Below are 55,991 nucleotides of genomic sequence, written 5' to 3' on the forward strand. Positions count from 1 at the left end.
TGCACCGAGCTCACTTCAGCCCAGCCATCAGTGGCGACGAAGCCGTCTTTTGCGTCCAGGCCAACGATGACCTTGCCCGGGAAGGCCTTGCACGCTTCGGCAACGAACTCCGGCTGCTTGACCGCCTTGGTGCCAATGATCACGTAGCTGACGCCAGCCTTGACGTAGTGCTCGATGGTTTCCAGCGAGCGGATGCCACCGCCGATCTGGATCGGCAGGGTCGGGTAGCGCTTGGCAATGGCGGTGACCACTTCACCGTTGACCGGCTGGCCTTCGAAGGCGCCGTTGAGGTCGACCAGGTGCAGGCGGCGGCAGCCACCCTCGACCCACTTGGCGGCCATGCTCACCGGGTCGTCGGAAAATACCGTGGAGTCTTCCATGCGGCCCTGGCGCAGGCGCACGCAGGCACCGTCCTTCAGATCGATAGCGGGGATAATCAGCATCTTGGGAACCTGTCTGTTCTTGGGGTTTCAGGGCTTCTCGAGCGCCCACAGATCACTTTCGATGCTCTCGAACCGCTCCTTGAGGTGCAGCTGAACATCGGCAATCGCCCTGTTGTAGTAATGGGGTGCAATTTCTTTGCTGAACAGCTCGAGGACCTCGGCCACTTCGAACGACCCCAGCTCCAGCTCGAAACGGTCTTCGAGGAAGCGCTTGAGCGTGTGCAGTGCTTCGCGCTCTTGCTCGGGGGCCAGGGTGATGACCGGGGCCTTGGTCTTCGACCTGCTCATTTACCAGCGCCCGTCCCAGGCGACGAAGTTCTGCAGCAGCTGCAGGCCATGGGTATGGCTCTTCTCCGGGTGGAACTGCACGGCAAAGCGCGAACCATCGGCCAGCGCGGCAGCGAAATCGACACCGTAATGGCCGCGGCCGACCACCTGGGCCGGCTTGCCGGCATTGATGTAGTAGCTGTGCACGAAGTAGAACCGCGCTCGGTCGGGGATGTCGTGCCACAGTGGGTGGTCGTTGGTCTGGCCGACTTCGTTCCAGCCCATGTGCGGCACCTTCAGGTGCTCGCCGTCTTCCTGCAGGTCTTTGCCGAAGAAACGCACCTGGCCGGGGAACAGGCCGATGCAGTCGACACCGTCGTTTTCTTCGCTGTGGTCAAGCAGTGCCTGCATACCCACACAGATGCCGAGGAACGGGCGGTCCTGGCTGACTTCGCGCACCAGGCTGTCGAAGCCCAGGCGGCGGATTTCGGCCATGCAGTCGCGAATCGCGCCCACCCCCGGAAACACCACACGGTCGGCTTCGCGGATAACCGCAGCATCGCTGGTGACCAGCACCTTACCGGCACCTACATGCTCGAGCGCCTTGGCCACCGAGTGCAGGTTGCCCATGCCATAGTCGATTACGGCTACCGTCTGCATTTACAGGCACCCTTTGGTGGAAGGCATCTGCCCGGCCATGCGCTCGTCGAGGGTAATGGCCATGCGCAAGGCGCGGCCGAAAGCCTTGAACACGGTCTCGATCTGGTGATGGGTGTTGTGACCACGCAGGTTGTCGATGTGCAGGGTCACCAGGGCGTGGTTGACGAAGCCCTGGAAGAACTCCTGGAACAGGTCGACATCGAAGCCACCGACGCTGGCGCGGGTGTACGGCACGTGCATCTGCAGGCCCGGGCGACCGGAGAAGTCGATGACCACGCGCGACAGCGCTTCGTCCAGCGGCACGTAGGCGTGGCCGTAGCGGAAGATGCCCTTCTTGTCACCGATGGCCTGGGCGAATGCCATGCCCAGGGTGATGCCGACGTCTTCGACGGTATGGTGATCGTCGATATGCGTGTCACCCTTGCACTCGATATCCAGATCGATCAGCCCATGGCGGGCGATCTGGTCCAGCATGTGTTCAAGGAAAGGCACACCGATATCGAATCGGGCCTTGCCACTGCCATCGAGGTTGATCGAGCACTTGACCTGGGTTTCCAGGGTGTTGCGCTCGACGGAAGCCTTACGTTCGACCATCACCAGCTCCGCAAAATCATTAGGCGAAAAGGGCTTCATTATAGGCCTAGAACGCGCCGGCTTGAAACGCGGATGACATATGGCAAAGCAAGCAATTACGGGGGCAGGATACCGCTACAGGTCTATACAACCGGGTGACCTGGGGCTGCTTTGCAGCCCATCGCGACACAAGGCCGCTCCCACAGAGGCATGCGGTCACCTGTGGAAGCGGCCTTGTGTCGCGAAAGGGGCGCAAAGCGCCCCCAATCAATGGAACAGCACAGCCGTCTTCTGCAGGGTAATCCACACCCCCCAGGCCAACGGCACGACCACCACCGCCCAGGCCAGCAACACCAGCGGCAGGCTACCCGGCGCCGCCTTCCACTCCAGCGATCGCGCCCCGTCGGCACCTTTGTCATGGCTCAACGCCCGCTCGGCAGCCAGTTCGGCATCGCTCATGAAATGCTTGTCGGCCACCGGTCGCACCAGCATGTTGCAGACAAAGCCCAGCACCAGCAGGCCGGCGAGGATGTACAGGGTCATGTCATAAGCAGCCGCACGCTCTACCCCGGCCGCCAACTGATACTCGCGCAGGTAGGTGATCAGCACCGGCCCCAGCACCCCCGCCGCCGCCCAGGCAGTCAGCAGGCGGCCATGAATGGCGCCGACCATCTGCGTGCCGAACAGGTCGGCCAGGTAGGCCGGTACCGTGGCGAAACCACCACCGTACATCGACAGGATGATGCAGAACGCCGCCACGAACAGCGCCACGTTACCCAGGTGCCCCATGTTCGGCACCAGGCTGTACAAGCCCACGCCCAGGGCGAAAAAGGCGAAATAGGTGTTCTTGCGGCCAATGTAGTCGGAGAACGACGCCCAGAAGAACCGCCCGCCGATGTTGAACAGGCTCAGCAGGCCGGTGAAGCCGGCGGCGATCGCGGCAATCTGCGCCAGCTGGGCGCTGTTCAGCTCGCTGAAGCTCAGCTCGTTGCCCAGCAACTTGCCGGCGAACACTTCCTGCAGCAACGGCGAAGCCATGCCGAGGATGCCGATACCCGCCGACACGTTCAGGCACAGCACCAGCCAGATCAAGGCGAACTGCGGGGTCTTCCAGGCCACGCTGACATGCACGTGGCGGTCGGTGACCATGGTGTTGCCAGCCTTTTTCACCGGGGCGCTCCAGCCTTCGGGCTTCCAGCCGGTCGGCGGCACGCGATACGCCAGGGCACCGGCGATCATGAACACGAAGTAGATCGCCGCCATGGCGACGAAGCTCTGCCACACACCCACTTCCTGCGTATTGCCGAAGTGGCCCATCAGCGCGGTGGCCAGCGGCGCACCGACCATGGCCCCGCCGCCGAAGCCCATGATCGCCATACCGGTGGCCATGCCGCGCTTGTCCGGGAACCACTTGATCAGGGTCGACACTGGCGAGATGTAGCCCAGGCCCAGGCCGATACCGCCGATTACGCCGGAGCCCAGCCACATCAGCCACAGCTGGTGGGTTTTCACGCCAAGGGCCGAAATCAGCATGCCGCCGCACCAGCACAGCGCCGACACCAGGCCGGCCTTGCGCGGGCCGGCGTGTTCCAGCCAACCACCCAGCACGGCCGCCGAGCATCCGAGGAAGACGAAGAACAGGGTGTAGATCCAGCTCAGCATGGAGATCGGCCAATCGCATTCGGCGCTGAACATACGGGCCATGAAGCCCATGTCCGCCGCGCAGGCGACCGGGGCGGTGATGCCGAGGGCTTGCGACAGTGGTAGCCAGAACACCGAGAAGCCATAGGCCATGCCGATGCACAGGTGAATGGCCAGGGCGGCGGGCGGGACCAGCCAGCGGTTGAAGCCCGGGCGGGCGATGATGCGCTCCTTCGACAGGAAGCCTGGCGCACTGGCCAGGGTCCCCGCCGCGACGGTACTGCTCATAGGATTAGGTCCTTCTTATAGGGAGGGTGCAGGCAAAGCGGCGCAAGGGTAGCAGCACCAAGTAGCATGAAAGCAATCTGATATCGTTAATTTTTGCTCGGCTGAAACGGTCCTCTTTCTGAAGTCCACAGTTGATCGCGTACAGCAAAAATACTGTCGAAAGCCGTACCATCTGCTGTACGCGTAGGAAACACCCTGTATCTCTAGACGAATACGCAGGGGCAACGGCTGCGGCGCTATACTCTGGCGCTTGAATTTCAATAACGGACTACAAGGACTCGCCCATGAAAGCGTTCGGCAAAATCCTGGGACTTGGGCTTCTCGGGTTGCTGCTGATCATCGTGGCGCTGGGCTTCGCCCTGACCCACCTCTTCGATCCCAACGACTACAAAGACGAGATTCGCCAGCTGGCACGTGACAAGGCTCACGTCGAGCTGACCCTCAACGGTGACATTGGCTGGAGCCTGTTCCCGTGGCTGGGCCTGGAGTTGCACGAGGCGAGCATCGCCACCTTGAACAAACCCAAGGAGCCATTCGCCGACCTGCAGATGCTCGGCCTGTCGGTACGGGTGCTGCCACTGCTGCGCCGTGAAGTGCAGATGAGTGACGTGCGCGTCGAGGGCCTGAACCTGACCCTGGCCCGTGACGAACACGGCCATGGCAACTGGGAAGACATTGGCAAGCCGCTGCCCGCGCAGAACGGCGCCAGCGCCGATGCGCAGGCCAGTGCTCCAGCCCAGGCACCGACCGAACAGGCGTCGGCGCCGGCCGCCAGCAACGAACGCGCGGTCAAGCTGGACATCGACAGCCTGACCGTGAACAACGCCCGCGTGCAGTACACCGATGCCAAGACCGGCCAGAGCTACAGCGCCGAAAGCATCCAGCTGAGCACCGGCCCGGTCCACGAAGGGGCGAACATTCCGCTCAAGGCCAGCGCCTTCCTCAGTGCCAGCCAGCCGAACATCAAGGCCCGCACCGAACTGGCCGGCGAGCTGCGCTTCGACCGCAAGCTCAAGCGCTACAACTTCGAAGACATGCGCCTGTCGGGCGAAACCTCGGGTGAACCCACCGGCGGCAAGGCCGTGACCTTCGCCGCCCAGGGCCAGTTGCTGGTCGACCTGGCCGCCAATGTCGCCTCGTGGAGCGGCCTGAAAGTCTCGGCCAACCAGCTGCGCGCCCTGGGCGAACTGAACCTGCGTGACCTGGACAAGGCGCCACAGCTGAGCGGTGGCCTGTCCATCGCCCAGTTCGACCTGCGCACCTTCCTCGACAGCATCGGCCGCCCGCTGCCGGCCACCAACGACCCGGCAGCCTTCGCCAAGCTGGAGCTAGTCACCCGCCTGCAGGGCACGCCGAACAGCCTGGCCCTGGAAGACCTGGCGGTGAAGCTGGACGACAGCACCTTCAGTGGCCGCGTGGCCGTCGAAGACTTCGCCAGACAGGCCCTGCGCCTGCAGCTCAAAGGCGACACCTTCGACGCCGACCGCTACCTGCCAGCCAAGAGCGAAGAGGCCAAGGGCGCCACTGCCGCACGCCAGGCCGAAGTCAAGCAACAAGAGGCCAGCGCAGTCGCCGGTGCCGGCACCACGCCGCTGCCCAACGCCCCGACCCAGGTGGCCTGGAGCGACGACAAGCTGCTGCCGGTCGACCGCCTGCGCGCCCTCGACCTGCAGGCCGACCTGGCCTTCGGCTCGCTGACCCTGGACAAACTGCCGATCGAAGACGCCCAGCTCAAGGCCATCGGCCAGGGCGGCCTGCTGACCCTGCAAACCCTGCGCGGTGAGCTGTACAACGGCACCTTCGAGGCCAAGGGCACTGTCGATGTGCGCCCTGCCGTGCCGCAACTGGGTGTCAACACCAGCATCCAGCGGGTGCCGGTGGAACACTTCATAAAGACCGAGGGCAAGGAACAGACACCACCGGTCAAAGGCCTGCTGACCCTGACCAGCGACCTGACGGCCACCGGCAACAGCCAGAAGGCCCTGGTCGACACCCTCAACGGCAACGCCAACTTCGTCATCAACGACGGCGTGCTGGTCAATGCCAACCTGGAACAGCAACTGTGCCAGGCCATCGCCACGCTGAACCGCAAATCGCTCAGCGGCGAGCCACGCGGCAAGGACACACCGTTCCAGGAACTGCGTGGCAGCCTGGTGGTGCGCAATGGCGTCGCCAACAACCCGGACCTCAAGGCGCGCATTCCGGGCCTGACCGTCAACGGCCATGGTGACCTCGACCTGCGCGTGCTGGGCATGGACTACAACGTTGGCGTGGTCGTCGAAGGCGACCAGCGCGCCATGCCGGACCCGGCCTGCCAGGTCAACGAACGCTATGTGGGTGTCGAAATACCGCTGCGCTGCCGTGGCCCGCTGGAGCTGGGCGCCAAGGCTTGCCGCCTGGACCAGAACGGCCTGGGCAAAGTAGCCGCCAAGCTGGCCGGCAATCGCCTGCAAGACAAGATCGATGAAAAACTCGGAGACAAAGTGAGCCCGGAAGTGAAAGACGTGCTCAAGGGGCTGTTCAAGCGATGAGCCCCGAGCAGTTCTCCAGCGCCGTGCTGGATTGGTATGACGAACACGGCCGGCACGACCTGCCCTGGCAACAGGGCATCACCCCGTACCGGGTGTGGGTGTCGGAAATCATGTTGCAGCAGACCCAGGTCAGCACCGTGCTCAACTACTTCGACCGTTTCATGCAGGCCCTGCCGACCGTGCAGGCCCTGGCCGAGGCGCCGGAGGACGAAGTGCTGCACCTGTGGACGGGCCTGGGCTACTACACCCGGGCGCGCAACCTGCAAAAGGCCGCGAAGATCGTGGTCGAACAGCATGGTGGTGAATTCCCGCGCAGTGTCGAGCAGCTCACCGAGCTGCCCGGCATCGGCCGCTCCACCGCCGGCGCCATCGCCAGCATCAGCATGGGCATCCGCGCACCGATCCTCGACGGCAACGTCAAGCGCGTGCTGGCCCGCTACACCGCCCAGGCCGGCTACCCCGGCGAGCCCAAGGTGGCCAACCAGCTCTGGGCCACGGCCGAACGCTTTACTCCGCAACTGCGGGCCAACCACTACACCCAGGCGATGATGGACATGGGCGCCACGCTGTGCACCCGCAGCAAGCCCAGTTGCCTGATCTGCCCGCTGCAGCGCGGCTGCGAAGCGCACCTGCACGGTGAAGAAACCCGCTACCCCGAGCCCAAGCCGCGCAAGGCACTGCCGCAACGGCGCACCCTGATGCCGCTGCTGGCCAACCACGAAGGCGCCATCCTGCTTTACCGCCGCCCGTCCAGCGGCCTGTGGGGTGGTTTGTGGAGCCTGCCGGAGCTGGACGACATCGCCCAGCTCGACGACCTGGCCTACCAGCACGGCCTGCGCCTGGCTGACAGCCGCGTCATGGAAGGCCTGACCCATACCTTCAGCCACTTCCAGCTGGCGATCGAACCCTGGCTGGTACGCGTCGACCCGGTCGGCCAGCACGTGGCCGAGGCCGACTGGCTCTGGTATAACCTCGCCACCCCGCCGCGCCTGGGCTTAGCCGCCCCGGTGAAAAAGCTGCTCAAACGCGCGGCCGACGAACTGATCGCAGGAGACGCCCGATGACCCGCACCGTGATGTGCCGCAAGTACAAAGAAGAACTGCCAGGCCTGGAGCGCCCGCCCTACCCCGGCGCCAAGGGCCAGGACATCTTCGAACACATCTCGCAGAAAGCCTGGGCCGACTGGCAGAAGCACCAGACCATGCTGATCAACGAAAAGCGCCTGAACATGATGAACGCCGAGGACCGCAAATTCCTCCAGGGCGAGATGGACAAGTTTTTCGCTGGCGAAGAATACGCCCAGGCGGAAGGCTACGTTCCACCCTCGGAATGACCCCACGGAACGTAAGCGACGGAATTAATTTAAAATTTTTTCAAAAAGTCGTTGACGAGCGGTCTGAAAGTCTATTTAATTCACCTCGTCGCCCAGATAGCTCAGTCGGTAGAGCAGAGGATTGAAAATCCTCGTGTCGGCGGTTCGACTCCGTCTCTGGGCACCACCTTCAAGCTTCTGGTGGTTGCAAAGTTACCCGAAGCGACAACAAGAAACCCGCCTAGTGCGGGTTTTTTGTTGTCTGTGGTTTTCTACCCGTTCCACCTCTCCGGCCAGCGCCCCCCCCTACTGCAACATACCGTCATGACAAGGCACTGGATTCCGTTACTACTCAAGCCGAGACTCCTCCCCCAAGCGGCCCGCTTGAAAGGAGAGGCAAATGGTTTTTACGGCAGAAGAGCAACAGCTATGGAACAGCGCGATAGCGTTTGCCAAAGGCAATAAGAAAGCGATCGCCAGAAAACTCACCTGCACTGCAGGAATGGCTCATTCAGGCAACCTAAGTTGACCAACATCAAAACGCTATCAATTGCTCATCCTTAAGATGTCAGGTGGACATTCGACCTGACCTCGCAAGGACCTCCATGAGCGAAGAATCCCCCCTCCTGCTCCCCGCCCCCAGCGAGCCCGCCATTACCACAGCCCGCACGCGCCGCCCCCGCCAGCGCAAGCCGGAGCCGGCCATCACCAGCATCAGCCAGCAACCTGCGGCACTGGAAGTCGCCACCGCCCCCAAGGGCAGCAACGAAGACAGCACCTCGGCCCGCCTGCCGGCCAGCTACCCCTACCGCACCCGTATGCGTCGCCAGGACTACGAAAAGGCCAAGCACGCGCTGCAGATCGAGTTGCTGAAGGTACAGAGCTGGGTGAAGGAAACCGGCCAGCGCGTGGTGATCCTGTTCGAAGGGCGCGATGCCGCAGGCAAGGGCGGCACCATCAAGCGCTTCATGGAACACCTCAACCCTCGTGGTGCGCGCATCGTTGCCCTGGAAAAACCTTCCGAGCAGGAAAAAGGCCAGTGGTACTTCCAGCGCTACATCCAGCACCTGCCCACGGCGGGTGAAATGGTGTTCTTCGACCGCTCCTGGTACAACCGCGCCGGGGTCGAGAAGGTGATGGATTTCTGCACGCCGCTGCAGTATCTGGAATTCATGCGCCAGGCCCCGGACCTGGAGCGGATGCTGTGCAACAGCGGCATCCTGCTGTTCAAGTACTGGTTCTCGGTGAACCGCGAAGAGCAGCTGCGCCGCTTCATCTCGCGCCGGGACGACCCGCTCAAGCACTGGAAGCTGTCGCCAATCGACATCAAGTCGCTGGACAAGTGGGACGACTACACCGCTGCCAAGGAAGCGATGTTCTTCCATACCGACACGGCCGATGCGCCATGGACAGTGATCAAGTCCGATGACAAGAAGCGTGCGCGGATCAATTGCATCCGGCATTTCCTGCACGCGCTGGACTACCCGGGCAAGGACCCTCAGGTGGCACATGCACCCGACCCTCTGCTGGTAGGCCGGGCTTCACGCGGGTTCGAAGAAGACGAGACACCCCAGCCAGCAGCCTGAAAACTCGACCCGCCTTCGACAGACACCGCAGCCCGAAGACGGGCTGCGGGCGAATCTTATTCGTCCTGCATGGAACGGAGATGCTCGAAGGCATCCTCGGTCATTTCGCCCAGATAGGAAACTCCGTGCAGTTTGAGTTCGAACTCACTGTCCTCTTTGCCTTTTTGAACAATCGCCTCAAGGTCAGCCTTGGTGATTGACTGCCGGTTGCATTTGGCGAACCCCGTCGAATAGAAAAGCTCACCCTCCCCGTCATAGCCGTACAGGGTCACAAGGTAGTAGTGCTTCATCGCTCTCTCCTTCAGCGCAACTGTGCGCATCTGCAAACGCCGATTTGGCGCAATGTCGAGCCGCCACCCGAACATGGGTGACAGCGGGAGAGACGTTACGCAGGCCGGCTGGCAGGCATAATCAGGAGGCATGTCCATGGCAGAACGCCCCAGCCTGCGTTGCCTAGGCACACGGCTTGGGTTTCTCGGGCAATTGCGCTTCAATACGCGCACTTTCAGACACACCCAAGGATTGCCCCATGGCCACCCCTACCAAGCAACAGAAACGCGCCAAGCGCGCAGCCAGCAAGGCCAAGCAGAACCGCATGGTACGCAGCGGCCAGGCAGTCAAGGCCAGTGCCGGCGACAGCGCCAGCATCGAGCAGGTGTACAACAAGGCCATGGAGTCGGGCAGCTACGACCCGCTGTTCAAGAAAATGAAGGAAGCCCAGGAAGGCGGCCTGGTGCCGATGATCTCGGTGTTCCTGGTGGACCCGCTGCTGGCCCTGGTGCTCAAAGGGCACAAGGAAGAACACGCCACCGACTACATCGTGCTGGTGTTCAACGCCTACCGCAAATGGCTGGATGGGGCCGACGAAGAAGCCACCATGGCCTGGCTGGAAAGCGATGAGTTCCAGGCAGCCTACGTGGCCGCTTCGGAGCTGGTTGCCAAGCAGCAACAGCAGCAGAAGCAGTTTGGCTGACAGGGCCATGTGACCTGCCCCGCCCATTCGCGGGTAAACCCGCTCCCACAGGGATATCACCGCAATTGAGATATGTGGTGTACCTGTAGGAGCAGGTTTACCCGCGAAGAGGCCGGTACAGGCAATAAAAAGGCCGCGCCCTTCACAGGACGCGGCCTTTTCATTTCAGCCAGCGCGGATCAGTTATCCAGCGCCACCCGCCCGGCAGCTTCACGCTTGCGGTGCACCAGCAAGCCAGCCGCCACCACACCAATGCTCAGCAGTGCGGTCGCGATGATTTCGGCGCGGTGGTCCTCACGCAGCGCCATCACCGCCAGAATGGCAATGATGAAGGCAATGGTCGCCCAGGTCAGGCCCGGGAACAGCCACATCTTGAAGGTGATCTTCTCGCCGCGGGCCTCACGCTGGGCACGCATGCGCAGCTGCGATACGGCAATCACCAGGTACACCAGCAGCGCAATGGCACCGGAACTGGCCAGCAGGAACTCGAATACCTGGGCCGGGGCCACGAAGTTGGCGAACACACAGAGGAACGCCGCAGCAGTGGACAGCAGAACCGCCACATGCGGGGTAGCCGACTTGGTGGTGCGCTGGGCAATGGCCGGGGCGTCACCACGCTTGCTCAGCGAGAACAGCATGCGCGACGAGGTGTACAGCGCCGAGTTCAGGCAGCTGGTCACGGCGATCAGCACGACGATGTCGACGATCAGCTTGGCATTCGGCACGCCGATGCGGCTCAGCACGGTCTGGTAGGAACCGGTCTCGGCCAGGGCCGGGTCGTTCCACGGTACCAGGGCCACGACCAGGAAGATCGACACCAGGTAGAACAGGCAGATACGCCAGATCACCGAGTTGGTGGCGCGGCTGATCTGCTTGCCCGGGTCCTTCGACTCGGCTGCGGCGATGGTAACGATTTCGGTACCCATGAACGAGAACATGGTGGTCAGCATGGCTGCCAGCACCGCGCCCAGGCCGTTAGGCATGAAGCCCTGGGTGTCGAACAGGTGGCTGGCACCGCTTACCTGGCTGCTCGGCACAAAGCCGAACAAGGCAGCACAACCCACAGCGATGAAGCCGATGATTGCCAGCACCTTGAGCAGGGCGAACCAGAACTCGAACTCGCCGTAGTTCTTCACGCTGCACAGGTTGGTCAGGGTCAGCGCCAGGGTGATGACCAGGGAGAACGCCCACAGGTCAACCGCAGGGAACCAGGCATGCAGAATGGCCGCGGCGGCGTTGGCCTCAAGCGGAATGACCAGCACCCAGAACCACCAGTACAGCCAGCCAATGGTGAAACCGGCCCAGCGCCCGATGGCGCGGTCGGCATATGTAGAGAACGACCCGGTGTCAGGCGAGGCGACCGCCATTTCACCCAACATGCGCATGACCAGCACGACCAGCGTACCGGCGGCAGCATAGGCTAGCAGCACGGCAGGGCCGGCAGCAGCGATGGCGTGGCCGGAGCCAACGAACAGACCGGCACCGATGACGCCAGCGATGGACAGCATGGTCACATGCCGTTGTTTGAGCCCCTGAGCGAGGTCATTGGAATTGTTACCGCTCATTAAAACTACCTTTGTAAGGAGTGGACCACGCCGACTGCGGGTACGGAGCGCGCCTGGGGTTGACCTGGGCGTCGCTGCAATCGGCGGTTTCCTACTGGCAATAAGCGCGCCATGTGCCGAATGCATTCGTCAGAAAAGTCGGCGGGCCTTTTAGTACGCGGTTTGGAGGGCTTTCGGCCAGTGACTGACCGAAAGGCCGCCAAATCATCGGATTACTGAAATACCCACTTACAAATGCACCAAAGGTGCTCCCAGGTAACACCTGTGCACCACTGCAATGCCAAAAAGTGCAACCTACAGGTACAACCTCAAGACCTGACCGCCCCCGTTCGCGGGCACGCCCGCTCCCACAGGTCAGGTGCAACCATTTGGGCTATTTAAAGAACCTGTGGGAGCGGGCGTGCCCGCGAAAGGTCTAAAACCGCTTCCATGAGCGGGCCAAAGCTGGCACCATCGCGCCTTTTTTCATCAAGGCTCTGGTGCTGGGCGACACCTTCGCGGACATCCGCGCGACGTTGCGCTGCAACGATGCGACAAACTGCCCCACCAGCGCCCCGAGTGCCCAGCGACCCTGTTGGCCGTCATAATGCCGCTATGCTAGCTTGGCGCACGCCAGGAAGGCCGCCAACAGCTGGGAACGCACCCGTACACATGAGGACCGCACATGGCTCAGGCCACGCCCGCGCTGGAAATCCGCAATCTGCACAAACGCTACGGCGAGCAGGAAATTCTCAAGGGCATTTCGCTGACCGCGCGCGACGGTGACGTGATCTCCATCCTGGGGTCGTCCGGCTCCGGCAAGTCCACCCTGCTGCGCTGCATCAACCTGCTCGAGAACCCGCACCAGGGCGAAATCCTGGTCGCCGGTGAAGCCCTCAAGCTCAAGGCCGCCAAGAACGGCGACCTGGTCGCCGCCGACAACCGCCAGATCAACCGCCTGCGCAGCGAGATCGGCTTCGTCTTCCAGAACTTCAACCTGTGGCCGCACATGTCGATCCTCGACAACATCATCGAGGCGCCACGCCGCGTGCTCGGCCAGAGCAAGGCCGAAGCCATCGAAGCCGCCGAAGCCCTGCTGAACAAGGTCGGCATCTACGACAAGCGCCACAGCTACCCCGCCCAGCTTTCCGGTGGCCAGCAACAGCGCGCCGCCATTGCCCGTACCCTGGCCATGAAGCCCAAGGTCATCCTGTTCGACGAGCCAACTTCGGCGCTCGACCCGGAAATGGTCCAGGAAGTGCTAAACGTTATCCGCGCATTGGCCGAAGAAGGCCGTACCATGCTGCTGGTGACGCACGAGATGAGCTTTGCCCGCCATGTGTCCAGTGAAGTCGTCTTCCTGCACCAAGGCCTGGTCGAAGAGCAGGGATCGCCGCAGCAGGTCTTCGAAAACCCGACCTCGGCGCGTTGCAAGCAATTCATGTCCAGCCACCGCTAACGGAGCAATACATGCACACTTACAAGAAGTTCCTCCTGGCAGCTGCTGCCACGCTGGTAATGTCGGCCAACGCCCTGGCCGCAGAAAAACTGCGCATGGGTATCGAAGCCGCCTACCCACCGTTCAACAACAAGGATGCCAGCGGTAACGTGGTCGGCTTCGACAAAGACATCGGCGACGCCCTGTGCGCCAAGATGAAAGTCGAGTGCTCGGTCGTCACCTCCGACTGGGACGGCATCATCCCGGCCCTGAACGCCAAGAAGTTCGACTTCCTGGTGTCGTCGCTGTCGATCACCGACGAGCGCAAGCAGGCGGTGGACTTCACCGAGCCGTACTACTCCAACAAGCTGCAGTTCATCGCGCCGAAAAACGCCGACTTCAAGACCGACAAGGCTTCGCTCAAGGGCAAGGTGATCGGCACCCAGCGCGCCACCCTGGCTGGCACCTGGCTTGAAGACAACTACGGTGACGACGTAGAGATCAAGCTGTACGACACCCAGGAAAACGCCTACCTCGACCTGGTTTCCGGCCGCATCGACGGCATCCTGGCCGACAAGTACGTGCAGTACGAGTGGCTGAAGAGCAAAGACGGCTCGAACTTCGAGTTCAAGGGCGAGCCGGTGATGGACAGCGACAAGATCGGCATTGCCGTGCGCAAGGGTGACACCAAGCTGCGCGACGACCTGAACAAGGCCCTGGCAGAAATCAAGGCCGACGGCACGTACAAGAAGATCAACGACAAGTACTTCCCGTTCAGCATCGAATGATCCGCCCCGACCGGCGCGCCCTTGCGGCGCGCCAGTCCCTAGAATGACCTGCCCATGAATATCGACCTGCACGGATTCGGTCCGGCCATGATGGCCGGCACCCTGATGACCGTAAAACTGGCGCTTTGCGCCTTGCTGCTGGGCCTGGTGCTGGGCCTGCTCGGCGCCCTGGCCAAGACTTCCTCGATCAAGCCGCTGCAATGGCTTGGCGGCTTCTACTCGACCCTGGTTCGCGGCGTGCCCGAACTGCTCTGGGTACTGCTTATCTATTTCGGCACCGTCGGGCTGATGAACGCCCTCGGCGAAGCCCTGAACCTGCCGGGCCTGGAGCTCAGCGCCTTCGCTGCTGGCGTGATTGCCCTGGGCCTGTGCTTCGGCGCCTATGCCACCGAAGTGTTCCGTGGCGCCATCCTGGCGATCCCCAAGGGCCACCGTGAAGCCGGCCTGGCACTGGGCCTGTCCAAGGGCCGCATCCTGTCGCGGATCATCCTGCCGCAGATGTGGCGCATCGCCCTGCCTGGCCTTGGCAACCTGTTCATGATCCTGATGAAAGACACCGCACTGGTGTCGGTGATCGGCCTGGAAGAAATCATGCGCCATGCTCAAATCGGCGTGACCGTGACCAAAGAGCCGTTCACCTTCTACATGGTCGCGGCCTGCATCTACCTGAGCCTGACCATCATTGCCATGACCGGCATGCACTTCATGGAAAAACGCGCCGCTCGCGGCTTTGCGAGGGCCGAATAATGAATTGGGAAGTCATCATCAAATGGCTGCCACGCCTGGCCCAGGGTGCGACCCTGACCCTGGAGCTGGTGGCCATCGCGGTAGTTGCCGGGTTGATCCTGGCCATCCCGCTGGGCATCGCCCGCTCCTCGCGCCACTGGTACGTGCGCGCCGTGCCGTTCAGCTACATCTTCTTCTTCCGTGGCACGCCGCTGCTGGTGCAGCTGTTCCTGGTCTACTACGGCCTGGCGCAGTTCGACATGGTGCGTTCGAGTTCGCTGTGGCCGTACCTGCGCGACCCGTTCTGGTGCACCGTGCTGACCATGACCATGCATACCGCCGCCTACATCGCCGAGATCCTGCGCGGCGCGCTGCAGGCGATCCCCAAGGGCGAGATCGAGGCGGCACGGGCGTTGGGCATGTCGCGGGGCAAGACGCTGTTCTACATCATGCTGCCACGCGCCGCGCGCATCGGCCTGCCGGCGTACAGCAACGAAGTGATCCTGATGCTCAAGGCCAGTGCCCTGGCCAGTACCGTGACCCTGCTGGAGCTGACCGGCATGGCCCGTACCATCATCGCCCGCACTTACCTGCCGGTGGAGATCTTCTTTGCCGCCGGGGTGTTCTACCTGGTGATCTCGTTCGTACTGGTGCAAGGCTTCAAGCTGCTGGAGCGCTGGTTGCGCGTGGATGCCTGCCAAGGCCGCTAGACCACCTAGCCTTCTTCGCGGGTAAACCCGCTCCCACAGAGACCCCACGGCCTTCAAGCTGTGCACTATACCTGTGGGAGCGGGTTCACCCGCGAAGAGGCCCTAAAACCCAACACACTTCCTCCCCATGCCCAACCACCTCCACAGCCCCCACCTGAGCACCCGCTTCCAGGCCCTCGACCAGTTCCTGATCGAGCACCAGCAGCTGTGGAAACCCCGCCCCTTCACCACCCTGCACCTGGCCTGGGAAACCGCCCACACCGAGCTTGCCGCCCACCTGCGCCAATGCTCCCTGGCAGACGCCGAAACCGACACCACCGCTACGCCGTTGCCCGCCCCGTTCCCGCAACTGGCCCAGCAAGCCCGACAGCTTGCGGCCCTCGGTAACCTCCCGAAAACCGATCTGCCTACCGCCGCGCACCGCCTCGACGTCGCCGTCCCCGGCCGCAAATGGCAGCAGATCGAAGCCTTCGCCAGCCACCTGGCCTTCCGCGAACAGCCCCGCCACTGGCTGGACTGGTGCTCCGGCAAAGGCCACCTGGGCCGCCGCCTGCTGCAACCCGGCCAGCAGCTGACCTGCCTGGAGTACGACACCGAGCTGGTCGCCGCCGGCCAGGCCCTGAGCACGCACCACCATTTGCCGGCGCAGCATGTACACCAGGATGTGATGGCCAACGACAGCGCCCGCCACCTGGCTGGCGACAAAAGCGTGGTCGCCCTGCATGCCTGTGGCGACCTGCATGTACGCCTGATGCAACTGGCCAGCCAGCAAGGTTGCCGGCAACTGGCCGTGGCGCCCTGCTGCTACAACCGCATCGCGGCGCAGCAATACCAGGCGTTATCCACAGTCGCCCAAGCCTCCAGCCTGCGGCTGTCACTGGACGACCTGGGCCTTCCCCTGAGCGAAACCGTTACCGCCGGTGCCCGCGTGCGGCGCCAGCGCGACACCTCGATGGCCAGGCGCCTGGGCTTCGACCTGCTGCAGCGCCAGCAACGCCAGACCGATGAGTACCTGCCAACACCGTCACTACCCGTAGCCTGGTTGGAGAAGACCTTCGATCAGTACTGCCGCGACCTGGCCGAACTCAAGCAATTGCAGCTGACTGGCAACCCGGACTGGGCAGCCCTGGAAGCCGCCGGCTGGCAGCGCCTGGCCGAGGTCCGCAACCTGGAGCGCGTGCGCAACCTGTTCCGCCGGCCGCTGGAGCTGTGGTTGGTACTCGATCGCGCCCTGTTCCTCGAAGAACAAGGCTACAACGTGCGCCTTGGCCTGTTCTGCGACTACCCACTTACCCCACGCAACCTGCTCATCCTCGCCGAGCGCGACCGTTAGCCGCAGCACAACCTGTGGATAACTCTGTGAACAAGCTTGTGATTACCTGTTGGATCCAAGCGCTATTTCAAACGCTTGGCTTATTCCGGCTTGCCCGTCAAGGCCAGTAAAAACAGGCGTTTGCGCAAAGACCGGCGGTGTAGCGCTCCGGCATGCCTTTCGCGCAAGTCGCCGATGCCACTTGTGCATAAACATTTCTTGTGGTTGGCGACTGCGTCTAAAGCCTTACTCAGAATGGCCTGACTTGCGCGGTCCCTTGTGGGAGCGCATAAGGGTTCAATGCGCCTTGTTCTTGGCAATCTCGATATCGTTCATCAGCGCTTTGGCCATGTCGCACAGATAATCGGCGGCGCCCAGGAATTTATGGTCATCCTCCATATCCCCCTCGCGCACCAGGTGCTTGATGTAGCCCATCAGGATCGAGACATGTTCGTAGGCAGCATCGACTGGGACACCGGGCTCGACGCGTAGCAGATTGAGGGATGGGTTGCCGGCTGCGAGGAAGGTTTCCACGCCTGCGGTGGTGATGGGTTCGATGATGGTTTTCTTCATGGCATATATCCTTACTCGGGGAAGGGACTGCCAGAAATCTTTCTCACGGATTTGGGTGGCAGCCGTACGCGGGGTGAGAAACCGGTCGAATAAGGAAGCCCGGCCAGACCGAAGTCTGCCCGCGTACGGCCACCAAAAAAGGGGTAGCGCTTATTCGACTTGGGTTCTCACACCCGGTCGCCAGAGCGACCCGAAAACGGTATCCGTGAGCCATTTCCCCCACAACAGCGATACTTCGGCGGCGCGCGTAGGATAGTTCCGAAGCCACCAAACCCTGAAGCTGTTAGCCCTAAAGTTCAGAATCTTCGTACAGCTGATGGCCCTTTCGCGGGTAAACCCGCTCCCACAGGAATCACACAAGGCTTGAGAACAGTGATATCCCTGTGGGAGCGGGTTTACCCGCGAAGAGGCCAGCACAGGCAACAAAAAGCTAAAGCCCCACCGCTGATCCCGCCCAACGGTGTATCATCCGCCCCCCAAATCATTAAAAAGTGACGTCGCGCGCTGCCCGCCAGCCTCGCGACCTTCTGGCGTTGCGCCAGAACCGACATGGACTAACGGACCCGACCATCGTGACCCAGACCAAGCCCCTCGCCCTGCTGACCCTCACCCTGGCCCTGACCGGCTGCGCCAGCGGCACCGCTCCCCACCCCGGCAGCAGCCTGGGCTGGAACCACCCCGGCATGCAGCTGGGCGGCGACAACGGCCTGCCCCTGCGCACCGAAAGCCCCTGCCGCAAGCGCGGCTGCGACAACGACAAGTTGTTCTTCAACCCCGGCAAAACCGAGCCGAGCGTCACCACCATCCATCGCGGCTGGTAGGAAAATTCTTCTTTCAGGTCGGTGACTTAGGTCATTTGCGAACATTCGCAACGAAGTGGTTTACAGGCGCCAACCGATCGTTATAATGACGCCCCATTGCCGGTATAGCTCAGATGGTAGAGCAACTGACTTGTAATCAGTAGGTCCCGGGTTCGATTCCTGGTGCCGGCACCATACGCAGTATCAAAAAAGGCTCACCGAAAGGTGGGCCTTTTTTTGTTTTCAGGGTCGCCCAACCACATTAGCCTTGGCCTTGAGGTCGATGCGGTCGGTGTAGGAGCTGGCTTGCCTGCGATGGGCTGCGCAGCGGCCCCCAACGATCCCAAAGAAGAGCGCAGGCTGAGACCAGACACGTTTTCCAACATAAACGCTTTGACTCGCCACCCGGCCCCGCCACGATTTATCGTAAATTTTAGATATTCCTGCTGAGGCAAGCCGATGGCGCTTCAATTCCACGAAAGCCCTTTCCACGCCACCCACGATGCAGACACGGCCAGCAAAATGGCCTTGAAAATGGACCTGTCCATTTTCATCACGGACTGCATCAAAAAAATGGGCCTCAAGCAGAATGATGCTGCGGTCAGGCTGAACGTAACCCAATCCCGAAAATCCGAGCTTGCAAATGGTTGATTCTCGATGAAGCGCGAGAGTGGGGCCAGTAATACCAGTGAGGCGATGACTGTGCCCTCGAATACGGCGCATGGGCCCCAGCATTGCGACACCACCCCGCTCGATTACTCGCTAGAAAAACTTTGGGCGCTTGTGCCCTCTGGCATGCCTCCCTCTGATCAACATGCCCGTCAGGCACTCGAGCACCTGGTCGTTCAAGCTACAAAAACCTCGCTGGACAAGCTAGACAAGGCCGTTGTTGAGACCTTTGCTCTCCTCTTCTGGTACAGAAACGAGGATATGCGCGAAGCACTGGAGAATCGCTTGAACATGCCAAGGCTCGCCCCCGTAAGGAAGCGGCGCCTGATGTATCTGGTTGACCGGCTTCGCCGTTTTCCATGCATGAAGCTGGAACAAGCCGAGCAGATGAAGAAGCTGGTCACCCGCTGGAAGGACCTGGCTCAAGATCTGAATGGAAAACTGGTAGAAAAGGCGCAAGCGGTAAACCGTTACGACAAGGTTGCTGCTACGTGGGGCGTGGCTGAGCCCGTATCCAGTCTGATGAACATGGTGCTAGAGCTGCAAACCCGGCACTTTGTAGATGCCCATCATCTGCCGAACGGCTATGCCCAGTTGGCAACGCGTCCCCCTCATCACTGATCCGGTAATGTTGGGTCAGTTGAGGTTTGTAGTGGCTGTACTCCTCCCCAAGATTTATCTCAATCAAGCCTGACGTAGGCACGCAGCATAGCCTGAGATCCGTCAGCACTTGAGGGACGGAAACCATGGCCAAGAAATTCCCCACAAACCCAGTCACCCGGAGCGCATCTGCTGGGGCTGCGACCTGTATTGCCCGGCCAAGGCGTTGGCCTGTGGCAATGGCGCGAGCCGGACCATGCACCCGGTGGAACTGTTTGGTGAGGATTTGGACAGTTTCGAGGACCGGCTGGAGAAGCCGATTGATCGCGAGCAAGGGGCTGGGCCCAGGTGAAATGGGGCCGCTTTGCGGTTCATCGCCGGCAAACCGGGCTCCTAAAGGTACAGCGCATGCCTTGAGCCCGGTGCGGCCCCAGCGAATCAGGTGCTGCGTGGATGGCACGGGCTTCGCCCGTGTTCGCGGGCGCGCCCGCTCCCACAGGGATCGCGCCACCTATCAGAAATTGAGCAAGGCAGTTGCTCCCAAAGGGGCGCGCCGGGCTCAAGGCATGCGCTGTACCTGTGGGAAATTGCCCAGCGCTGTCGCACAGGGAACAATGTTCGAGAGCGTGTCACATTCCCTTGTGGGAGCGGGCGTGCCCGCGAAGCGGCCAGCGCGGTGTATGGCACCGGCTCCGCCGGTGTTCGCGGCGGTTCGACGCCTCGACACGCCCGCTCCCACAGAGCCCTGCTAAATCAATGATCTATGTGTTGTTCTATGAGCTGGCTTGCCTGCGATGGGCTGCGCAGCGGCATGTGATGGATGCTCTTATACCTATGGACCTCGTGCGCCAGCTACACCGTACCTCGCTGCCCTGCAGCAACCTATCCGCTTGGTCGCCAACATGCGCCCGTCTCTTTCTCCTGGAAAGAGACGGGCACTCCTACCACTGCTGCAGCCCCGATCGCACAAGGCTTTGCGGCATTCCCCCTCGCGACAATCGGCGTGACAAACGCCGATGTCACTAGCAACAGCGCTGTAGATGATGGTGCCGCAGGCCAAGGAATGGACTGCACCTGACTGACAGTCAGGCATGCCCCGGTCATCGCAGTGCTGCGTTCACCCGGCTCAGGATCTTCAGGCGCTGGTCTAGTCAGCCAGTGCTGCCTCCACCCGCCCACCGGTAACGGTGCTCAGGAGGCCAGATCATGAGATGCCCTTACTCCCGGACGTAAGGAGCCGCCAGTCCCGCGTAGAGTACATTCCCCACAGGTCGCAGGGGCCTTGATCCCTGATAACACTCAACATTCTTGGCGGGATGACGTGGGGAATAGGTTTGGGACTTCGGCAAAACAGACCGGCCTAGATGACGTACGGGGCGGGCGCTGTGAGCCTTTTGAAAAATTCAACATTCACTTACTATAAGAGTATCTTGAGCTATTTCTTTGGAGACCTGGTTTGCTATTAACTGACGCTGAGATCCGAACAGCCGTACTCTCCGGAGAAATAGATTTCGGCCGTCTTTTCGATCACCGGCAGATCCAATCCGCTTCTATCGATCTGACTGCCGGAAAAATATATATCCCGGACAAAATAAAAGAAATAAACAAAGTTCAGAACTTCTCCGACCTAGCGATACACCAGTGCAGTATAGGAGCAGGGGAAGCGATAATTATCGAACTATCGGAAAACATACAGTTAAGCAAAGACATCGGAGGCATTCTCCTACCTCCGAACTCTTTGACAAAGAATGGCATCATCATGACCAACCCAGGTCATATCGATCCAGGTTATAGCGGAAAACTCACGGTTTGTCTCATTAACATGGGTAAAGACGCAGTTCCAATGGAGCCAAGCTCTGTCGTAGCAACTCTGCTCCTGTTCAGGCTAAATGCTCCTTCCTCTGGCTATCAAAAAGGGCCAGGCACCGGTGCAAACCTAACACAGCTATCTAAACTTTCAAAAGATTTCGCAAACATTTCAGAAAGGTCGTACGACGATATCAAGCGAGTGATATGGAGACATTTCATCGCTGCGCTGGGACTCTTGTCGTTAGCTTTCGCAATTCTAGCGATCGTTGTACCGAGTTTACTTCCAGTTGCAACAGGCCTTCTAGAAAATAGACACAGCGAATCAAAAAATGGCGAAGCCATCAAAAAGTTGGAAGAACAGATAAAAACTCTGCAAAGCCAGCTAGAAAAAAAGCCGTCCGTAATTGATGCACCTGCACCTGCACCTGCACCTGCACCTGCACCTGCACCTGCCCATAAGGAGACAGAATGAAAGTCTCAAGTCCTATTGTGAGATGCGTTGCAAAAAGCTCTATTGACTTTGACGCGATTCAAGAATTCTTAGATTCTGAAAAAATGGTGTGGCAAAGAACGACTGACTCTAAAAGCAGCGATGACTTAGTCGAATTCTCAGGGCGAATTTGCTATATGTCTTTTGGTCAACGTCAATCGCCTAGAAGCAATCAGGAATACATACTCAACCTCATTGATAGCGGGCATGGCAGTGTGCTCGAGCATGCAAGTTGGACTTTCATCGTATCGGGTGTATCACGGGGCTTTACCCATCAACTTGTGCGACATCGCGCTGGCTTTTCGTATAGTCAGCTTTCACAGCAGTATTACGACGAATCTGACGCGGACTTTGTTGCGCCTCCATCCCTAAAAAAAGATTCTCCGTTATATAAAAAATGGCTTGATGCAATGCATTCATCAGTCGAGCTATATAGAGAACTCATCGCGAGCGCAAAGAAATTATCTATAAGCAACAGCTTTTCCAACAAAGAAAAGTTACGAGAACTCAGAACAACTGCAAGATCAATTCTCCCAAATGCCATTGAAACAAAATTAGTATTCACGGCAAACGCCAGAGCACTGAGGCACTTCCTAATTACGAGAGGGGCAATCGAGGGTGACTGGGAGATGCGGGATGTGTCAACTCAAATCCTAAAAATTGTCAAGCAAGACGCACCTTCGCTTTTCCAAGACTTTGAAACAATAAAATTAAGCGACGGAAGCAGTTCTGTCATAAAAAAGACCATATAGCCACGCCAGAACAAACCTTAGGCGACTTAATGCACTTTAAGTCGCTAGGCCTCGACGCATCATATCAAACTATAAGCTTTATCGGGATCCAGAAAATGGGGGCTGATTTATCTTCCGAAACATAAATCAGTCCATTTTTGTTTTTGATCAAAAATCTAAACAACACCGAAAACCACCCCCTTCAACTACAAACGGCAGTAGTTAATTCCGCATCTTCATGTCTGCTCTGTAAAAATTATCCCTCGGGAAAACCGAAACGTACTCAGACTCTTCGGTCTCGTAGCGCACCCAAATATTATCCACGCTTTTGTAAATGAGACATCCCGTCTGGCTGTCCTTGTCGTTCACATGAACGACCACAAAATTGCACCCATTAGTGACAGCAACCTCGCCACCACTTTTCATTGCCGAATTGAATAGATAGTTAGAAAACCACACTATCCCAACCAGCAAAAAAATCCCTTTCAACTGCGAACAGGCGAGCAATAAATTCTCAGCCCTTGCAGATGCAATCTTCTTCAAATACAGCGTACCCAATAACGCCGACAGCACACTAGCGACAACAAAAAATAAAAGCGGATACGCAACGGGACTTAAAACCTTGATTATTTCTCTACCACCCTCAAAGAAAATTTGATCTACAGCAACATCAACGAACGCGGGGTCTACTCTCACGCTTCGAAAGTAACCATTAAAATATCCTCTTCCTGAAGCATATGTAATAGCCGTCAGTAAGAATGCACCACCTACGAATTCTAAAATTCCGTTTCTCACCGTCACCCCCTATTCCAAGTCAAGGCGGAACTGTTCGCCCGTTCCGCTGGAATGTTGTTTGGGCCCCATGGGTTTTTCTGAGCCACTTTCAATATCTATTTGTGGCGAGAAGGAAATAGACGGCAATGCGCTATCGGCGTTAGCTAATTTTAGATCAAGGCTAGAGGTCAAACTTGTAACCCCTTTCTTGCTCATAATCTGCTTATACTCCTCAAGCATTTTATCTGTTTTATCCCTATCAGCAGGCTTTGCAGTTCGCTCCTGGGACATATCATCTTGTTTAAGAGTTGATACTATCTCTTCAGAGAGACTAGTCAGCGCATCAGACCCGCCTTGGCACCCAGTCAAGCCGAAGGCTAGTAAAGAAGCTAAGACCCGAGCATAGACCTCTGGTTTCACTCCATTCAACACCTGAACTGCGTGATGAAAGTAACCAGGCGACATAACTTCAGCTTGCGAGGTCAATCTTTCTTGGAAGTCGGTCCCATGCAAGCTGTCCTCTAGCAATCTCGCCAAGTCAAAACCCGGCATATTTGGTTTCAGCAGAGCATCTGTCGTCAATTGCGTGCAAACAACGAAATCAAGCAGCTTGCACATACTTCGAGTGCCAACGGGGCCACTTTTCGCAACACGATTAGAGAAGTAAACCACATCAGAACGAACAAAAATAGGATAAATCAAACAATATATTTTATCCCAATACTCGTCCAAGCTGGAAACCGTATTCCTAGCTAAGAGCGGCTTCTTTAATCCAGCACTAATAAGTTCCCGTGCAATTGGCTTGCCCCAAGCAACATTCCTGCGTAGCTTAGACTCTAAATACTCAACTTTCGGCTCTTTTGAGCCTCGGTATATTTTATTAACCAACACAGTCTCATCAATGTAAGACTCTGATGTGAATTGTCCGATAGCTATATGGGTCTTACATAAAGTAACGACCAGATCACCCACGCACATTTCTTGCGCAAATTTATTCACCTGCGCTTCGCGGTTGGCTAGAGACATTTTGCTTTCGAAATACTCTTCCTCGGCCAACTCAACATCTTGCTCTAGCTCAGTGCTGGTGTCATCGAATCTTTTCAGTGCTGCTAAAGGTGAATCAAAGAAGCTATCAGATTCAGCTTCCAGATACCTCCGCAAAATCTCTCTAGAAGGAATTTCGTCAAGCGCGTGTTTTTTGATTAGCTTGTCGATATGAGCGATTGCAACAACGCCGTGCTTTAGGAAATTCTGAAAATGCTTTCCGCCGGAAGCCCTAACCAACCATATCCGCTGTCCCTCAGGGTATACAAAGACTTTCGGAAGCACCTTCAATCCCCTCTGCAATATCAGAATGATGGCTCAGTATAATTTTCACTCCCTCCGAAATGCAACAGAAAACACTCATGGTGTTTAAGCGCTCTTAAGCGCAAGTACTGCAGGGAATACTTATTCGCCGAGTGCAAAACCATCTGCTACTAAATACTCAACCGCCCTTTATTCTGGCCAACCCGGAGTATCAATCACCAATAAAACATCTGAAATATTCTCGACGGATAGTTTTAGAGATAGAACCAAAAAACATCACAAAAAAACATTTATTTTCAGTTATTTACGAGCTTTTTCTACTCCTGGTGCCGTATCAAAAAAGGTTCACCGAAGGTGAGCCTTTTTTGCCTTCTGTGCCCCGCAATCCCAGCAACCCTGCCGATTTCAAACCACCCCATGCATGAAAAAATCAACCGGTACGCTGAAAAACTCAGCAAAGCCCTTTATCTGGGCAACCGTCATCTTCCGCCTGTTGTTCAAAATCTCTGAAACCGCGCTCTGGGTCGCTATCGAGGCAAGGTCCTTCTGCTTCACCCCCCTGTCCGACAGCAGGAAGGCCAACGCTTCGGCCTGGCTCGCAAACGGCACGAGTACCGACTCACTCTCATACTCGTAGACACGATCCGCCACCATCTCTGCAAAGCGCGCTGCTGCGTGACCTTCGCTGTCGGCATGCGAGTAGAGCTCATCGATCAATGCCATCCGCGCCTGGAGTTCAGCATCGTCCTTGATAGGGTCATGGCAGGCAGCAAGTAGCTGGGTCATGGTTGCCATCTGGGTGTTCAGGCCATCCAGCATGGGTGAAATATTAGCGATGAAGGCATCTAGTCCATTGGCTTCGGTTTTATCCCGCTTCATGGTTGTCACCTGTCGAATCGGAAGGTTTTGGGCAAGTGCCAGGCGGCTACCTGACATCGCTCTTGCACCACTTGTCGTACTCCGCGTGCGACAGAATGGCCTTGATATAGAGGGTGCCCGTTCGTGTGTTGAGCCATGCGATCAGGCGGCATTCGTTTTTCTTGATATCGAACACATAGACATCAAGCGGCCCTTTACGACTGGCGGGCCTGAGTTTTGAACAAGGAATGCGGTCAACGTTCCAGCCAGAGGCGGTAGACCACGTATCCCTTAGCTGCTCAAAAGGCTCGAAGCGCAGCGTCGCCCTATCAAAGGTCGTGAGCCACAGGCTCAGGGGGGCTTTCCACTGGGCGTGAGCTTCGATGGCTTTGGTAACCGCCGCTTTCGTTATCACCCGCATCGTGTTGTCCCGGCGTACCAAGGTGCCTACAAATTATTCCAGATCCAGATATCTGTAAAGCAGATATCTGGATCCGGAATATGCGCTCTGCTGAAGGTCACCGGGACATTGATGCCGATCAAGCTGAATAGCGGACCGAGGTATAGGTTGGGGACATAGTCCTGAGGGAAGCTGACCATGGCCAAGAAATTCCCCACAAACCCCAGCCACCCGGAGCGCATCTGCTGGGGCTGCGACCTGTACTGCCCGGCCAAGGCGTTGGCCTGTGGCAATGGCGCGAGTCGGACCATGCACCCGGTGGAACTGTTTGGTGAGGACTGGGACAGTTTCGAGGACCGGCTGGAGAAGCCGATTGATCGCGTGCAAGAGGCTGGCCCCAGGTGAAATGGGGCAGCTTTGCGGCCCATCGCCGGCAAGCCGGGCTCTCATAGAACTGCACATAACTCATTGAGTTAGCAGGGGGCCTGTAGGAGCGGCTTTAGCCGCGAACACCGGCGCAGCCGGTGCCATGCACCGCGTTGGATTCTTCGCGGCTAAAGCCGCTCCCACAGGGGACGCGGATTGCTTGCAATTTCAGTTAACTACGCGACAGCGCAGCCCAAAGGGCTGGGCCATCTACCACAGGTACAGCGCATGGTTTGAGCCTGGCGCCGACCCAGCGAATCAGGTGCCGCGGTGGATGGCACGGGCTTCGCCCGTGTTCGCGGGCGCGCCCGCTCCCACAGGGATCGCGCCACCTGTTAGTTGCTCCCAAAGTACCTGTGGGAGCCCGGCTTGCCGGCGATGGGCTGCGCAGCAGCCCCAGGTGCGGTTGATCAGAACGCGGTGCTGACCGTCAGCGACAGGTTGCGTGGGTCGCCGTAGATCGCCCCGGCATAGAACCCGTAGCGGGTGTAGTAGTGCTTGTCGAACAGGTTGTTGGCGTTGAGGCTGACGCTGGTGTCGTCGGTCAGCTGGTACTTGGCCATGGCATTCCAGATGGCATAACCGGACCAGTTCACGTCAGTGGCACCGGTGCTCACACCGTTGCTCGGCTGGCCTGCCGGGCTGGAGATCGCGCGGATGTTGCTCTGTGCAGTAACCCCGGCCCCCAGGGTCAGGCGGTCGAGCGGGCCGGAAAGGCGGTAGGTGGTCGAGGCCTTGAACAGGTGTGACGGGTCGCTGCGGCCGTCGCTGTCGACGCGGCGGAAGTGCAGGTAGGTGTAGCCGGCGTAAACGTTCCAGCTTGGCGTCAGGGCGCCGGCGACTTCCAGGTCGATACCATCGGTTTCCTGGCCGGAACCGGCCTTGTAGGCGTCGCCACCGGTGGGGGTGGTAAGGTCACCGTCGAGCACTGCCTTGTTTTCTTGCTTGGTGCGGAAGTACGCCGCCGAGGCGTTCAGGCGGCCATCGAACCACTCACCCTTGATACCCGTCTCGTAGCTTTGCCCGCGAATCGGCTCGACCTTGCTGCCGCTGCTGGTTTCAGCGGTTTGCGGGGTGAAGATGTCGGTATAGCTGGCGTACAGCGAGTAGTTGTGGTTGAGGTCGTACACGGCGCCCAGGTACGGGGTGACGATGCCGTTCTCTTCCTGGCTGGTACGTGCGCCAGCCACGCTGCGGGTGGTGGCTGAGTAGTTGCTGGTGCGCACGCCAAGGATGACCGACAGCGGGTCGGTGATGCTCAGGCGGGTTGCCGCATACATGCCCTGCAGGCGGGTGGTGGTCTTGCTGTGGCGGCCGGTGCGCGAGGCGATGATGCTGTAGTCGTCATCCACGCCATTGCGCCAGTCGGTCAGCGGGAAGCCGTTGTTGGCGCGGAACTGGCAACCCAGCGCAGGCGCACTGGCCATGCCGTCGCCAACCATGGTGCAGGTGTATTCCGGCGACCAGGCCACGGTGCGGCTGTCGTTGTAGCCGACCATCGCCTGGTGGGTACGGCCGAACAGCTGGAACGGGCCGGACAGGTCGATCTGCGCCGACTGCTGGGTGGTGTCGGTGGAGCTGTGCAGGCCGTTGAGCACGGCACCGCTGCCATCCTGGTCCCAGTAGCCGCCGTAGCTGCCACGGCCCGCCGAGTTGACCTTGGCCAGGCCGCGGTGGTTGAGGGTTTCGGCGGTGCTCTGGGCGGCTTTCAGGTCCAGGGTCCAGTCGTTGTCGAAGCGGTGCTCCAGCGAGCCGAACGCGGTGCGGGTGGTGTACTCGCCAAAGCTCCAGCTAGGTACCACGTTGGTGCTGCGCGGCAGGTCGGTCTTGCTGCCATCACGGTACCAGATCGGGATGTTCGCTCCCCAGCCACCGCCAACAATCTTGTTGTACTCGTACTGGTAGCCGGCACCGAGGGTGGTGGCGTCGTCCAGGTCGAATTCGAAGTTGGCCAGCGCGGCGCGGGAGCGTTCGGACTGGTTATCGCGGAATGAATTGGCGTCCTGCTGGGTCATCACGAAGCGCGAACGCAGGCGGCCGTCTTCGGACAGCGGCAGGTTGAGGTCGGCGCCCAGGCGGCGCTTGTCCCAGCTGCCATAGGTGGCATAGGCGCTGCCGCCGAACGTCCTGGTCGGCGCCTTGCGGATCAGGTTGACGGTGGCCGACGGGTCGCCGGTGCCGCCCAGCAGGCCGTTGGCGCCACGCACGATGTCGATGCGCTCGTACAGGTCCATGTTCAGCGCGTTGCCACCACCACTGAAGTCGGAGCCGCCCTGGAACTGCAGGCCATCGACCTTCCAGTTGCTGATCGAATAACCACGGGCACGGTAGTCGGTACGCCCGCCCACTTCGGACTTGCTCGCGGTCACCCCAGGGGTGGTTTCCAGCGCTTGCTCGATGGTGTGGATGTCGCGGTCATCCATCTGCTGCCGGGTAATGGTGGTGACCGACTGCGGTGTCTGCCGCGGCGTCAGGGCCAGGCCGGTGGAGCTGCGGGTGCTTTCGACCGTGTAACCCAGCTGGCCGGCTTCGTCGGCAGGCAGCAGGGCGCTGTCTTCGATCTGGGTGGCGTCCAGCTCCAGGGGCTTGCTGTCGGCAGCCATCGCGCCACCACTGACGGCTACGGCGATGAACAAGGCCAGCGGTTTCAGGCGAGGGCCGTCTCGGCTGATGGAAGGGAAGGCGTTCGGGGTGCTCTCGGCGTTCATTTGGGAAGACTTCGTATTTGCAGATGATTTTTTGTTAGGATTCTAGGGATCGGCCCTCCGGGCTCCAGACCCGGCTTGTATGGGGATGTAATCGAACGTAACGAGCGCCACCGGCCCTCACCGAACAGGTGTTTTTCCGCATGAGCACAACTCTGCTTGTTGTCGATGATGACGACGAGATCCGCGAACTTCTTTGTGATTACCTGGCAGATGCCGGCTATAACGTGCTGGCAGCGGCCGACGGCGAGCAGATGCGCGAACAACTGGCCCGGCACAAGGTGGAGCTGGTGGTGCTCGACCTGATGCTGCCGGGCGAAGACGGCCTGAGCCTGTGCCGCCAGTTGCAAGCCACGCCTGGGCTGGCGGTGATCATGCTGTCGGCCAAGGGCAGCACGCTGGACCGCATCATCGGCCTGGAAGTGGGTGCCGATGACTACCTGGCCAAGCCCTTCGAGCCACGCGAACTGATCGCCCGGATCAAGGCCGTGCTGCGTCGTCCGCAACGCCTGGATGCCCCCGCCGAAGCGCCGGCAGAGGAAGCCCAGCTGTTCGCCGGCTTCCGCCTGGAACATGCGAAGCGCCTGCTCACCCGCCCCGATGGCGAGACCCTGACCCTGCCCCGCTCCGACTACCGCGTATTGCGCGAGCTGCTGGAAGCCAACAGTCGCGTGGTGTCCCGCGATCAGCTGACGCGCAGTGCGTTCGGCCGCGACCACCTGCCAGACGACCGTTCGGTGGACATGTGCGTCAGCCGCCTGCGCCAGCACCTGCGCCACGCCCCGGCGGGTGCCGCACAAATCCTCACCATCCGCAACGAAGGCTATTTGCTGAGCATTGCCGCCAACGGGGCCGATGCCTGACATGCGCTGGCTTCGCCGGCTGTGGCCACGCACGTTGTTCGGCCAGTTGCTGCTGATCATGGTCAGCGGCACCGTGCTGATCCAGTTGATGTCGAGCAGCATCTGGTTCGATGTGCGTTTTGCCCAGGTACTCGAGGCCCCTGTCCGGCTGATTGCCGCACGCAGCGCGCCGTTGATCGCCCAGGCGGACTGCCGTGCTGGTGCGCTGCAGGCACCAGCGCATTACCAACTGCGTTGCAGCGAAGCCCTGCCCACGCCGGTACAGGACGAGCGTCGTGGGCGCAGGCGTATCGAACTGTTGTTGCACCAGGCCCTCGAGTACGAGTTGGGGCATGCCCAGGACGTGCGCCTGATGAAGGTGCAGTTGACCGATGAACAGGGCCAGCCGATCGTCTGGCGCAGCCTGTTCGGCCTGCGCACGGCCCAGGCGCATCTGCAGTTCGCGGTGCCGTTGGCCGATGGGCACTGGCTGACCATCGAAGGCCAGGAACTGCAAGGCTGGAGCGGCGAGTCAGCGTGGGTGCTGATCAGCGATTACCTGTTGCGGGTGTACGCGCTGCGCATCGTCGCGGTATTGCTGGTGTGCCTGGTTGCGGTGCGCTTGTGCCTGCGCCCGTTATGGCGCCTGGCCGATGCCGCGCGCGGCCTGGGTAGCAACCTCGAGCAGCCGCCCCTGGCGCTGGATGGCCCGGAGGAAGTGCGCCAGGCGGCCCAGGCCTTCAACGCCATGCAGCAGCGGCTGATTGCGATGGTCAACGACAAGGCCTACTTCCTGGCCGCTGTATCCCACGACCTGCGCACCCCGCTGACGCGCATGCGCCTGCGCCTGGAGCGCCTGCCGGACGACGAACACCGGCAGCGCCTGCGGCAGAACATCACGCAGATGGACGACATGATCGGCCAGGTGCTCGATTACCTGCGCGCGGGGGAGCAGCAGAACTTGCAGCAGGTGGACCTGGACCGGCTGGTGATGCGCCAGTGCGCGGAGCTGGCCACTGCCGAAGAGCCGTTGCCGGTGCATGGCCAGGCGGGCAGCCTGCGGGCCGATGCCCTGCTGCTGCAGCGCTGCCTGCAGAACCTGCTGGTCAATGCGTTGCGTTATGCCAAGGAGGTTTCGGTCACGCTGGAGCGCGCTACCACGGGAGTGTTTATCCATATCGACGACCGCGGACCGGGGATTGCACCGGGCTTGCTGGCGACCATCATCGACCCGTTCGTGCGCGGCGAAGGGTCGCGTAACCAGGCCTCCGGGGGGTATGGGCTAGGGTTGAGCATTGCCCAGCGGATTGCTGCCAGCCATGGGGGCGAGTTGCTGCTGGCCAACCGCGAGGGGGGTGGGTTGCGGGTCAGCGTGTTGCTACCCAATCAGCCTTTGCGCGCCCCCCTGTAGGAGCGCATGAGCCTGGAAATACACGATCAGGTAACAGTCTTTTACCGATTACCCAGGTTTTCCCCTCCCCGCCTTTGCCTATCCTATGCCCGGTCATCCTGCCTGCGATGGACCCATGAAACACTCTCTACCCAGCCGCTACGCCTGCCTCGCCCTCTGCCTGCTGTTCACCTTCGCCAGCCTGCCGCTGCTACCCCAGCATGCCTGGCTGTGGCCTGTAACGCTGATCACCGCGCTACTGAGCCTGGTCGGCCTGAACGACCTGCGCCAAAGCCATCACGCCGTGCGCCGCAACTACCCGATCCTGGGCAACATCCGCTACCTGATCGAAACCATCCGCCCGGAAATCCGCCAGTACCTGATCGAGGGCGACGACGACAAGCTGCCGTTCTCCCGCTCGCAGCGCTCGCTGGTCTACGCCCGGGCCAAGAACGAAAGCGCCGAGAAGGCCTTCGGCACCCTCAACGATGCCTACAAGCCCGGCTTCGAGTTCATCAGCCATTCCATGTTGCCGGTGGCCACGCCAGACCCGGCATCGTTCCGCATCGCCATCGGCGGGCCGCAATGCCGCCTGCCCTACTCGGCCTCGATCTTCAACATCTCGGCCATGAGCTTCGGTGCCCTCAGTGCCAACGCCATCGCTGCCCTCAACCGCGGTGCACGCATGGGCCGTTTTGCCCATGACACCGGCGAAGGCAGCATCAGCCCGTACCACCGCGAACATGGCGGTGACCTGATCTGGGAGATCGGCAGTGGCTACTTCGGCTGCCGCACCGAGGACGGCCGCTTCGACCCGCAGCGCTTCGCCGAGCAGGCGCGCTCGCCGCAGGTGAAGATGATCGAGATCAAGCTCAGCCAGGGCGCCAAGCCGGGCCACGGCGGTATCCTGCCGGGGCACAAGGTCAGCCCCGAGATTGCCGCCACCCGTGGCGTACGCGTGGGCGAGGATTGCATCTCGCCGGCGGCGCACAGCGCCTTCCGCACCCCGGTCGAGTTGCTGCAGTTCGTGGCCAGCCTGCGCGAACTGTCGGGCGGCAAGCCGGTGGGGTTCAAATTCTGCCTGGGCCACCCCTGGGAGTTCATGGGCATTGCCAAGGCCATGCTGGCCACTGGCATCACGCCGGACTTCATCGTCGTCGATGGCAAGGAAGGCGGCACCGGTGCGGCACCACGCGAGTTCAGCGACAACATGGGCGTGCCGATGCGCGAAGGCCTGATGTTCGTGCACAACACCCTGGTCGGCCTGAACCTGCGCGCCAGCATCCGCATTGGCGCGGCAGGCAAGATCGTCAGCGCCTTCGACATCGCCAGCGTGCTGGCCATCGGGGCGGACTGGGTCAACTCCGCGCGCGGTTTCATGTTTGCCATCGGCTGCATCCAGTCGCAGAGCTGCCACACCAACAAATGCCCGACCGGCGTGGCCACGCAAGACCCGCTGCGCCAGCGCGCCCTGGTGGTGCCGGACAAGGCCGAGCGGGTGGCCAGCTTCCACCGCAACACGCTGCATGCGCTGGCCGAAATGTTGGCTGCCGCGGGCCTGGAACACCCTTCGGAACTCAAGCCCAAACACCTGGCGCGGCGTATCAGCCCCAGCGAAATCGGGCTGTTCTCGGACCTGCACACATTCCTCAAGCCGGGCGAATTGCTCAGTGGCTCGATTGAAAGCGAGTTTTATGCGCGGATGTGGCGGATGGCGCGCAGTGACAGCTTTGCGCCGGAGACTGGGGAGGGAGAGGTGAAGGTTGCCGGGGTGCGGCGCAGGGCAGTGGAGCCGGCGTGAAAGCCGGGGGCCGCTTTGCGGCCCTTTCGCGACACAAGGCCGCTCCCACAATGGTCCTGCGCATGCCGATCAATGTGGGAGCGGCCTTGTGTCGCGATGGGCTGCAATGCAGCCCCTAGGCCATCAGATCAGGATCAGAAGATGCTGATCGGGTACTCGACGAATACGCGAACTTCGTTGCCGTCGTCGTTGTAACCGTTCTGCTGCACGGCGTTGTTGGTACGCACGAACGAGCTACGCAGCTTGATGGACAGGTCCTTGGCCGGGCCGTCCTGCACCACGTAACGGATCTGGTTGAAGATCTCGCGCTCTTTACCTTCACCGAAGCCCTGCGGGTTGGCGACGTTGCGGGTGTTGATGTTGTCACCCACCACGTAGGCCAGCTTGTAGGTCAGGCCCGGGATGCCGTAGGCACCGAAGTCCAGGCCGTAGCCCAGCTGCCAGGAACGCTCGTCTTCGGCGTTGAAGTCGGACCAGTACGAGTTGGCCAGGTAGATGGTCGAACCACCGTCACCCACGCCACCCTCGTTCTGGTACCAGCCGTAGTTGTAGCCGGTGCTGCCGGTGCTGCGCTGGTGGGCGATGGTGAACGAGTGCGCACCGTACGCGTAGGTGGCTGCCAGGCTCCAGATGGTGTTGGAGTCGCCGTTCAGGCCAGCGGATTTCACGAACTTGTCGTCGATATCCGACTTGTAGCCGTTGAAGTCCAGGGTCAGGGACTGGTCGCTGGCGATCGGGAAGACGTAGTTCAGGCCCAGGTAGTGCTTCTTCATCACGTCTTCGTTGTCGGCGGTGTACAGCGAAGCGGTCAAGTTGTCGGTGAACTTGTAGCTGCCACCAAGGACGTTGATCGACTTCAGGCCACCACCGTCACGGCGCTCGGCGCTCTTGCGCGCTTCCTGGGTGAAGCGACCGGCGTTCAGTTCCAGGCCCTGGATCTCTTTGGAGGTGATCAGGGTACCGGTGAAGCTTTCTGGCAGCAGACGCGCGTCGTCGTACTGCAGCACTGGCAGTGCCGGCATCTGGTCACCGTACTTGAGCACGGTGTTGGAGATGCGGAACTTCACAGCAGCGCCACCACGGGCCAGGTTGTGCGGCGAGTTGGCGTTGCCGTTCTCGTCCTTGAAGTCCGAAGGCTTGAAGAAGTCGACACCGGCACCACCGTTGTGGCCCTTGCCGCCGTCCAGACGCACGGCATACAGGCCGAATGCATCGACGCCGACACCGACGGTGCCCTGGGTGAAGCCGGAGGAGAAGTTGGCGATGACGCCCTGGCCCCATTCGATCTGGTCGTCGGTGCCGTGTTTCTTGTCGCGGTTGATGTAGGCGTTGCGCAGCAGAACGTTGGCGTGGCTGTCCTCGATGAAGCCTTTGCTGTCGGCCTGATCATTGGCCTGTGCCTGGGTCGCGGCGATCATCGCCAGGGCGACCAGGCTGATCCTGGTTTTCAACATGTTGTTTTCCTTATTTCTTAATCAAAAACGCTCTGCAATATGACGCCAGGAACCAACGCCCCTTCGTAGGTTCGACGCTATGCGGATCCAGACTGGAAGGCCTGCCGGTAATCACACGGCGGCCTCTGGCAGCAGCATGGCCAAGAGCATGGCCAGCAGGCGTTGGCCGAATCCTAGCCGTGTGCGATTACAAATGTCAAAAAGTCGTGAAATGCAGGTTGATATAACCAAATTCACCGACGGTACCAGTGCATTTCCATACCGGTTGGCGCTATCAGTGGGCAATTTATCTCGCGTGCGAAAAGTCCTTTTGATCGAGCGGACAATTTTCTCTGGACGGCCTTTCCGCGGTACAAGGCGGCTTCTGCAAAAACATGCGGTGTAACTGTCAATGTTACAAAAAGATACACATGTAAATACAACCCTTTACGAATACTCAAGCAACAGCAAATAACACGCATTACCATCCGCATCTATTTTTCACTTGCTCGATCCGGATGTGCCCATGCTTGTACCCTGCCGTCTTTCACCCCTGACGCTTGGCCTGTCGCTGCTGTTCAGCGCCGGCCTGGCCAGTGCTGCCACCACCACCCTGCCGGAACTGTCGGTCACCGCCGACAGCGAGCGCGAGAAGGACAACCCGCGGGTCAAGGAGGTAAGCACCGCGACCCGCACCTCGACGCCGGTACGTTATGTGCCGCAGGCCATCGACACGGTAAAGGCCGCCAACGTGCTGGATTACGGCAGCAATACCCTGGGCAAGGCGCTGGAAGGCATCCCCAACGTCAGCAGCGGTGCCGACACCCGCTTCGACAGCGTGCGCATTCGCGGCTTCGAGGCCAGCAACGACTTCTACCTGGACGGCATTCGCGACGACAGCCAGTACATTCGCGACCTGCATAACATCGAGCGGGTCGAAGTGCTCAAGGGGCCGGCAGCGGTGCTGTATGGCCGTGGCAGCCAGGGCGGTATCGTCAACCGGGTCAGCAAGGCGCCGGAACCCGGCCGCCGCTCGACCATCGAGGCGCAGGCCGGCAGCGAAGACCTGCGCAGCCTGTATGCCGACCTCAGTGCCGACCCCAGCGACACCGTCAGCCTGCGCCTGAACATGGGCAACCAGGACAACAACAGCTTCCGCGACGGCATCGACGGCAGCCGCCAGCTGTTCGCCCCGTCGATCAGCTGGCAGGTCACCCCCGACCTGAACTGGCTGGTGCAATACGAATACAGCCGCTACAACCGCACCCCGGACCGAGGCATCCCCGGTGTCAACGGCCGCCCGGCCGATGTCAGCCGCAGCACCACCTATGGCGATACCCAGCGCGACTACATCGACGACCGCGCCCAGTCGCTGCGCTCGCGTCTGAACTACCAGCTGAACGAAACCTGGCAGTTGCGCCATACCCTGGGTCTATTCAAGCTCGCCAGTGAGTTCGACAACACCTACGTCACGGGCTACAACGCCAGTAACAACACCGTTACCCGCCAGCGTTGGCAGCAAGACCTGAACACCCGCAACCTGTTCAACAACCTGGAGGCCGAGGGCGACTTCGACACCTTTGGCCTGGAGCACAAGCTGTTGCTGGGCCTGGAGTTCGGCAACCAGAAACGTGACCCATTGTTGTACATCACTTTGCCTGTCAAGGAAGGTGGCCAGGCGGTGCCAGGCCTTGACCTTGGCAACCCCGACCGCAGCCAGCAGCACAATGGCCCGATGACGGTGTTTAGTGACAACCATACCGTGGTCGATAGCCGCGGCCTTTACCTACAGGACCAGATCCGCCTGAACGATCAGTGGCAGGTTCTTGCCGGCGTACGCTTCGACCAGTTCGAAGTGCAGACCACCGACAAGGATGGCCGCAGCGAACCACAGGACAGCAATAGCACCAGCCCACGCCTGGGCGTGGTCTACACACCGTGGCGCGACCATTCGTTCTACGCTTCGTGGAGCAAGACCTTCTCGCCTGTAGGTGGCGGTCTGATCGGCATCACCCCAGGCGCAAAGGGCAACGGTAACGACGCCAAGCCGGAAGAAACCCGCCAGAAGGAAATCGGGGTGAAGAGCGACTGGCTCGACCAGCGCCTGACAACCACCCTGGCCATCTACGAGCTGGAACTGTACAACCGCCGCACCCGCGACCCGCATAACCCGGCAAACATCCTGCTCAGCGGCTTGCAGCGTTCGCGCGGCATCGAGCTGACCGCCACCGGCAATATCGTCGGCAACTGGTACGTGCGCGGTGGGATCGGCCTGCAGGATGCGACCATCGTCAAGGACAACAACGGCCAGGAAGGCAACCGCATCAATGACGTGGCCAAGCGTAATGGCAGCCTGTTCGTGACCTGGAAACCGGAGCTGGGCTGGTACGCCGAAACCGGCCTGACGCTGGTGGGTGAGCGTTATGCGGACAACCAGAACACCACGGTGCTACCGGGCTATGGCCGCTGGGATGCATTGGCGGGGTACCGCACGCATGACTGGGATGTGCGAGCGGCGCTGAGCAACATCGCCGACAAGACCTACTACAGTTCGGCGACCAGTGCGGCGCAGATCCAGGTGGGTGACCCGCGCAGCCTGGTGGTGACTGGCAGTTACAGCTTCTGATCTTTATTGCCTGTACCGGCCCTTTCGCGGGCTCGCCCGCTCCCACAGGTACTCCACAGGGTTCGAGACATGTGGTGTCCCTGTGGGAGCGGCTTCAGCCGCGAAGGGGCCGATACAGGTTCAAGCAATCGATCAGTGCCAAACCGCCATCAGCGCCTGCATTTCTGCTTCGCTGATCAAGCCTTGGGGGTATCGTCCGGCAAGCAGACGTCGTGTGTCGGTCGTCCTGACCCTGATGCTTCCATGGTGTTTCAACCACTTCGCCACAAGCCTGAGCGATTGGTGATTCACTGCCGATGGGCGCAATGCCGACTCACTTGCTGCATTCATTTCTACACGTACTCCCTGGCCCGTGAGTGGCTAATTTACGTAAGTGTTGTTACAGATCCGAGAGCGCGGCCTGGCCGAGCTATCTAACTGAAAACAATACAAAACATATGCCAGCACAGGCCTCCGGACGGCCCCCGGAAACAAAAAAGGCCCGTCATGTGACGGGCCCCTTCATTCAGCGTGCGCTCAACGCCTTGCCGGCGCAGGCTGCTGCTGGGTCAGGCAGTGGATGTTGCCACCGCCCAACAACAGTTCACGGCCTGGGATCATCACTACCTCATGGTTGGGGAAAACCTTCGCCAGAATCGCTCTGGCCTCAGCGTCGGCCGGGTCGTCGAAGCTCGGCGCGATGATGCCGCCATTGACGATGAGGAAGTTGACGTAAGAGCCGGCCAGGCGCACCGATGGGTCACGCTCCTGGCTGCCGGCTACCTGGTCGACACCGGCACACTCTTCGGCGGTGGCAAACAGCGGGCCCGGGATCGGCATCTTGTGCACGATAAACTCACGGCCCTTGGCATCGCGGGTGTTCTTCAACACCTCCATGGCGGCGTGGCAACGTGCATAGTTGGGGTCGTTGGAATCATCGGTCCAGGCCAGTAACACTTCGCCCGGGCGCACGTAACAGCAGAAGTTGTCGACGTGGCCGTCGGTCTCGTCGTTGTACAGGCCATCCGGCAGCCAGACCACGGTATCCACCGCCAGATGGTCGCGCAGCACCGCTTCAATCTGCTCGCGGCTCAGATGCGGGTTGCGGTTGCGGTTGAGCAGGCACTCCTCGGTGGTGATCACGGTACCTTCGCCGTCCACGTGGATCGAGCCGCCTTCGAGTACGAAGCCTTCGGTGTGGTAGCGCTGGCAGCGCTCCATTTCCAGGACCTTGGCCGCCAGCTCCTCGTCACGGTTCCACGGTGCGTACAGGCCGCCATCGAAGCCGCCCCAGGCATTGAAGCCCCAGTCCACGCCGCGCACTTCACCCTGGTCGTTGATGACGAAGGTCGGGCCGGTGTCACGCACCCAGGCGTCGTCATTGCTGATCTCGACCACGCGGATGTTCGGCTGGTCGAGCTGACGACGGGCATTTTCGTACTGGCCAGCAGAAACCGCGACGGTTACCGGCTCGAAGCGGGCAATGGCCTTGGCCAGGGTCACATGGGCAGCCTGCGCCGGCTTGCCGCCCAGGCGCCAGTTGTCCGGGCGCTCCGGCCAGACCATCCACACCTGGGTTTGCGGGGCCCACTCGGCGGGCATGTGGAAACCATCGGCACGGGGAGTGGAGTTGAGGGTTTTCATGGTTGACCTCTGTGATGGCCCTGAGCCGGACTGTGCTGGGGCGTTTGCCAATTTATAACCGATATATATCGATATTTGAAGCCCGATAATCGGGAACAACACCAATCTCTCACACACTTAACCCGATAACAATCGATACAAGTACAGCCTTGACCGGGGAGCAAAAGGGTATGACATCTACCATAGCCAGACCTTGTGAACCCCGTTACAGCGCAAGGCGGAAAAAACCGGCGAGACCGGCTAGGGTCAATACGTGGGCAAAACGGGCCAGCGAACCACCATGAACATCATCCCTACCGCAATCCCTGAAGTACTGATCATCGAGCCGAAGGTTTTCGGTGACAGCCGTGGTTTTTTCTTCGAGGCATTCAACGCCCGTGAGTTCGCCCGGCAAACCGGCGTGAATGTCGAGTTTGTCCAGGACAACCACTCGCGCTCCATCAAGGGCGTACTGCGTGGGCTGCACTACCAGGTAGAAAACACCCAAGGCAAGCTGGTGCGCGTGGTGCAGGGGGAAATCCGTGATATTGCGGTAGACGTACGCAAGAGCTCGCCAACCTTCGGCCAATGGGTCGCGGTGCAGCTGTCGGCCGACAACCATCGCCAGCTGTGGATTCCACCCGGCTTCGCCCATGGCTTTGCGGTGATGAGCGAGTCGGCCGAGTTCCTCTACAAGACCACCGACTACTACAACCCGGGCGCCGACCGCTGCATACGCTGGGATGACCCGACCCTGGCCATCGACTGGCGGCTGCAGCAACCACCGGTGCTGTCGGACAAGGACAAACGCGGCCTGCCGTTGGCAGAGGCGGAACTGCTGCCTTAACTAGCGCATAATTGCGTCAGACTTATCTGGCGCCTTTACGTGATGATTGCAAAACCCACGCCCCCACGCCGTCCCCGCTGGCGCAGCCTGGCCCTGTTGGCCCTGTGCCTGGCCCCATTACTGTGGCCCCTGCATCACCTGGCCGAACGTTACTACCAGGAAGAACTGGCCTCGCAGAACCGCCAGACCCTCGACCTGTACGTCGCCAACCTGCTCGGTACCCTGCACCGCTACGAAACCTTGCCGCAGATACTCGGCGACCTGCCGGCGCTGCGCGGGGTACTGGCCGACCCGTTGCGCCTGGAAGCGGTGACCAACGCCAACCGCCTGCTCAAGGACATCGTCCAGCAGACCGGCGCCGAGGTGATGTACCTGATGGACGTCAACGGCAACACCCTGGCCGCCTCCAACTGGGACAAACGCGACAGCTTCGTCGGCCGCAACTTCGCTTTCCGCCCTTACTTCAACGAAGCCATGGCCGGCCGCCTGGGGCGCTTCTTCGGCCAGGGCACCACATCGGCCAAGCGCGGCTACTTCTTTGCCGCCGCCGTGCATGACCGTGAACGCATCGTTGGCGTACTGGTGGTCAAGGTCGACCTCGACCACACCGAAACCCTGTGGGGCCGCACCCCCGAGCAGCTGTTGCTGACCGACCACAATGGCGTGGTCATCCTGACCTCGCGGCCCGACTGGCGCTTCCGCGCGACCCGCGCGCTGACCGATGCCGAGCGCCAGGCCATCATCGCCATCCAGCCCTACCCGACCCAGGCCCCGCAACCGCTGGTGCTCAGCCCGGACGCCTGGATCAGCCAGACCCGCGACATCAAGGAAACCGGCTGGCAGGTCAGCATCCTCGCCCCGCGCACGCTGGTCGACCGTTCGGTGCAAACCGTGATGGCCATCGGCGCTGCCACCCTGCTGGTGCTGATGCTGCTGGCCGGCCTGGTGATGCAGCGGCGCCGTCACTATATCGACCGCATCGACTTCGAGGCCCGTGGCCGCCAGGAACTGGAAAAACGCGTGGCCGAGCGCACCGCCGACCTCGAAGGCCTCAACACCCGGCTCAAGAGCGCCGTGCTGGAGCGCGAGAACGCCCAACAGGAGGCCGTACGCGCCCAGGATGAGCTGGTGCAGGCCGGCAAGCTGTCAGTGCTTGGCACCATGTCGGCCAGCATCAGCCACGAGCTCAACCAGCCGCTGGCCGCCATCCGCAGCTATGCGGAAAACGCCGAGATCCTGCTTGACCACCAGCGTATCGAAGACGCCCGCGGCAACCTCAAGCTGATCGGCGAGCTGACCGGGCGCATGGCCTCGATCATTGCCCACCTGCGCGCCTTCGCCCGCCGTGACCGCCACGCCCCGGAGAGCGTGGCCCTGCAGCCGGCCCTGGACGACGCCCTGGCGCTGCTGGCCAAGCGCCGCCGGGCAATGGCCGTCGAGCTGATCCGCGACCTGCCGGAAGCCACCTTGTGGGTGCAGGCCGGTGAGACCCGCTTGCGCCAGGTGCTCGGCAACCTGCTGGCCAATGCCCTCGACGCCCTGACCGAAAAGGCCAACCCGCGCCGCCTGTGGCTAAGTGCCGAGCAGCGCGATGACTGCGTCTACCTGTACATTCGCGACAACGGCCCCGGCTTCAGCCGCCAGGCCCTGGAGCACGCCAAGGAGCCGTTCTTCACCACCAAGACCCGCACCCAGGGCCTGGGCCTGGGCCTGGCCATCTGCGAAAGCCTGATGCGCGCCCTGGGCGGTGAACTGCTGCTGGCCAACCACCCGGAAGGTGGCGCACTGCTGACCCTGCAGCTGCGTGTGGCCGCGCCTGGCGCTACTTTGCCCAATTCGGAGGACCCCTCGGCATGACCACCGAGACACTGATCGACAGCCGAGCCCAGGTCATCCTGGTCGACGACGACCCCCACCTGCGCCAGGCCCTGAGCCAGACCCTGGACCTGGCCGGGCTCAAGGTGGTCGCCCTGGCTGATGCCCAGGGCCTGGCAGACCGCATCGAGGCCGACTGGCCCGGCGTGGTGGTCAGCGACATCCGCATGCCGGGCATCGATGGCCTGCAGCTGCTGGAACAACTGCACGGTCGTGACAACGAGCTGCCGGTGTTGCTGATCACTGGCCACGGTGATGTGCCGCTGGCGGTGCAGGCGATGCGCGCCGGCGCCTATGACTTCCTGGAAAAGCCCTTTGCCAGCGACGCCCTGCTCGACAGCGTGCGCCGTGCCCTGGCCCTGCGCCGCCTGGTGCTGGACAACCGCAGCTTGCGCCTGGCCCTTAGCGACCGCCAGCAACTGGCCACCCGCCTGGTGGGCCAGTCGCCGGCCATGCAGCGCCTGCGCGAGCAGATCGGCGCCCTGGCCGGCACCCGCGCCGATGTGCTGATCCTGGGTGAGACCGGTGCCGGCAAAGAAGTGGTGGCCCGCGCCCTGCACGACCTGTCCAGCCGCCGCGACGGGCCGTTCGTGGCGATCAACGCTGGCGCACTGGCCGAGTCGGTGGTCGAAAGCGAGCTGTTCGGGCATGAGCCCGGTGCGTTCACCGGCGCGCAGAAACGCCGCATCGGCAAGTTCGAGTTCGCCAACGGCGGCACGCTGTTCCTCGACGAAATCGAGAGCATGAGCCTGGATGTGCAGGTGAAACTGCTGCGCATGCTGCAGGAACGGGTGGTCGAGCGCCTGGGCGGCAACCAGCTGATCCCGTTGGACATCCGCATCATCGCAGCGACCAAGGAGGACCTGCGCCAGTCTGCCGACCAGGGGCGCTTCCGCGCCGACCTGTATTACCGCCTGAACGTGGCGCCGCTGCGTATACCACCGCTGCGCGAACGCGGCGATGACATCCTGGTGCTGTTCCAGCACTTCGCCGACGCTGCCAGCCAGCGCCATGGCCTGCCGCCGCACAGCCTGCAGCCAGCCCAGCGCGCCATTCTGCTGCGCCACGACTGGCCCGGTAACGTACGCGAGCTGCAGAACGCCGCCGAGCGTTTCGCCCTTGGCCTGGAACTGGCCCTGGACGGCCAGGCGCCGCCTGCGGCAATGCCTTCGGCACCGATGCTGAACGGCAACCTTAGCGAACAGGTAGAGCAGTTCGAACGCTCGCTGATCGCTGCCGAACTGGCCCAGCCACACAGCTCCATGCGTAGCCTGGCCGAGGCGCTGGGCATCCCCCGCAAGACCCTGCACGACAAACTGCGCAAGCACGGCTTGAGCTTCGACGGTGGTAGCGGCGGGCATGACGATCAAGAGGACAACCGTCAATGAACACCGATAGCCTGTACCTGCAGTCCGTCCTGCACGGCGACATCCCCCTGACCCGCGAAATGGGCCTGGAGGTGCTCGATTGGCAGCAGCACACCCTGCGCCTGCAATTGCCGCTGGCGGCCAACGTCAACCACAAGAGCACCATGTTCGGCGGCAGCCTGTACTGCGCCGCGGTGCTGGTGGGTTGGGGCTGGCTGCACCTGCGCCTGCGCGAGTCGGGGATCGATGACGGGCATATCGTCATCCAGGAAGGGCAGATCAGTTATCCGCTGCCGGTTACCGGAGCGGCGGTGGCGCGCTGTGCGGCCCCGGATGAGAAGACCTGGGAGCGTTTCGTGACCCTGTACCAGCGCCGCGGCCGGGCGCGGTTGACGTTGGAGACCACGGTGAGCAATGCCGGAAGCGACGAGCCTGCGGTGAAATTCAGCGGCCAGTACGTCCTGCACCGCTGAAACTGGAAGGCTGTCGCGATCCCTGTGGGTGCGGGCGCGCCCGCGAAGCAGGCACCGCCGGTGTTCGCGGGCTTGCCCGCTCCCACAGGTTCTGCGTAGCTACGAAGAATTGCTGCACCTGTGGAGTCGTCAGATCAGGTTCAGGAAGGCTTGACGCCACGCAGCATTGGCCGCCAACGCCAGGAAATGCGGGTTGAGCAACGATTCCCGCGCTGGGTACCGGAACGGCAAGCCATCCAGCCCGATCACTTCGCCCCCTGCTCCTTCCACCACCCCCTGCGCCGCCGCGGTGTCCCACTGCGAGGTCGGGGCCAGGCGCGGATAGCAATCGGCGCTACCCTCGGCCAACAGGCAGAACTTCAACGAACTGCCGATATTGGCCAGTTCCAGCTCCCCCACCGCCGTCCCCAGCCCCGCCAACAGTGCTTCCTGTTCCGGGCTGGAATGCCGACGGCTGGCAACCACGGTAAAGCGCCCACCTGTAGGCGGCGCGTTGCGTACCTGGATCGGTTGGGCTGCTTCACCGGCCTCCGCACGCCAGGCCCCCAAACCGCGACCTCCAAAGTAGCAGCGCCCGTTGGTCGGCATGGACACCACGCCAAACACCACCTCGCCGTTTTCTACCAGGGCGATGTTGACCGTGAACTCCTCACTGCCGGCAATGAATTCCTTGGTGCCGTCCAGTGGATCGACCAGCCACCAGCGGCTCCAGCCCTGGCGCTCGGCCAGCGGAATGTTGCAGTCCTCTTCGGACAACACCGGGATCTGCGGTGCCAGCGCCAGCAGGCCATCGGCAATCACCTGGTGCGCCGCCAGGTCGGCGGCGGTGACCGGCGAATCGTCGGCCTTGTTGGTCACGGCCACATCGGCGCGCCAGAACGGCAGGATCGCCTCGCCCGCCAACCGGGCCAGCTTGACCACTTCGTGCATCAATTGCAGGTCGTTCATGCTTCCAGCAGCCCCCGCTGAATCAGCAGGTCACGCGCCAGGTACAACGCCGCCAGGGCACGCCCCTCGGTGAACTGCGGGTGCATGGCCAGGGCCGAGAGTTCGCGCAGGTTGACCTTGTCGACCCGCATCGGCTCCGGCTCGTCGCCTTCCAGGCGCTCCTCGTACAGGTCGCTGGCCAGCACCACCTGGATCTTCTGGCTCATGTAGCCCGGCGACAGCGACAGCTCGGTCAGGTGCTCCAGCTGGCGCGCGCCAAAACCGGCTTCTTCCTTGAGCTCCCGGTCGGCTGCCGCCAGCACGTCCTCGCCCGGCTCGATCAGGCCCTTGGGCAACGACAACTCATATTCGTCGGTGCCGCCGCAGTATTCCTCCACCAACACCGCATGCTCGGCATCGAGCATGGCCACGATCATCACCGCGCCGTAGCCATTACCCCGGCCCACCAGGCGCTCGTAGGTGCGCTCGTTGCCATTGCTGAAGCGCAATTGCACGGCTTCGACGCGAAACAGGCGGCTGCTGGCGACGATTTCGCGGCTGAGGACGGTGGGTTTCTGGCGCATGGGGCGGCTCCTTGGCGTGAACGGGTTACTATACCGTGGCTTGCCGACTGATCGAGAATTTCCCATGCCTGTTCTTCCCTGGTCCGCCATCGATACCGTCCTGCTGGACATGGACGGCACCCTGCTCGACCTGCATTACGACAACCGCTTCTGGCTGGACCACTTGCCCCAGCGCTATGCCGAGCTGCACGGGGTAAGCCGGGCCATGGCGGAAATGGAGCTGCAGCCGCTGTTCGAACGCAATGCCGGCACGCTGAACTGGTATTGCCTGGACTTCTGGAGCCGCGAGCTGCGGCTGCCGATCCGCGAGCTGAAACAGGAAATCGCCGACCTGATCGCCCTGCGCCCGGATGCCGACACCTTCCTGGCAGCGATCCGCGACGCGGGCAAGCGCGTGGTGATGATCACCAATGCGCACCGGGATTCGCTGTCGCTGAAGCTGGAGCGAGTTGAGCTGGCGCCGTATTTCGAGCGACTGATCAGTTCGCATGACTATGGCTACCCGAAGGAAAGCCCGCAGTTCTGGGATGCCTTGCAGGCAGACATTGGCTTTGAACCGGAGCGCAGCCTGTTCATCGATGACACCCTGGCGATTCTGCGCAGTGCGAGACGGTTTGGCGTGGGGCATCTGCTGGCGGTGCGCCAGCCGGATAGCCAGGCAGGGCCGCGGGATACCGAAGAGTTTGCGGCGGTCGAGGATTACCGGGAATTGTTGGCAGGCCTGTGAAGGCCTTTTCGCGGGTAAACCCGCTCCCACAGGATCACCACAGGCCTGAACTGTGTGCGATCCCTGTGGGAGCGGGTTTACCCGCGAAGAGGCCGGTACAGGCTGCAGAGATCAGTCAGGAATACGCAACACCTGCCCCGGATAGATCTTGTCCGGGTGCTTGAGCATCGGTTTGTTGGCTTCGAAGATCTTCTGGTACTTGTTGGGGTCGCCATACACCTTCTTCGAAATGGCACTCAACGTATCGCCCTTCTCCACCGTCACGAACCGCGCCGCCTGGGCCACCGGCCCGGTCACGGTGATCTGGTCATCGATACTGGCCACGCCAGCGATGTTGCCCGCCGCCAGGATGATCTTCTCTTTCTCCTCCTGGCTGGCCACCTCGCCCTTGAGGATGATCTTGTCTCCCTCTACAGTGGCCGTGATATTCGGATTGCCCAGGCCGACACTTTCCACGTGTTTCTTCAGCTGCTCTTCGGCATTGGCATTGCCGGGGGTCAGCAGGTCGATCAACTTCTCGCCCGCTTCCTTGACGAAACTGAACAAGCTCATAGCGCTCTCCTTGTTGACGAAACCTCGGACACAGCAGTCTAGGCCAGCTTTTCCCCTCGTGCCCCGTGCGACCCATCGACGCGGTCTATCAAGGCATAGACCCTAGCGATTAGACGCCGTCGGCCCGCACGCCTAGGCTTGTGCTATCCGAAAGCTGCCGATAGCCCCACCCCGATGAACAGCAAACCTCCGGTCTGCGCGGCCTCATCGCCCTTGTCCATGCCCGCCGCCAGCAACAGCTACGACTACGTCCAGCTCAGCGATGCCAGACGCGACAGTACGCCCTTGGCCGAAGAAGTGGCGCTGGCAATCGCCTACAACGGCCTCAACCAGGCGGTGATGCTGGTCAGCCCAACCGACCTGGAAGACTTCGCCGTCGGCTTCAGTGTCGGCAGCGGCATTGTCGAAGGCACCACGGAAATCTACGACCTGAAGCTCTCCGGCAGCGGCTCGGCGATGTATGCCGACCTGGAGATTTCCAGCCGTGCATTCTGGAACCTGAAAAACCAGCGCCGCCAGCTGGCCGGCACCAGTGGTTGCGGTCTGTGCGGGGTGGAGGCACTGGAGCAGGCGCTGCCAGAGCTGGCCGAGCTGCCTGGCGCGCCGTTGCCACCGGCGCAATGGCTGGTCGGCCTGCGTGAGCGCATCGATGCCTTCCAGCCCCTCGGCCAGCACTGTGGCGCGGTGCACGCGGCGCTGTTCATGGACCGCCATGGCGAACTGCTGCTCGGCCGCGAAGACATCGGCCGGCACAACGCCCTCGACAAGCTGATCGGTGCCCTGCTGCGCCAAGGCATCGACAGCCAGGGCGGCCTGGCCATCGTCACCAGCCGCTGCAGCCTGGAGCTGATCCAGAAAGTGTTGCGGGCCGGTATCCAGACCCTGGTCAGCCTGTCAGCGCCCACCGGCCTTGCCCTGCAATGGGCGCGCAAGCACAACCTCAACCTTATCCATCTGCCCAAGCACAGCGCACCGCGGGTCTACAGCCCAGCGGCGGAGTCGTAACACTCGTGACCTCGTACCAACACCTCCCGGACAACACCCCTGCCTCCTCCCCTCGCTACAAGCCCTACCACGGCCCCGCCGGTGGCTGGGGCGCGCTGCGCAGCGTGGCCAAGGCCTGGGTCGGCAGCGACAACGCACTGAAGAACATTCGCGCCCTGCTCAAGACCAACCAGAACGGCGGTTTCGACTGCCCCGGCTGCGCCTGGGGCGATTCGCCGGAAAGCGGCATGGTCAAGTTCTGCGAGAACGGTGCCAAGGCGGTGAACTGGGAGGCGACCAAGCGCCGCGTCGATGCTGCCTTTTTTGCCCGCTACAGCGTCAGCTCGTTACTGCAGCAGAGCGACTACTGGCTGGAGTATCAGGGGCGCCTGACCGAGCCGCTGGTCTATGACGCGCCTAGCGATCGCTACCAGCCGATCAGCTGGGATGCCGCTTTCGCCCTGATTGCCCGCGAGCTGAACAAGCTGGCCAACCCTGACCAGGCCGAGTTCTACACGTCGGGGCGTGCCAGCAACGAAGCGGCATACCTGTACCAGTTGTTCGTGCGCGCCTACGGCACCAACAACTTCCCCGACTGCTCGAACATGTGCCACGAGGCCAGTGGCGTGGCCTTGGGGCAAAGCGTCGGGATCGGCAAGGGCACGGTCACCTTCGACGACTTCGAACATGCCGACGCGATTTTCGTCTGGGGCCAGAACCCCGGCACCAACCACCCGCGCATGCTCGACCCGCTGCGCGATGCGGTCAAACGCGGGGCGCAGGTGGTGTGCATCAACCCGCTCAAGGAACGTGGCCTGGAGCGCTTCCAGCACCCGCAGAACCCGCTGGAAATGCTGACCAACAGCGACCGGCCGACCAACACCGCATTCTTCCGCCCGGCGCTGGGCGGCGACATGGCGATGCTGCGCGGCATGGCCAAGTTCGTCCTGCAATGGGAACGCGAAGCCCAGGCCAAGGGCGAACCGGCCGTCTTCGACCACGCCTTCATTGCCGAACATGGTCATGGCGTCGACGACTACCTGGCGGTGGTGGATGCCACCCCGTGGGAGCACATCCAGGCCCAGTCCGGCCTGGCACTGGCCGACATCGAACTGGCCGCGCGCATGTACTGCCGCGGCAAGCGGGTGATCATGTGCTGGGCGATGGGCATTACCCAGCACCGCCATTCGGTGCCGACCATCCAGGAAATCGTCAACCTGCAGATGCTGCGCGGCAACATCGGCGTACCAGGCGCCGGCCTGTGCCCGGTGCGCGGGCACAGCAACGTGCAGGGTGACCGCACCATGGGCATCAACGAACGCCCACCGGTGGCCCTGCTGGACGCCATCGAGCAGCGCTTCGGCTTCCCCGTGCCCCGGCACAACGGCCACAACACCGTCGAGGCGATCCACGCCATGCTCGAAGGCCGGGCCAAGGTGTTCATCGGCCTGGGCGGCAACTTCGCCCAGGCCACGCCGGACACCGAACGCACCGCCCAGGCACTGCGCAACTGCGAGCTGACCGTGCACATCAGCACCAAGCTCAACCGCAGCCACCTGGTGCACGGCAAGCAGGCACTGATCCTGCCGTGCCTGGGCCGCACCGACATCGACCTGCAGGCCGAAGGGCCCCAGGCGGTAACGGTAGAGGACTCGTTCAGCATGGTCCACGCCTCCAATGGCCAGCTGAAACCGCTGTCGACGCAGATGCGCTCGGAGCCGGCGGTGATCGCTGGTATCGCCGCCGCCACCCTGGGCAAGAAGCCCGTGGACTGGCACTGGCTGGTGGCGGACTATGACCGTATTCGCGAGCTGATCGGCGACACCATCGCCGGCTTCAGCGGCTTCAACCAGCGCCTGCGCGAGCCGGGCGGTTTCTACCTGGGCAACAGCGCCGCCAGCCGCGAATGGAAGACCAGCACCGGCCGCGCCAACTTCAAGGCCAACCTGCTGCCCGACACGCTGCTCCACGAGCGCGTACGCGCCAGCGGCCAGGTACCGGACCTGATCCTGCAGTCGATGCGCTCGCACGATCAGTACAACACCACCATCTACGGCCTGGATGACCGTTACCGCGGCGTGCGCGGCCAGCGCGAGGTGCTGTTCGCCAACGAAGCCGACATCATCCGCCTGGGCTTCCAGCCGGGGCAACAGGTCGACATCGTGTCGTTGTGGGGGGATGAGCATGTGCGCCGTGTGCACGGCTTTACCCTGCTGGCCTTCGACATCCCGGCCGGGCAGGCGGCGGCTTACTACCCGGAGGTGAACCCGCTGGTGCCGCTGGAAAGCATTGGCGATGGCAGCCATACGCCGACGTCGAAGTTCATTGCCATCAAGCTGGAGCGTGCGCGGGACCAGGGGCGTATCCTGTAGGAATCGTGTTGGCCTCTTCGCGGGCACGCCCGCTCCCACAGGAAGTCCACATGTTTCGATTCCTGTGCTTTACCTTGTGGGAGCGGGCGTGCCCGCGAAGAGGCCGGAAGCCCTACCGCAAAAAACAAAAAAGCCCTGTTCCATAGCGGTTCAGGGCTTCGTCATAAAGAGCTCAGACAGCGAAAAAACGATAAAGTTTCATAGTAAATACAGTAAGTTAGAGAATTGTGTACAAGTCGTGTTACTCGTCGGATTTCCGTTGCCAGGCGCGCCTGCAAGGCTCAAATTCGCCTCGTCATCCCTATGAGGCTCTCTTGATGAAGAAGTACTCCTCGATACTGTTGTTGTCTTTCAGCTTGCTCAGCGGCGTTGCCATGGCAGGCGGCACCACCGAGGCCGGCATTGGCGGCGCATTGGGTGGGGTACTGGGCTCTGTCGTAGGCCAGTCCATTGGTGGTAGCACAGGCGGCGCGATCGGCGCTGGCCTGGGCGGCGCAGCTGGCAGTGCAGTCGGTGCCAACAAGCACCAGCGTGGTGAGGCAGCCATCGGTGGCGCATTGGGCGCCGCAGGCGGCAACGTGGTCGGCCGCTCCATGGGCGGCACTACCGGTAGCTACATTGGCGCGGCAGCCGGCGGTGGTGCCGGTGGCGCACTGGGTAACTACATGGGTAAAGAGGCCGACAGAGACGATTACCACGATGGCCGCCGCTACCGTCGTGGCTATGACGACGACCGTCGCCACTGGGACCGTGGCCACCACTACGGCCACCGCAAGCACAAGCGCCACTGGCGCGACTAACGCCTGAGGGCCCTGCCCCGGCAACAAAAGCCCCGCCCCTGCCAGCGGGGCTTTTTTATGCCTGCTGTTCCAGCAGGATGCCAGACAGGATCACCTGCAACGCCGCTGGCAACGCCACAGGCCGGCCGCTGGTGCGTTCGATGAACACCTGCACCACCGTGCCTGCCGCACACGCCTCCGGCTCCCCTGGGCGGAACAGCGCCAGGCGGTATTCCACCGTGCTGCCCGCCAGGCGCGCTACCCCCAGCCCCACTTCCAGCACGTCCGGAAAGCCCGGTAAGGCATAGAAATCCGCCGCCGAACTGACCACGAAAGCCGCCAGCTCGCCGTCACGCAGGTCCAGTTCGGCCTGTTCGACGAGGAACGCCTGGATGGCGGTTTCGAAGAAGCCGTGCACGGTGGCACCGGCAATGTGGCCGTTCAGGTCATTGTCCTGGGGACGGGTGAGGATGGGGTGGAAGTGGGAGAAGGCAGTGCGCTGGGGGGATTCGGTCATCTGGCTGGCTCTTGTCTTCGCGATGGATGCTGACAGTGAAACAGAAAAACCGGGTTTTCGCTGCTTGTGCCGGCCTCTTCGCGGCTAAAGCCGCTCCCACAGGTACACCACCAACGTTGAATGCAGTGCAGTACCTGTGGGAGCGGCTTTAGCCGCGAAGAGGCCGGTACAGGCAGTAGAAAACGAAAAGGCCGCCCGTTGGGGCGGCCTTTTCGTTACAGGCAGGCTCAGCTTACAGCTGCGGGCCAGCGGCCTTGATGGCGTCGGAAACTTCGAACTTCTTGAAGTTTTCGATGAACAGCTTGGCCAGGCCTTTGGCGGCCTCGTCGTAGGCAGCCTTGTCAGCCCAGTTGGTGCGCGGGTTGAGCAGCTCGGTTTCAACGCCCGGAACGGCCTTCGGCACGTCCAGGTTGATGATGTCCAGGTGCTCGGTTTCGGCACCGATCAGCGCGCCGCTCTGGATCGCAGCGATCACGGCACGGGTGGTCGGGATGCTGAAGCGCTTGCCAACGCCGTAACCACCGCCGGTCCAGCCGGTGTTGACCAGGTAGACCTTCGAGTCAAAGCCTTTGATACGCTTGATCAGCAGCTCGGCGTATTCACCAGCCGGGCGCGGGAAGAACGGAGCGCCGAAGCAGGTGGAGAAGGTCGACTTGATGCCGCTGCCCGAACCCATTTCGGTGGAACCGACCAGCGCGGTGTAGCCGGACAGGAAGTGGTAGGCCGCCTGCTCGTTGTTCAGGATCGAAACCGGAGGCAGAACACCCGTCAGGTCGCAGGTCAGGAAGATGACTGCATTCGGCTCGCCGCCCAGGTTCGCTTCGGAACGCTTGGCAACGTGCTCCAGCGGGTAGGCCGCGCGGCTGTTCTGGGTCAGGCTGACATCGCTGTAGTCGGCGTGCTTGTTGGCGTCGAGAACAACGTTTTCCAGCACGGCGCCATGCTTGATGGCTTTCCAGATGACCGGCTCATTCTTCTCGGACAAGTCGATGCACTTGGCGTAGCAACCGCCTTCGATGTTGAAGACCACGCCCTCGCCCCAGCCGTGCTCGTCGTCACCGATCAGGTAACGGCTTTCGTCGGCCGACAGGGTGGTCTTGCCGGTGCCGGACAGGCCGAAGAACAGGGTCACATCGCCTGCTTCGCCGATGTTGGCGGCGCAGTGCATCGGCAGTACGTCGGCAGCCGGCAGCAGGAAGTTCTGCACCGAGAACATGGCTTTTTTCATTTCGCCTGCGTAGCGCATGCCAGCGATCAGCACCTTCTTCTGGGCGAAGTTGATGATCACGCAACCATCGGAGTTGGTGCCGTCACGCTCAGGTTCGCACACGAAGTTGGCGACGTTGAGGACCTGCCACTCGCCACGACCAGCCGGGTTGTACTGCTCCGGGTTGATGAACAGGCAACGACCGAACAGGTTCTGCCAGGCAGTCTGGGTGGTCATCTTCACCGGCAGGTAGTGCTCGGCGGCCGCCCCTACGTGGACGTAGGAAACGAAGTGATCCTGGGCGTTGTTGAACGCCTCGACGCGGTCCCACAGGGCATCGAACTTGTCGGCCGGGAACTTGCGGTTGATCGGGCCCCAGGCAATGGCGTCCTGGGTGGAAGGTTCTTCGACGATGAAACGGTCAGCCGGCGAACGGCCAGTACGGTGACCAGTCTCCACGACCAGTGCACCAGTATCGGCTAGTACGCCTTCACCGCGTTGCAGCGCTTCTTTTACCAGCTCATCGACGCTCAGGTCGGTGTACACGGTGTTGTTGGCTTGCGTCATGAGATACCCCATCCGGCCCGAGGCCGAGTGCTCCAAACGTTTTGTAGTTGTCTTGAAAAAACTACTACAGCGAAAAAAGTGGCCGGATTATGCCAGAAACGCCCAAAAAAAGTAGGCCCCTCCTGTCAGAACTGCGCTTTTGCGCAATTAGACAGGAGATTGTCCTGTGGTTAAACGTTTCAGTGACGAGTTTCTGAGGCTACGTCAGTGCCGCCACCGGCAAACAGTTGCGCCACATCGCTGGCGTCGAAGAAATAGCGCTCGTTGCAGAACTGGCAATCGATCTCCACCTGCCCGCCGCATTCTTCCACCAGCGCCTTGGCGTCGTGCTCGCCCAAACTGACCAGCGCATTGCCGGAACGTTCGCGCGAGCAGCTGCAATTGAAGCGCAGCGGCTGGATGTCGAACAGGCGCACGGCGTCTTCGTGGTACAGGCGGTGCAGCAGGGTTTCGTTGTCCAGCGCCCACTCATCAGCCTTGAGCGTGGTAGCCAATGCCACAACGTGCTGCCAGCTTTCTTCACGCTCTTCATCGTCCGGCTGGCGATCGCGCGGCAGTTGCTGCAGCAGCAGACCACGGGCCTTGCCGCCTTCGGCGTTGAGCCAGAAGCGGGTATTGAGCTGTTGCGACTGGACGAAGTAGTTGGTGAAGCACTCCGACAGGGTGGCGCCATCGAGATCCACGGTGCCCTGGTAGCGTTGGCCCTTGACCGGATCGATGGTCAGGGTCAGGTGGCCGTCCGGCATCAGTTGCGACAGGGTGGCGCCTTCAGGGATCTGCTCGACGTCATAACGCGCCATGCCTCGGATGTCGCGCTCGCCCGAGCACTCCACCATCAGCAGCGGGATCGGCCCTTCCGAACGCGCCTGCAGAATCAGCAGGCCGTCGAACTTCAGCGCCCCCACCAGCAAGGCGGTGGCGGCCATCAGCTCACCGAGCAGCGCCTGTACCGGCTGCGGGTATTCATGACGCGCCAGCACCGCGGCGTAGCTGTCGTCGAGAGACACCCACTCGCCGCGCACATCGCGCTCGTCGAAGATGAAACGTTGGGTGAAATCGGTATCAGGCAGGTCGCTCATAGGTTTTGGCTATCTAAAAAATGATGACAAAATGGTTACAAGGGTTGTCGAAAACTTGCGAGAACCCCGTGGCAGAGCGCTCACAAGGCGCTCCGATTCCTGTTTGCAATAGAGGTATTTTATGGACAATCGACCACTGTTCCAAGCAAGGTGGTCCTGGGGGCCATTGGCAGCCTGTACGCTGCTTCCCATCGCTCTACTGTCTTTCTGGTTATGGCCCATTGGCCAGATCCTGTGCCTGACTTTCGACGAGTGGCTGTTCCACAGCCTGAATGCGCCGCTAGCCGACAACACCACATGGCGCTACATCTGGACCATCGGCAGCCTGCGCCCGTTCGACATCGTCGTCGGCCTGATCCTTCTGGCAGTGCTTATCCGTGGCGACTGGGTGTTCAAGGCAACCCAGGTTCGCCAGGCCTTTTTCGGCTTTCTGGTCACGCTAACCCTCTTAGTGGTGATTCGCGCGCTGTTTTCCAAGTGGGTGGATGCAGCCGGCTGGCAGCACAAGAGCCCGTCGATGATGTTCGACGAGGTGGTGCACCTCAGCGACTACTACCCGAACCTGGAGGCGGCCTGGGAGCTCAAGGACCGTTCCAGCAAGAGTTTCCCGGGGGACCATGCCTCGGTGCTGTTGGTCTGGGCGCTGTTCATGAGCGTGTTCAGCCGCCGCCTGGTGCAGTACCTGGTGGTCTGGGGGCTGGCGGTACTGTTCATGTTGCCGCGCCTGGTGGCAGGTGCCCACTGGGGGCAGGATGACTATATCGGCGGGCTGCTGATGGCGGTACTGGCGTTGGGCTGGAGCTGCTACACACCGCTGGCGGCCAAGGGGAGTGCGGTGCTGATGCGCTGGACGGCGCCGTTGTTCGCGATCGCGGCCAAGTTACCGTTGGTCGGGCGCTTGGCGGTGACCCGCTAGATCCTTGGGGCTACTGCGTAGCCCATCGCGACACAAGGCCGCTCCTACAGGGGAACGCGATTTCCTGTAGGAGCGGCCTTGTGTCGCGAAAGGGCCGCAACGCGGCCCCGGCTATTCGAAGCTGCCATGCAACTGGTGAATCTGCCGCCGCTGCTTCTTGGTCGGCCGCCCATCGGTGGTCACACCCATCGCCCCGGCCTTGCGCATTTCTGCCGCCTGCTCACGCCGACGCACGCTGTCCTCGGTCTCTTCGTACAACGTCTGCGCCTCTGGCGCCCCTCGGCGCACCACCGACAGCGCCTTCACCACCACGGTACGTTCATCGAACCCGGTACGCAGCACGAACTCGTCACCCACCCGCGGTTCCTTGCCCGGCTTGCAGCGCTCGCCCCGGCAATGCACCTTGCCGCTCTCGATCGCCGCCTTGGCCAGCGCGCGGGTCTTGTAGAAACGTGCCGCCCACAGCCATTTGTCCAGGCGAACCTTGTCGTCGTCTTCGGCTTTTTGTGCCATCCCGTTACCTCGAACGCTGTGTTTCATCGAACTGTACTACCGTAACGATCGGATGCAAAAAATCCCCGCCGTGCTTACAGTTCAACACCTCATCCGCAGGGTGCGTTTCGTGAAGACATTTGACCATTTGACTGTGATCGGCCTGCGCGAGTGGGTCGCCCTGCCCGACCTTGGCGTGGCCGGGCTGCGCGCCAAGATCGACACCGGCGCCAGCACCTCCAGCCTGCATGCCACCGAGGTGGAACCGTTCGAGCGCGACGGCCAACCCTGGGTCCGCTTCACCGCACACCTGGGCTCGGTGGTGCAGTTGCGCCACCGCCGCTGCGAGGCACCGCTGGTGACCATGAAAACCATCAAGAGCTCCAACGGCCAGGCCCAGACCCGCTATGTCATCCGCACGTCACTGGCCCTGGGCGATGGTGTGTGGGAGGTGGAGTTCACCCTGGCCTGCCGCAAGAACATGCGTTACCGCCTGTTGCTGGGCTCCAAGGCCCTGATCCATGGCCAGCTGGTGGTCAACCCTGGCCTGAAGTACGTCCAAGACAAACCGGCCTTCCCGGCCACCCTTTCCCCTGTCACAGGTGCTGCATGAAGATCGCTGTGCTGTCGCGCAATCCGCGTCTGTATTCCACCCGCCGCCTGGTCGAAGCCGGTACCCAGCGGGGCCACGAAATGGTGGTGATCGATACCCTGCGGGCCTACATGAACATTGCCAGCCACAAGCCGCAGATCCACTACCGCGGCAAGCCGCTGGAAGGCTTCGACGCGGTGATCCCGCGCATTGGTGCCTCGGTGACCTTCTATGGCTGCGCGGTGCTGCGCCAGTTCGAGATGATGGGCGTGTATCCGCTCAACGAGTCGGTAGCGATTGCCCGCTCCCGCGACAAGCTGCGTTCGCTGCAACTGCTGTCGCGGCGCGGCATCGGCCTGCCGATTACCGGTTTCGCCCACTCGCCGGACGACATCCCCGACCTGATCCAGATGGTCAACGGCGCCCCGCTGGTGATCAAGGTGCTGGAAGGCACCCAGGGCATCGGCGTGGTGCTGTGCGAAACCACCAAGGCCGCCGAATCGGT

The 55,991-nt window shown here is 61.4% G+C and carries 54 protein-coding genes, 2 tRNA genes and 2 pseudogenes (2 of these 58 running past the window's edge); 35 read left to right on the forward strand and 23 right to left on the reverse strand.

Annotation, left to right across the window (positions count from 1 at the left end):
• From hisA to M2S36_RS10275, 5 genes are all read right to left on the reverse strand, one after another.
• Positions 1–443, reverse strand: the 5' portion of a protein-coding gene (hisA, locus tag M2S36_RS10255) for a 1-(5-phosphoribosyl)-5-[(5-phosphoribosylamino)methylideneamino]imidazole-4-carboxamide isomerase (protein WP_003257484.1). 295 nt of this gene lie to the left of the window's left edge; the window shows 443 of its 738 coding nt (coding positions 1–443); it begins with the start codon at positions 441–443; the stop codon falls past the left edge of the window.
• A 27-nt stretch (positions 444–470) separates the two neighbouring features.
• Positions 471–731 carry a DUF2164 domain-containing protein gene (locus tag M2S36_RS10260; RefSeq protein WP_046614499.1) on the reverse strand — a complete coding sequence of 87 codons (261 nt, stop codon included), beginning with the start codon at positions 729–731 and terminating at the stop codon, positions 471–473.
• The gene (gene hisH / locus M2S36_RS10265; protein WP_063914495.1) at positions 732–1,370 is read right to left on the reverse strand and encodes an imidazole glycerol phosphate synthase subunit HisH; all 639 of its coding nucleotides are present in this window, start codon (positions 1,368–1,370) and stop codon (positions 732–734) included.
• The gene (hisB, locus tag M2S36_RS10270; protein WP_003255736.1) at positions 1,371–1,964 is read right to left on the reverse strand and encodes an imidazoleglycerol-phosphate dehydratase HisB; all 594 of its coding nucleotides are present in this window, start codon (positions 1,962–1,964) and stop codon (positions 1,371–1,373) included.
• Positions 1,965–2,210: 246 nt separating this feature from the next.
• Entirely contained in the window at positions 2,211–3,872 is a 1,662-nt protein-coding gene (locus M2S36_RS10275) for an OFA family MFS transporter (RefSeq protein ID WP_207838027.1), read from the reverse strand.
• Positions 3,873–4,156: 284 nt separating this feature from the next.
• On the opposite strand from M2S36_RS10275, the gene M2S36_RS10280 reads away from it, so the two are divergent.
• The 6 genes from M2S36_RS10280 to ppk2 all read left to right on the forward strand — a co-directional run bounded on the left by M2S36_RS10280 (position 4,157) and on the right by ppk2 (position 9,301).
• Positions 4,157–6,403 (forward strand): AsmA family protein, encoded by a 2,247-nt coding sequence (locus M2S36_RS10280; protein WP_333957125.1) that lies wholly within the window; start codon positions 4,157–4,159, stop codon positions 6,401–6,403.
• A complete protein-coding gene (gene mutY, locus M2S36_RS10285; RefSeq protein WP_207838022.1) occupies positions 6,400–7,467 on the forward strand; it encodes an A/G-specific adenine glycosylase in 1,068 nt (355 codons plus the stop codon). The genes M2S36_RS10280 and mutY overlap by 4 nt, the downstream gene beginning before the upstream one ends.
• Positions 7,464–7,736 carry an oxidative damage protection protein gene (locus tag M2S36_RS10290; RefSeq protein ID WP_003257478.1) on the forward strand — a complete coding sequence of 91 codons (273 nt, stop codon included), beginning with the start codon at positions 7,464–7,466 and terminating at the stop codon, positions 7,734–7,736. Before mutY ends, M2S36_RS10290 begins: the two co-directional genes overlap by 4 nt.
• A gap of 90 nt (positions 7,737–7,826) precedes the next feature.
• Positions 7,827–7,902: transfer RNA gene (locus tag M2S36_RS10295), tRNA-Phe, on the forward strand.
• Between the two features lie 213 nt (positions 7,903–8,115).
• Positions 8,116–8,244, forward strand: a complete 129-nt coding sequence (locus M2S36_RS10300; protein ID WP_267933683.1) for a hypothetical protein — start codon at positions 8,116–8,118, stop codon at positions 8,242–8,244.
• 76 nt (positions 8,245–8,320) lie between these two features.
• Positions 8,321–9,301: a polyphosphate kinase 2 gene (gene ppk2 / locus M2S36_RS10305; RefSeq protein ID WP_233688071.1), complete on the forward strand. Its 981-nt coding sequence runs from the start codon at positions 8,321–8,323 to the stop codon at positions 9,299–9,301.
• Positions 9,302–9,357: 56 nt separating this feature from the next.
• On the opposite strand, the gene M2S36_RS10310 is transcribed toward ppk2, so the two are convergent.
• Positions 9,358–9,591, reverse strand: a complete 234-nt coding sequence (locus M2S36_RS10310; RefSeq protein ID WP_207833169.1) for a hypothetical protein — start codon at positions 9,589–9,591, stop codon at positions 9,358–9,360.
• A 239-nt stretch (positions 9,592–9,830) separates the two neighbouring features.
• On the opposite strand from M2S36_RS10310, the gene M2S36_RS10315 reads away from it, so the two are divergent.
• Positions 9,831–10,274, forward strand: coding sequence for a hypothetical protein (locus M2S36_RS10315; protein WP_013970488.1), 444 nt, complete (start codon positions 9,831–9,833; stop codon positions 10,272–10,274).
• Between the two features lie 179 nt (positions 10,275–10,453).
• Here the strand turns inward: M2S36_RS10315 and gabP are convergent, their stop codons facing one another.
• Positions 10,454–11,839, reverse strand: coding sequence for a GABA permease (gabP, locus tag M2S36_RS10320; RefSeq protein ID WP_233688070.1), 1,386 nt, complete (start codon positions 11,837–11,839; stop codon positions 10,454–10,456).
• Between the two features lie 664 nt (positions 11,840–12,503).
• On the opposite strand from gabP, the gene M2S36_RS10325 reads away from it, so the two are divergent.
• The 5 genes from M2S36_RS10325 (at position 12,504) to M2S36_RS10345 (ending at position 16,813) form a co-directional block, all read left to right on the forward strand.
• Positions 12,504–13,277, forward strand: a complete 774-nt coding sequence (locus M2S36_RS10325; protein ID WP_003257472.1) for an ABC transporter ATP-binding protein — start codon at positions 12,504–12,506, stop codon at positions 13,275–13,277.
• Positions 13,278–13,288: 11 nt separating this feature from the next.
• Positions 13,289–14,044, forward strand: a complete 756-nt coding sequence (locus tag M2S36_RS10330) for an ABC transporter substrate-binding protein (protein ID WP_087501945.1) — start codon at positions 13,289–13,291, stop codon at positions 14,042–14,044.
• Positions 14,045–14,098: 54 nt separating this feature from the next.
• Positions 14,099–14,791 carry an ABC transporter permease gene (locus tag M2S36_RS10335; RefSeq protein WP_063914487.1) on the forward strand — a complete coding sequence of 231 codons (693 nt, stop codon included), beginning with the start codon at positions 14,099–14,101 and terminating at the stop codon, positions 14,789–14,791.
• The gene (locus M2S36_RS10340) at positions 14,791–15,480 is read left to right on the forward strand and encodes an ABC transporter permease (RefSeq protein ID WP_333957127.1); all 690 of its coding nucleotides are present in this window, start codon (positions 14,791–14,793) and stop codon (positions 15,478–15,480) included. The genes M2S36_RS10335 and M2S36_RS10340 overlap by 1 nt, the downstream gene beginning before the upstream one ends.
• Positions 15,481–15,607: 127 nt before the next feature.
• Complete coding sequence (locus M2S36_RS10345) at positions 15,608–16,813, forward strand: methyltransferase (protein WP_233688069.1); 1,206 nt, start codon at positions 15,608–15,610, stop codon at positions 16,811–16,813.
• 276 nt (positions 16,814–17,089) lie between these two features.
• Here the strand turns inward: M2S36_RS10345 and M2S36_RS10350 are convergent, their stop codons facing one another.
• Complete coding sequence (locus M2S36_RS10350; protein ID WP_013970482.1) at positions 17,090–17,365, reverse strand: DUF3077 domain-containing protein; 276 nt, start codon at positions 17,363–17,365, stop codon at positions 17,090–17,092.
• A gap of 572 nt (positions 17,366–17,937) precedes the next feature.
• On the opposite strand from M2S36_RS10350, the gene M2S36_RS10355 reads away from it, so the two are divergent.
• From M2S36_RS10355 to thyX, 7 genes and pseudogenes are all read left to right on the forward strand, one after another.
• On the forward strand, positions 17,938–18,186 hold the full coding sequence (locus tag M2S36_RS10355; protein ID WP_333957128.1) for a hypothetical protein: 249 nt from the start codon (positions 17,938–17,940) through the stop codon (positions 18,184–18,186).
• A 98-nt stretch (positions 18,187–18,284) separates the two neighbouring features.
• Positions 18,285–18,360 (forward strand) — tRNA-Thr (locus M2S36_RS10360).
• Between the two features lie 264 nt (positions 18,361–18,624).
• Positions 18,625–18,813 (forward strand): annotated as a pseudogene (locus M2S36_RS10365) (XRE family transcriptional regulator); the annotation flags it as partial.
• Between the two features lie 9 nt (positions 18,814–18,822).
• Positions 18,823–19,455 (forward strand): hypothetical protein, encoded by a 633-nt coding sequence (locus M2S36_RS10370; RefSeq protein ID WP_333957129.1) that lies wholly within the window; start codon positions 18,823–18,825, stop codon positions 19,453–19,455.
• A 125-nt stretch (positions 19,456–19,580) separates the two neighbouring features.
• Positions 19,581–19,786, forward strand: a pseudogene (locus M2S36_RS10375) (DUF3079 domain-containing protein).
• A 1,104-nt stretch (positions 19,787–20,890) separates the two neighbouring features.
• The gene (locus tag M2S36_RS10380) at positions 20,891–21,715 is read left to right on the forward strand and encodes a dCTP deaminase (protein ID WP_333957130.1); all 825 of its coding nucleotides are present in this window, start codon (positions 20,891–20,893) and stop codon (positions 21,713–21,715) included.
• Positions 21,712–22,485 (forward strand): FAD-dependent thymidylate synthase, encoded by a 774-nt coding sequence (gene thyX / locus M2S36_RS10385; protein ID WP_016497586.1) that lies wholly within the window; start codon positions 21,712–21,714, stop codon positions 22,483–22,485. The genes M2S36_RS10380 and thyX overlap by 4 nt, the downstream gene beginning before the upstream one ends.
• A gap of 201 nt (positions 22,486–22,686) precedes the next feature.
• Here thyX and M2S36_RS10390 read toward each other — a convergent pair whose 3' ends face one another.
• The 4 genes from M2S36_RS10390 to M2S36_RS10405 all read right to left on the reverse strand — a co-directional run bounded on the left by M2S36_RS10390 (position 22,687) and on the right by M2S36_RS10405 (position 25,825).
• On the reverse strand, positions 22,687–23,265 hold the full coding sequence (locus tag M2S36_RS10390) for a hypothetical protein (protein WP_333957132.1): 579 nt from the start codon (positions 23,263–23,265) through the stop codon (positions 22,687–22,689).
• 3 nt (positions 23,266–23,268) lie between these two features.
• On the reverse strand, positions 23,269–24,567 hold the full coding sequence (locus tag M2S36_RS10395; RefSeq protein WP_333957134.1) for a hypothetical protein: 1,299 nt from the start codon (positions 24,565–24,567) through the stop codon (positions 23,269–23,271).
• A 384-nt stretch (positions 24,568–24,951) separates the two neighbouring features.
• Positions 24,952–25,425 carry a helix-turn-helix domain-containing protein gene (locus M2S36_RS10400; RefSeq protein WP_333957136.1) on the reverse strand — a complete coding sequence of 158 codons (474 nt, stop codon included), beginning with the start codon at positions 25,423–25,425 and terminating at the stop codon, positions 24,952–24,954.
• Positions 25,426–25,471: 46 nt separating this feature from the next.
• Entirely contained in the window at positions 25,472–25,825 is a 354-nt protein-coding gene (locus M2S36_RS10405; RefSeq protein ID WP_207833158.1) for a type II toxin-antitoxin system HigB family toxin, read from the reverse strand.
• Positions 25,826–26,002: 177 nt separating this feature from the next.
• Between M2S36_RS10405 and M2S36_RS10410 the strand changes: the two genes are divergently transcribed.
• Positions 26,003–26,209, forward strand: coding sequence for a DUF3079 domain-containing protein (locus M2S36_RS10410; RefSeq protein ID WP_135002100.1), 207 nt, complete (start codon positions 26,003–26,005; stop codon positions 26,207–26,209).
• Positions 26,210–26,640: 431 nt separating this feature from the next.
• On the opposite strand, the gene M2S36_RS10415 is transcribed toward M2S36_RS10410, so the two are convergent.
• Positions 26,641–28,938: a TonB-dependent siderophore receptor gene (locus tag M2S36_RS10415; RefSeq protein ID WP_333957137.1), complete on the reverse strand. Its 2,298-nt coding sequence runs from the start codon at positions 28,936–28,938 to the stop codon at positions 26,641–26,643.
• A 140-nt stretch (positions 28,939–29,078) separates the two neighbouring features.
• Between M2S36_RS10415 and M2S36_RS10420 the strand changes: the two genes are divergently transcribed.
• From M2S36_RS10420 to M2S36_RS10430, 3 genes are all read left to right on the forward strand, one after another.
• Positions 29,079–29,798, forward strand: a complete 720-nt coding sequence (locus M2S36_RS10420; protein ID WP_207833154.1) for a response regulator — start codon at positions 29,079–29,081, stop codon at positions 29,796–29,798.
• A 1-nt stretch (position 29,799) separates the two neighbouring features.
• Entirely contained in the window at positions 29,800–31,188 is a 1,389-nt protein-coding gene (locus tag M2S36_RS10425; RefSeq protein WP_333957138.1) for an ATP-binding protein, read from the forward strand.
• Between the two features lie 115 nt (positions 31,189–31,303).
• Positions 31,304–32,968 (forward strand): FMN-binding glutamate synthase family protein, encoded by a 1,665-nt coding sequence (locus M2S36_RS10430; RefSeq protein WP_207833150.1) that lies wholly within the window; start codon positions 31,304–31,306, stop codon positions 32,966–32,968.
• 134 nt (positions 32,969–33,102) lie between these two features.
• Here the strand turns inward: M2S36_RS10430 and M2S36_RS10435 are convergent, their stop codons facing one another.
• Positions 33,103–34,422 (reverse strand): OprD family porin, encoded by a 1,320-nt coding sequence (locus M2S36_RS10435; RefSeq protein WP_333957139.1) that lies wholly within the window; start codon positions 34,420–34,422, stop codon positions 33,103–33,105.
• Positions 34,423–34,927: 505 nt separating this feature from the next.
• Between M2S36_RS10435 and M2S36_RS10440 the strand changes: the two genes are divergently transcribed.
• Entirely contained in the window at positions 34,928–37,027 is a 2,100-nt protein-coding gene (locus M2S36_RS10440) for a TonB-dependent receptor (protein ID WP_333957140.1), read from the forward strand.
• A 132-nt stretch (positions 37,028–37,159) separates the two neighbouring features.
• On the opposite strand, the gene M2S36_RS10445 is transcribed toward M2S36_RS10440, so the two are convergent.
• Positions 37,160–37,357: a hypothetical protein gene (locus tag M2S36_RS10445; RefSeq protein WP_082888390.1), complete on the reverse strand. Its 198-nt coding sequence runs from the start codon at positions 37,355–37,357 to the stop codon at positions 37,160–37,162.
• Between the two features lie 186 nt (positions 37,358–37,543).
• Entirely contained in the window at positions 37,544–38,650 is a 1,107-nt protein-coding gene (gene aguA / locus M2S36_RS10450) for an agmatine deiminase (RefSeq protein ID WP_233688064.1), read from the reverse strand.
• A 280-nt stretch (positions 38,651–38,930) separates the two neighbouring features.
• On the opposite strand from aguA, the gene rfbC reads away from it, so the two are divergent.
• The 4 genes from rfbC to M2S36_RS10470 are packed head-to-tail and all read left to right on the forward strand — an operon-like array spanning position 38,931 to position 43,191.
• On the forward strand, positions 38,931–39,476 hold the full coding sequence (gene rfbC, locus M2S36_RS10455; protein ID WP_063914607.1) for a dTDP-4-dehydrorhamnose 3,5-epimerase: 546 nt from the start codon (positions 38,931–38,933) through the stop codon (positions 39,474–39,476).
• A 42-nt stretch (positions 39,477–39,518) separates the two neighbouring features.
• Positions 39,519–41,333: a sensor histidine kinase gene (locus tag M2S36_RS10460; protein ID WP_063914472.1), complete on the forward strand. Its 1,815-nt coding sequence runs from the start codon at positions 39,519–39,521 to the stop codon at positions 41,331–41,333.
• Positions 41,330–42,739 carry a sigma-54-dependent transcriptional regulator gene (locus M2S36_RS10465; protein WP_063914471.1) on the forward strand — a complete coding sequence of 470 codons (1,410 nt, stop codon included), beginning with the start codon at positions 41,330–41,332 and terminating at the stop codon, positions 42,737–42,739. The genes M2S36_RS10460 and M2S36_RS10465 overlap by 4 nt, the downstream gene beginning before the upstream one ends.
• The gene (locus M2S36_RS10470) at positions 42,736–43,191 is read left to right on the forward strand and encodes a thioesterase domain-containing protein (RefSeq protein WP_063914470.1); all 456 of its coding nucleotides are present in this window, start codon (positions 42,736–42,738) and stop codon (positions 43,189–43,191) included. The genes M2S36_RS10465 and M2S36_RS10470 overlap by 4 nt, the downstream gene beginning before the upstream one ends.
• Positions 43,192–43,320: 129 nt before the next feature.
• Here the strand turns inward: M2S36_RS10470 and cysQ are convergent, their stop codons facing one another.
• Positions 43,321–44,139 (reverse strand): 3'(2'),5'-bisphosphate nucleotidase CysQ, encoded by an 819-nt coding sequence (gene cysQ, locus M2S36_RS10475; protein WP_333957141.1) that lies wholly within the window; start codon positions 44,137–44,139, stop codon positions 43,321–43,323.
• Positions 44,136–44,702: an ADP compounds hydrolase NudE gene (gene nudE, locus M2S36_RS10480; protein WP_015268611.1), complete on the reverse strand. Its 567-nt coding sequence runs from the start codon at positions 44,700–44,702 to the stop codon at positions 44,136–44,138. Before nudE ends, cysQ begins: the two co-directional genes overlap by 4 nt.
• Before the next feature lie 64 nt (positions 44,703–44,766).
• On the opposite strand from nudE, the gene yrfG reads away from it, so the two are divergent.
• The gene (yrfG, locus tag M2S36_RS10485; protein ID WP_063914468.1) at positions 44,767–45,429 is read left to right on the forward strand and encodes a GMP/IMP nucleotidase; all 663 of its coding nucleotides are present in this window, start codon (positions 44,767–44,769) and stop codon (positions 45,427–45,429) included.
• Positions 45,430–45,540: 111 nt separating this feature from the next.
• On the opposite strand, the gene lysM is transcribed toward yrfG, so the two are convergent.
• Entirely contained in the window at positions 45,541–45,981 is a 441-nt protein-coding gene (lysM, locus tag M2S36_RS10490) for a peptidoglycan-binding protein LysM (protein ID WP_207833138.1), read from the reverse strand.
• Between the two features lie 174 nt (positions 45,982–46,155).
• Between lysM and fdhD the strand changes: the two genes are divergently transcribed.
• The 3 genes from fdhD (at position 46,156) to M2S36_RS10505 (ending at position 50,137) form a co-directional block, all read left to right on the forward strand.
• Complete coding sequence (gene fdhD, locus M2S36_RS10495) at positions 46,156–46,986, forward strand: formate dehydrogenase accessory sulfurtransferase FdhD (protein WP_207833136.1); 831 nt, start codon at positions 46,156–46,158, stop codon at positions 46,984–46,986.
• A gap of 5 nt (positions 46,987–46,991) precedes the next feature.
• Positions 46,992–49,337, forward strand: coding sequence for an FdhF/YdeP family oxidoreductase (locus M2S36_RS10500; protein ID WP_333957142.1), 2,346 nt, complete (start codon positions 46,992–46,994; stop codon positions 49,335–49,337).
• A 317-nt stretch (positions 49,338–49,654) separates the two neighbouring features.
• A complete protein-coding gene (locus tag M2S36_RS10505) occupies positions 49,655–50,137 on the forward strand; it encodes a glycine zipper domain-containing protein (protein WP_063914464.1) in 483 nt (160 codons plus the stop codon).
• 55 nt (positions 50,138–50,192) lie between these two features.
• Here the strand turns inward: M2S36_RS10505 and M2S36_RS10510 are convergent, their stop codons facing one another.
• The 3 genes from M2S36_RS10510 to hslO form a co-directional block, all read right to left on the reverse strand.
• Positions 50,193–50,633, reverse strand: a complete 441-nt coding sequence (locus M2S36_RS10510; RefSeq protein WP_207833132.1) for an acyl-CoA thioesterase — start codon at positions 50,631–50,633, stop codon at positions 50,193–50,195.
• A 232-nt stretch (positions 50,634–50,865) separates the two neighbouring features.
• The gene (locus M2S36_RS10515; protein ID WP_063914462.1) at positions 50,866–52,407 is read right to left on the reverse strand and encodes a phosphoenolpyruvate carboxykinase; all 1,542 of its coding nucleotides are present in this window, start codon (positions 52,405–52,407) and stop codon (positions 50,866–50,868) included.
• 179 nt (positions 52,408–52,586) lie between these two features.
• Complete coding sequence (gene hslO, locus M2S36_RS10520; protein WP_333957144.1) at positions 52,587–53,486, reverse strand: Hsp33 family molecular chaperone HslO; 900 nt, start codon at positions 53,484–53,486, stop codon at positions 52,587–52,589.
• Between the two features lie 121 nt (positions 53,487–53,607).
• Between hslO and M2S36_RS10525 the strand changes: the two genes are divergently transcribed.
• Positions 53,608–54,402, forward strand: coding sequence for a phosphatase PAP2 family protein (locus M2S36_RS10525; protein WP_063914460.1), 795 nt, complete (start codon positions 53,608–53,610; stop codon positions 54,400–54,402).
• 111 nt (positions 54,403–54,513) lie between these two features.
• Here M2S36_RS10525 and M2S36_RS10530 read toward each other — a convergent pair whose 3' ends face one another.
• Positions 54,514–54,915: an RNA-binding S4 domain-containing protein gene (locus M2S36_RS10530; protein WP_207833126.1), complete on the reverse strand. Its 402-nt coding sequence runs from the start codon at positions 54,913–54,915 to the stop codon at positions 54,514–54,516.
• A 109-nt stretch (positions 54,916–55,024) separates the two neighbouring features.
• On the opposite strand from M2S36_RS10530, the gene rimB reads away from it, so the two are divergent.
• Together rimB and rimK are read left to right on the forward strand one after the other, a co-directional pair.
• Complete coding sequence (rimB, locus tag M2S36_RS10535; protein ID WP_041166351.1) at positions 55,025–55,507, forward strand: retropepsin-like aspartic endopeptidase RimB; 483 nt, start codon at positions 55,025–55,027, stop codon at positions 55,505–55,507.
• On the forward strand, positions 55,504–55,991 hold the 5' portion of the coding sequence (gene rimK / locus M2S36_RS10540; protein ID WP_015268602.1) for a 30S ribosomal protein S6--L-glutamate ligase. 418 nt of this gene lie beyond the right edge of the window; the window shows 488 of its 906 coding nt (coding positions 1–488); it begins with the start codon at positions 55,504–55,506; its stop codon lies beyond the right edge, outside the window. The genes rimB and rimK overlap by 4 nt, the downstream gene beginning before the upstream one ends.

The sequence above is a fragment of the Pseudomonas sp. SF2 genome (assembly GCF_036858055.1).
GTDB lineage: Bacteria > Pseudomonadota > Gammaproteobacteria > Pseudomonadales > Pseudomonadaceae > Aquipseudomonas.

Excerpts from the sequence above, each read along its gene's own strand:
- M2S36_RS10460 (WP_063914472.1), top strand. The coding sequence starts at position 39,519 with ATGATTGCAAAACCCACGCCCCCACGCCGTCCCCGCTGGCGCAGCCTG.
- M2S36_RS10440 (WP_333957140.1), top strand. The coding sequence starts at position 34,928 with ATGCTTGTACCCTGCCGTCTTTCACCCCTGACGCTTGGCCTGTCGCTG.
- M2S36_RS10345 (WP_233688069.1), top strand. The coding sequence starts at position 15,608 with ATGCCCAACCACCTCCACAGCCCCCACCTGAGCACCCGCTTCCAGGCC.
- M2S36_RS10300 (WP_267933683.1), top strand. The coding sequence starts at position 8,116 with ATGGTTTTTACGGCAGAAGAGCAACAGCTATGGAACAGCGCGATAGCG.
- M2S36_RS10445 (WP_082888390.1), bottom strand. The coding sequence starts at position 37,357 with ATGAATGCAGCAAGTGAGTCGGCATTGCGCCCATCGGCAGTGAATCAC.
- M2S36_RS10280 (WP_333957125.1), top strand. The coding sequence starts at position 4,157 with ATGAAAGCGTTCGGCAAAATCCTGGGACTTGGGCTTCTCGGGTTGCTG.
- mutY (WP_207838022.1), top strand. The coding sequence starts at position 6,400 with ATGAGCCCCGAGCAGTTCTCCAGCGCCGTGCTGGATTGGTATGACGAA.
- M2S36_RS10415 (WP_333957137.1), bottom strand. The coding sequence starts at position 28,938 with ATGAACGCCGAGAGCACCCCGAACGCCTTCCCTTCCATCAGCCGAGAC.
- M2S36_RS10340 (WP_333957127.1), top strand. The coding sequence starts at position 14,791 with ATGAATTGGGAAGTCATCATCAAATGGCTGCCACGCCTGGCCCAGGGT.
- M2S36_RS10310 (WP_207833169.1), bottom strand. The coding sequence starts at position 9,591 with ATGAAGCACTACTACCTTGTGACCCTGTACGGCTATGACGGGGAGGGT.
- M2S36_RS10370 (WP_333957129.1), top strand. The coding sequence starts at position 18,823 with ATGAAGCGCGAGAGTGGGGCCAGTAATACCAGTGAGGCGATGACTGTG.
- M2S36_RS10400 (WP_333957136.1), bottom strand. The coding sequence starts at position 25,425 with ATGAAGCGGGATAAAACCGAAGCCAATGGACTAGATGCCTTCATCGCT.
- M2S36_RS10290 (WP_003257478.1), top strand. The coding sequence starts at position 7,464 with ATGACCCGCACCGTGATGTGCCGCAAGTACAAAGAAGAACTGCCAGGC.
- M2S36_RS10260 (WP_046614499.1), bottom strand. The coding sequence starts at position 731 with ATGAGCAGGTCGAAGACCAAGGCCCCGGTCATCACCCTGGCCCCCGAG.
- lysM (WP_207833138.1), bottom strand. The coding sequence starts at position 45,981 with ATGAGCTTGTTCAGTTTCGTCAAGGAAGCGGGCGAGAAGTTGATCGAC.
- M2S36_RS10510 (WP_207833132.1), bottom strand. The coding sequence starts at position 50,633 with ATGACCGAATCCCCCCAGCGCACTGCCTTCTCCCACTTCCACCCCATC.
- rfbC (WP_063914607.1), top strand. The coding sequence starts at position 38,931 with ATGAACATCATCCCTACCGCAATCCCTGAAGTACTGATCATCGAGCCG.
- M2S36_RS10470 (WP_063914470.1), top strand. The coding sequence starts at position 42,736 with ATGAACACCGATAGCCTGTACCTGCAGTCCGTCCTGCACGGCGACATC.
- ppk2 (WP_233688071.1), top strand. The coding sequence starts at position 8,321 with ATGAGCGAAGAATCCCCCCTCCTGCTCCCCGCCCCCAGCGAGCCCGCC.
- M2S36_RS10425 (WP_333957138.1), top strand. The coding sequence starts at position 29,800 with ATGCGCTGGCTTCGCCGGCTGTGGCCACGCACGTTGTTCGGCCAGTTG.
- cysQ (WP_333957141.1), bottom strand. The coding sequence starts at position 44,139 with ATGAACGACCTGCAATTGATGCACGAAGTGGTCAAGCTGGCCCGGTTG.
- M2S36_RS10525 (WP_063914460.1), top strand. The coding sequence starts at position 53,608 with ATGGACAATCGACCACTGTTCCAAGCAAGGTGGTCCTGGGGGCCATTG.
- hslO (WP_333957144.1), bottom strand. The coding sequence starts at position 53,486 with ATGAGCGACCTGCCTGATACCGATTTCACCCAACGTTTCATCTTCGAC.
- M2S36_RS10530 (WP_207833126.1), bottom strand. The coding sequence starts at position 54,915 with ATGGCACAAAAAGCCGAAGACGACGACAAGGTTCGCCTGGACAAATGG.
- M2S36_RS10465 (WP_063914471.1), top strand. The coding sequence starts at position 41,330 with ATGACCACCGAGACACTGATCGACAGCCGAGCCCAGGTCATCCTGGTC.
- M2S36_RS10505 (WP_063914464.1), top strand. The coding sequence starts at position 49,655 with ATGAAGAAGTACTCCTCGATACTGTTGTTGTCTTTCAGCTTGCTCAGC.
- M2S36_RS10410 (WP_135002100.1), top strand. The coding sequence starts at position 26,003 with ATGGCCAAGAAATTCCCCACAAACCCCAGCCACCCGGAGCGCATCTGC.
- M2S36_RS10335 (WP_063914487.1), top strand. The coding sequence starts at position 14,099 with ATGAATATCGACCTGCACGGATTCGGTCCGGCCATGATGGCCGGCACC.
- M2S36_RS10420 (WP_207833154.1), top strand. The coding sequence starts at position 29,079 with ATGAGCACAACTCTGCTTGTTGTCGATGATGACGACGAGATCCGCGAA.
- M2S36_RS10275 (WP_207838027.1), bottom strand. The coding sequence starts at position 3,872 with ATGAGCAGTACCGTCGCGGCGGGGACCCTGGCCAGTGCGCCAGGCTTC.
- M2S36_RS10315 (WP_013970488.1), top strand. The coding sequence starts at position 9,831 with ATGGCCACCCCTACCAAGCAACAGAAACGCGCCAAGCGCGCAGCCAGC.
- hisH (WP_063914495.1), bottom strand. The coding sequence starts at position 1,370 with ATGCAGACGGTAGCCGTAATCGACTATGGCATGGGCAACCTGCACTCG.
- fdhD (WP_207833136.1), top strand. The coding sequence starts at position 46,156 with ATGAACAGCAAACCTCCGGTCTGCGCGGCCTCATCGCCCTTGTCCATG.
- M2S36_RS10350 (WP_013970482.1), bottom strand. The coding sequence starts at position 17,365 with ATGAAGAAAACCATCATCGAACCCATCACCACCGCAGGCGTGGAAACC.
- M2S36_RS10325 (WP_003257472.1), top strand. The coding sequence starts at position 12,504 with ATGGCTCAGGCCACGCCCGCGCTGGAAATCCGCAATCTGCACAAACGC.
- thyX (WP_016497586.1), top strand. The coding sequence starts at position 21,712 with ATGAAAGTCTCAAGTCCTATTGTGAGATGCGTTGCAAAAAGCTCTATT.
- gabP (WP_233688070.1), bottom strand. The coding sequence starts at position 11,839 with ATGAGCGGTAACAATTCCAATGACCTCGCTCAGGGGCTCAAACAACGG.
- hisB (WP_003255736.1), bottom strand. The coding sequence starts at position 1,964 with ATGGTCGAACGTAAGGCTTCCGTCGAGCGCAACACCCTGGAAACCCAG.
- M2S36_RS10430 (WP_207833150.1), top strand. The coding sequence starts at position 31,304 with ATGAAACACTCTCTACCCAGCCGCTACGCCTGCCTCGCCCTCTGCCTG.
- M2S36_RS10330 (WP_087501945.1), top strand. The coding sequence starts at position 13,289 with ATGCACACTTACAAGAAGTTCCTCCTGGCAGCTGCTGCCACGCTGGTA.
- yrfG (WP_063914468.1), top strand. The coding sequence starts at position 44,767 with ATGCCTGTTCTTCCCTGGTCCGCCATCGATACCGTCCTGCTGGACATG.
- M2S36_RS10435 (WP_333957139.1), bottom strand. The coding sequence starts at position 34,422 with ATGTTGAAAACCAGGATCAGCCTGGTCGCCCTGGCGATGATCGCCGCG.
- nudE (WP_015268611.1), bottom strand. The coding sequence starts at position 44,702 with ATGCGCCAGAAACCCACCGTCCTCAGCCGCGAAATCGTCGCCAGCAGC.
- M2S36_RS10515 (WP_063914462.1), bottom strand. The coding sequence starts at position 52,407 with ATGACGCAAGCCAACAACACCGTGTACACCGACCTGAGCGTCGATGAG.
- M2S36_RS10405 (WP_207833158.1), bottom strand. The coding sequence starts at position 25,825 with ATGCGGGTGATAACGAAAGCGGCGGTTACCAAAGCCATCGAAGCTCAC.
- aguA (WP_233688064.1), bottom strand. The coding sequence starts at position 38,650 with ATGAAAACCCTCAACTCCACTCCCCGTGCCGATGGTTTCCACATGCCC.